We start from the raw sequence: 57,192 nt of genomic DNA, 5'->3' as shown, positions 1-57,192 counted from the left end.
CCGCCCAGTAGGAGAGCGGCGCGCCGGCGATGATGATCGAGCCGAAGAGCTCGGGCCGCATCGCGGCCAGCATCATGACGGCCCAGCCGGCCTGGCAGTTGCCGATGACGCACGGCTTGGCGTCTGCCTGCGGATGCAGCGCGATGACTTTCTCCAGGAAGATCGCTTCGGCCAGTGCGATATGCTCGATCGTCTGGCCCGCGACAGGCTCCGGAAGGAAGCCGATGAAATAGCAGGGGTGGCCGGCCTTCAAGGCAACGCCGATCTCGCTATCCGCCTTGAACCCTCCGATCCCCGGCCCATGCCCGGCGCGCGGGTCGACCACGACGAAGGGTCGCCGCGCGTCATCGACCGTCATGCCCTCCGGCGGAACGATGCGGACCAGCGCGTAGTTGACGGGCTTCTCCAGCCCACGTCCATCCAGGACGACCTCGGGCGTGAAATTGAGCACATGCGGCGCGGCGGCCTGGGCGTGCGCGCGATATTGGTTGCCACGCTTTCGCATCACGTCCCAAAACAGAATGCCGCGCTGCGCGGCATCCAAGCCGTAGTCGAGTGCAACGGCTGCCGGACCGATTTGCGTGACGAAATCCGCTGTGGGGAGATAAGAAGAATACCGCATGCCAAATCTCCTGGTTCATCGCTTTTGGCGATCATTCAAAGACCTATGCAGGTAAGAGATTATTGCCGTTCTGCGTCCGCTCTATGAACGCGCCCTGATCTTGCGGGGCACTCAGCTATCTCGCAGATGCAGCATAGGCAGGCCGGGCCGTTCAACCAACGTATCTTACGGTAGCATACGTGCGTTTTTGGAAGATGCGGCGGCTTTGACCACGTGTCTCGCCTCCGATCATGTCTGCGCGAAGCAATGATCGCCCGCTCCCGCCCGACAGAAGCCGCTGCAAGGCGTCCGGCCGCGTCAATTACACGCCAGACAATCAAACGCATTCTAACATCTCAAGCGATGTCGGAAGAGTTTTACACCAACACCGGTGCGTACAAAATATCATCCCTACAAAGTCGATAGTCTTACTATACATTCGACGCGCTGAGGTTATCGTGAACGCAGACATGGAGCGCAAGATATGAAACGTAGGACACTTTTCCGGGCTGCACTTGTGGGAGCGGTCTCGGCCTTCTGGTCTTTTCCTTCATTCGCTGCCGACACGGTTTCCAAGCTCGTGGTCGCCGACCAGAGCGAATTTGTGCGCAATCTCCTCGAATCAAGCGGCCAGAAACAGAGCCTCGACTTCAACATCGACTTTCCGAACTTCGCCGGAGGACCTGCAATCCTCGAAGCGATCCGCGCCGGCGCGCTCGACATCGCCTACGTCGGCGACACTCCCCCTATCCAGGCACGCGCGTCTGGAACCTTGCTTCCAATCATCGCAACCTTCACTCGAGAAGCCGCGCAATATCGCCTGACCAGCCGGCCTGGGCTCGTGATCAGAAATCTGTCTGAACTCAAGGGCAAAAAGGTCAGCTATGTCGAGGGCTCCGGGCGTCAGGTGTTCCTGATCGAAGCACTGAACCGCGCGGGCCTGAAGCTCACGGACGTCGAACTCGTCAACCTTCGCGTCGCCGACCTCCCCGACGCCATCCGGTCTGGGACGGTCGATGTGGCCGTTCTCCAGGAGCCGCACGTTACACGGCTGGTCAACCAAGTCGGCGCATCGCCTGTGCTGGACCCTGAAGAACGCAAGCTGCTGCCAAGTACATCATATTTCTATGCCCGTCCTGACGCTCTGGCCGACCCGGTCAAGGTTGAGCAGATCAAAAAATTCCTCAATGCGTTTGTCCGTGCTGGAAAATGGAGCAATGAGAACGAGAAGGCATGGGCGAAGTCTTATTTCACCGATTTCCAGCGTGTCTCCACCGAAGATACAGACGCGATCTTGAAGGGCCAGTCGCCACTTATCTTCCAGACGTCGGCTGAAGCAATCCCGCATCATCAAAAGCTGATCGACATTCTCTATCAAGCAGGCTCCATCAAGGAACGGTTCGATGCGAAGGGCTCATTTGTCGAGACCTTTGACGCGACCATTGAACAGGCGCGTGAAGGTGGAAGCTGATGGCGAACGCCGTTGATAGACGATATGTGGCCTCGGGCGTGGATCCGCGGGCTAACGGCGAGGCGCCTGCGGCAGTTGCCCGCAAGTCCGCTCGTCTGGTCCCGGAAAAGCTGCCGCGAGGCGGGCGTCTGATTGGACCATTGCTTGTTCTGCTTGGCTGGGAGCTGGCGTCTCGCCTGGGTTACCTGTCGCCCTATACGCTTGCGGCCCCCTCGACAGCGCTCAAGACGGGCTATGAAATGGTCATTGACGGCACGCTGCTGCCGCACCTTATGGCGTCGGCCGCACGTGCCTATTCGGGGCTGTTCCTCGGCGTACTGGTGGGCGTCGTCCTTGCCCTGCTTTCCGGTCTGACCAGGGCGGGCGAAGCCTTGATCGATGGCATCGTCCAGATCAAGAGAGCGGTTCCAACCTTGGCACTCATTCCATTGGTCATCATCTGGCTGGGGATCGGCGAGGCAATGAAGGTGTTCTTGATCTTCACCGCGGTCCTCGTGCCTGTCTACATCAACACCCACGCGGCCCTGCGCAGCATTGACATCGGGCACGTCGAACTTGCGCGCACCCTTGGCCTTTCTCGACTTGAGTTTGTCCGTCATGTGGCACTGCCAGGGGCGTTGCCAGGGTTCTTCGTATCGCTGCGGCTGGCGGTTGCACTCTGTTGGACGGCCTTGGTCGTTCTGGAACTCGTCAACACGCAGACGGGTATCGGCTACCTGATGAACCGGGCGCGCGACTGGGGGCAGACGGAGATCATCGTGGTCGGCATCATCATCTACGCAGTGCTTGGCCTTTTGTCGGATGCTGTCGTGCGTTTCGTCGAAAGACGCGCCTTGTCGTACAGGAGAGCGCTTGGATCATGAATGCTCATATCCCTGTTCCCACTGCTGTAACGCTGCGCAACCTCACGCGGAGCTTCAAAGGCAAGACAATTCTAGACCGGGTATCGCTCGATATTCCACACGGACAGTTCGTCTCACTGTTGGGTGAATCCGGTTCGGGGAAGACAACGTTGCTGCGGGCGCTGGCGGGTCTGGACGATGACGCGGAGAGCCAAGGGCATTTCCAGGTGCCTGCCAGTACCTCGGTTCTGTTTCAGGATTCGAGACTGCTGCCATGGAAAACGGTCATCGACAATGTGACCCTCGGACTTCGGCGAACCGATGCAAAATCGGCCGCGCTCGAGATGCTCGAAGCAGTGGGGCTGGGTGACAAGGCCGACGCGTGGCCTTCAACCCTGTCTGGTGGCCAGAAGCAGCGCGCATCGCTTGCGCGCTCGCTGATCCGGTCCCCTTCCCTGTTGCTTGCCGATGAGCCGTTTGGCGCGCTTGACGCCTTGACGCGTATCCGCATGCAGGAACTGCTGATGCGTCTGGTCGATCGTGAGAGACCGACGATCGTTCTTGTCACCCACGACGTCGACGAAGCCCTGCTTCTCTCCGACCGCATTCTTGTTCTGCGAGATGGTCGCATCGCGGAAGACCACGCAATTTCGCTGTCGCATCCGCGGCGATCAAACCAATCCGAACTTCTCGATCTCCGCGCCAGGTTGCTCGCCAGCTTTGGCGTCAGCGCAGACAGGGCCTGAAAGGTTATATCCATGCCACGTCAACTCCACCTGAACCTCTTTCTTATGTCTCGTGGCCACCACGAGGGCGCATGGCGGCATCCGGGGTCGAACCACAAGGCGCTCACCGATCTGGAACTCTACGTCGAGGCTGCCCACATTGCCGAGGAGGCCAAGTTCGATGCCGTATTTCTGGCCGATACGCTTGCGGCCGGCAACAGCAGCGGCCTGGCATCGTCGGGATCGCTGGAACCGATTGTCCTGTTGTCCCTGCTGGCCGCGCATACAACAAAGATTGGGCTGATCGGCACCGCCTCCACTACCTATAGCCTTCCCTATACGTTGGCTCGTCAATTCGCGACGCTTGATCACCTCTCCAAGGGGCGTGCGGGCTGGAACATCGTCACGTCTTGGGCTCCCGAAGCAGGTGCCAATTATGGCCTTGCGCAAAACGTCGACCACGGCGATCGCTACAAGCTCGCAGCGGAATTCGTCGAGGCCGTCGACGCGCTCTGGAAAAGCTTTCCGGCGGATGCCATCGTGGACGACCGGGAAACCGGCCGTTATCTCGACGCGAACCGGATGCGGCCCGCGAACTACGAGGGTAGCCACTACCGAACGAAGGGTCCACTCAATGTCCCCGGCAGCCCGCAAGGACGGCCCGTGTATATCCAGGCAGGTCAGTCCGACACCGGCCGTGCATTCGCCGCGCGCTGGGCCGAGGCAATTTTCACCGCGCATATGACGATCGATAGCGCGAAGTCGTTCTATGCCGATGTCAAGAACAGGGCCGTTGCCTACGGCCGGAGACCGGAAGACATCGTGGTCTTGCCTGGCATCAGCGCGGCGATCGGTTCGAGCGAGCTGGAAGCCAAACAGGTTTGGGAAGAGCTCGACGCCCTGACGAGCACGGAAGTTGGCTTGACGAGACTGTCGGCTCGCTTCGGCGGACATGACTTCAGCAACATTGCGCTTGATCGTCCGCTCACCAAGGATGATTTTCCTGATCCCAATGAGGTCGAGGCATCGAGAAGCCGGGTGGTGGGCTACGTAGAGATGACGCTCCGCGAAAAACTCACGCTTCGGCAGTTGCTTCGCAGGCTGGCGGGCGCTCGCGGCCATCTGGCGGTTGCCGGTACCCCAGAGCAAATCGCGGACCTGATCCAGGAATGGTTTCAGTCGGGCGGGGCAGATGGGTTCAATGTGATGCCGCCAATTATCAACAGTCAGCTGAAGCTGTTCGCCGACGAGGTTGTACCAATTCTGCAAAAACGCGGTCTCTTCAGATCGGCCTATGGAGGCGATACCCTGAGATCCCATTTTGGATTGGCCGAGGTCGGTGCGGACGCGTCGTTTGCGCGGTCTGCCTGAGCTCGCAAGGCCCCTCTCCCGTGCCAACTGGCCGACAAATCTCGTTTTTTAGCGCATCGGCGTGATCTACGACGGTGCCAACGTCAGCCTGACGAGGAATATATGTCGGTGAAATTGGCTCGCAGCCGCCCAAGCGACGGGCCGTGAGATTATCGGCCCTGTCATCCTCCTGAAACATGCTTTCGCTACGCCGCCCCATCCTCCTCAGTCCGCCGAGGGCTGACCATTGCAAAGGGGCATCGGATGCAGTTTCAGCTCGATCGCGATGGCGCCCAGTCTCTTGCCGAACAGATTTGCAAGTCCATCGAGGCGCGCATCCTGGCCGGCACCTACGGACCGGGGGAACGCTTGCCCTCGACGCGCCAGCTGGCCCACGAAATCGGGGTTTCACGCAGCACGGTTTCGGAGGCATTCGACATGCTGATGGCCGAGGGCCTCATCCTCGGCGTTACCGGGTCCGGCACATTCGTCAATTCCGTGCGCTATCTCGAACAACGGCGAAACCTGCCGAAAAACGCCACGCCGATCGCGGAGCTGCCCGCCGCGCCGCGCTCCGTCGTCAATGCGCTGTCCTGGGGGCCGACGCTCGACTATTTCCCTTTCGCCGTCTGGCAGCGGATCGGGACGGAGCAGGCGGCCCGTGTTCGCGAGCTGATGAACGAAGGCGATCCGGCCGGGTTCGCACCTTTGAGGATGCAGATCGCCGGCTATCTGAAACGTCGCCGCGGGATCGTCTGCCACCCCGACCAGATCATCGTTACCTCCGGCATGACCCAAGGTCTCGATCTCGTCGCCCGCACGCTTCTGCGCAGCGGCGATATCGCGCTGATGGAGGACCCGGCGGAGCTGCGCGTGCGCACCACGCTGACGCTCGCCGGCGCCAGGGTGCAGGCGCTTCCGGTCGATGACGAAGGGCTCCGGATCGAGCTGGCTTCGCCGCAGTTCCGGCTGGTTCATCTGTCGCCTGTCCGGCAGTTTCCGTCCGGCGCGATCCTGAGCGATGCCCGCGAGCAGGCGATCCGCCGCCATGTCGAGACAAACGGCGCTCATATCGTGGAGATGGACAATACGGCGCTCTTGACGGAACCCCGGGCGCCGATCTTCGCCGACCAGTCGAGCCGCGACCGGACGATCTATCTGTCGACCTTGAGCTGGACGATGTTCCGGTCTCTGCGTATCGGCTACATCGTTGCCGAGCCGGCTATGATCGACCGGCTGATCGCCACCCGCGCAGCCATGGATTTTCGGCCGCCGCTGATCGAGCAATACATGCTGGAACAGTTCATGCGCGAGGGGCATCTGGAACACTATATCGACCGGATGCGTGCGGTGCTCTCGGTGCGCCGGCAATCGCTTGTCGGCTCGTGGCCGGCCGGACTGCCGGCCGGGGTGTCGCTTTCGCCCGAGCCGGGCGGGCTCGGCCACATGCTGACCCTCCCCGACGGAACCGACGTCGAAAGGCTGCTGCGCCAGGCGGCGGCGCGCGGGCTGGAACCGCGCGACATCTCCTCCTGGTTCGCCGATCCGGCACGCCGCGCCCTGCTGCTCGGCTTTGCTTATGCCGGCGAGTTCACCACCATCAGGGGCATGCGCGATCTCGCCGACATTCTCGGTTCATGACCCCACGGCAGCCGCCGTCGCCTCTCTGCGCATTTCGTGAAAATTGCCGTGCGGTTGAGGCCGGCGCCGCGCCGCCTGTGCGGCCTCGATCTCAAAAGCGAAGCGCTGCCGCCCGACCGAGCGCGGCAGCCAAGCCAATTGTCGCATAAGGCGGCCTCTGCCTGGGTTTGTGACAAGTGGCCCGGTGATCCCAGCAAAGTGGCCCTGTTTCACAACCCTTGCCCGATCCTAGAACGGGCAGGACGGAGAAACCTTCTCCCGAAGCGACAGGAAATTCCCATGCCCCCACTCCGTACCCAGATCGTCGGAAGTTACGTCAAGCCCGCATGGCTGGTGCGTCACGGCCATGAGCACCACCACAACGGCAGCTGGTGGCGCCCAGAAGCCGATGTGCTGCAACAGGCGCAGGACGACGTGGTTCTGCTGGCGATCCACGAGCAGGAGCGCGCCGGGCTCGACGTCGTCACGGATGGCGAGATCCGCCGCCAGCATTACGACCGGCATTTTGTCTCCGGCATCGGCGGCATCAGTCTCGAGAAGGTGCAGGACAAGGAATTCCAAAGCGAACTCAAGAGCAAGACCGCCCGCACCGATCTCGGCGACCTCTGGCAGAATTTTCGGATGTCGCCGACGATCACCGGTCCGCTGGAATGGGTTTCCTCGCCTGCGATCGATGAACTGCGGTTTGTGAAGAAGCACGCAAGGCGCCCGGTCAAGGCACCGATCGTTGGCCCGATGACGCTCTACGATCGGCTGGCGGACGACTATTACCAGCGCCCCGAAGACGCCATCATGGCGCTGGCAGGCGTACTGAACCGCGAGTTGAAGGAACTGCAAGCGGAAGGGACCGACCTCCTGATGGTCGCCGACCCCGCGCTGCATTTCAAGCTCAGCCGTTCGCGCGAGATCGGCAAGCCCGTCATCGAACGGCTGCTCGAAGGCATAACCACGCCCGTCGTCCTGCATGTCTGTTACGGATATGCGAAATATTCGTCCTCGAAGACGATCAACCCTTCCTATCCCGAGGTCTTGCGGCTTCTCTCGGAAACGTCGGTCCAGGCGATGAGCATCGAATACGAGCAGCCCGGACATACGCCCGATCTCTTGAAGCAAGCCGGCGACAAACATGTCCATCTCGGCCTGATCGGCATGGGATCGCATGAAATCGAGACGCCGGAACATATTGCCGGACGCTTGCGCGAAGCGCTGAAAATCGTACCGCCGGAGCGGCTTCACCCCTCGACCGATTGCGGTATGTGGTTCCTGCCGCGCGATGTCGCCCGCGCAAAGATTGAGGCGCTGGTCAAGGGCACCAATATCGTGCGCCGCGAACTCGGGCTCGACATTCCCGACCACGCCATCCGCTGACCTCTGCTTTACCGATCTCCCGCGCAAAGGACGAGACCCATGATCCGAGCCCCATTCTCCTTCGAACCGACCCGCCGCGACCTCCTGAAAGGCATCGGCGCGAGTGCCGCCGCCGCCGTGATCGGTGGTGCCGCGCCGGCCGCCGCGCAGACCAATCCCTATGACGGGCTCAAGGGGGAGGAACTGGAACTCCTCATCTGGGATGGGGGCGCCTTCGTCGACAACATGATGGCAAGCGTGCAGCAGAAATGGACATCCGTCGGTGGCGGAACGCTGAAGTTCCGCAAGGTTCCGTTTGGCGATCTCGATCGCGCGGTGCGCTCCGCCAACCAGGGCGGCCCCGGCCCGGATGTTTTTCTGGCCAATGCGCCGAACGTCATAACCTACAAGAAACTCGGCCTCATCGAACCGGTCACCGACATGTTCAGCAAGGACGATCTGGAGGACTTCTTCCCGACGGTCAGGCTCGGCAGCGAGATCGACGGCGAATTCTACGGCCCCTCCACCAACGAGAACGGCCAGGCTCTGTACTACGACCGCAAGCTCACCGACCGCTATGGCCTGAAACTGCCGGAAACCTTGGCCGACGCGTGGAAATGGGACGAATGGCTTCGCGTCTTCACCGAGATCCAGGCCGCCGAGCGCAAAAGACGTGGCAACGACCAGTTTTTCGCGCTTTACCCCAACATGGGTAATACCGGCCTGTTTTTCTCGGGCATCTATCCGCGCGGCGCCGGCGAAAAAGGCTCCAACGCCTGGAAAATGGTGAGTGACGACGGGTTGAAGAGCACCGGTTACCTGAATTCGACGGAGGCGCTGCAAGGCCTGCAGCTGATCCAGGACATTCACCACAAACACGGCATCGCGCCCGTATCCACGCAGAAGGACATGTTCTACAACGATCAGGTCGCGTTCTTCTGCGGCGTGCCGCTTTACCTCGCACCGATCAAAAAGGCGCGGCCGGATATCGATCTGGCCACCGCGCCGGTGCCTTATCTCAAGACACCGATCATCCACACCGGCTCGTTTGCCTGGCTGGTCAACCGCCAGACCGCGAGGATGGGTGATGCAAAGCTTTTCGTGAAATTCATGGGCTCGCCCGAGGGCAATGACATCGTCGCGCGTGGCTGGACCTCACCGCCGATCCGTAAGTCGATGGTCGCCGCCCGGCCGGAATTCCAGACGAAGCCGATGTCGCTGTTTATCGACAGCATCACCGAATGGTCCGTGCCGCGTCCCAAGGTTCCCGGCTTTTCCGAGCTCGACACGATGTGGATACGGCTGGAAGCCGATATTGTCAGCGGCGGCAATGTGAAGGCGCTTGCCGACGATGCCGCGCGGCGCATCGATGCCCAGCTTCGGCGCTATGCCTGACGGACCTCGCGGACCACATGCCGAATTCCCTCGCCGCTTCCAGGCCACGCTTCTCCAGGCATCGCAGGCTCCCTGCCCTCCTCGAAGGATGGGGGCCGGCGCTTGTCTTTCTGGCCCCTGCCCTTGTCATGCTGTGCCTTTTCAAGGTCTGGCCGATCGCCGAGGCGATCTATACGAGCACCGGCACGTTCGATCCCGGCGGCCAGCACATCGGCACCGCGGGCTTCGACAATTTCAGCCTTGCGCTTTCCGACAGTCGCTACCGGTGGGGGCTGTGGCTCAGCCTGTTCGCGGCGATCGCCAAGGTTCCGGTTCAGCTCGTGCTCGGGCTTGGCGCGGCACTGATGCTGCGCGCCAATACCGGCGGGAATGCCTTCGTGCGCGCGATGATAATCTCACCGATGTTCTTCGGCCTGCCGGTGACCACCTTCATCTTCGCCTATATGTTCGACGCCAATGTCGGGGTGGTGAACGCCATCCTCTCGGGAATGGGCGTAGCGCGCGTCTCCTGGCTCTCCAGCGAGATGCCGGCGCAGTTCCTCGTGCTCGGACTTTCTGTCTGGCGCGACGTCGGCGTGACCATGCTGGTCTTTCTCGCCGGGCTTTCCGCCATTCCGCCGCAGATCGCCGCCGCCGCGAAACTCGACGGCGCGGGGCCGGTGGCGCTGTTGTTGACCATCACGCTGCCGCTATTGGCCAGAAGCTTCCAATTCGCCGTCGTTCTGGCGACCCTCGCCTCGTTCCAGATCCTGGTTCCGGTCCTGATGCTGACCAAGGGCGGCCCGACCGGCGCCACCGATCTCGCCAGTTTCCAGATCTACGAGACAGCCTTCAGCTATTTCGATCTCGGGACGGCAAGCGCCATGTCGATCGTCGTTCTCCTCGGGCTCATCGCCATCATCACGCTGGAGCTGCGCTGGCTGGCCGTGAAATGGACTTACGAATGAGCCGTTCGCTTGGAATTGTCCTGCGTGTTCTGCTGGCCGCGGTCTTTGTGCTGCCGATCCTCTTCGCGGTCACCGCCTCGCTTCGGGAAAACAGCGACATGTACCGGTATGCCGGCAGCCTGTCGCTCTGGGCCTTCTTGCCGGCGGAACCAACCTTCGACGCCTATCGCCGCGCGCTCGGCCTTCCCCGCCTGCAGGCCCAGCTCTTCAACACCGTGCTTCTGGGCTTCGTGATGGCGACGGGTACGACAATCTCCAGCCTGCTCGCCGGTTACGCGCTGTCCCGGTTCCGGTTTCGCGGCCGCAGGGCGCTGTTCCTGGTGATGCTGTTCACGTTGTTCATTCCTGTCGATGTCATCCTCCCGCCTCTGTTCTTCGTCGTTCGCGATCTCGGGCTGATCGACAGCTTCTGGGGGCTCGCCCTGCCCTTCATCTTTTCGCCGATAGGCGTTTACCTGATCCGCCAGGCGATCGAGGAAGTCCCGCGCGAACTCGACCATGCCGCCGCCCTCGACGGCGCCGGCCTGTGGGAAGTGCTTCGCACCGCGATCCTGCCGAATATCCGCGGAGCGCTGATCGCCTGCTGGCTGATGCATTTCGTGTTCGTCTGGGAATGGTATCTCTGGCCGCTCATCGCCATGCGCCGCGACGACGGGCAACTCGCCCAGGTGGCGATCTCCGGCCTGATCGATCCCTTGCGCTCGACCGATTACGCACTGGTCTTCGCGGCGGCCATCCTAACCATCGTCCCGGCCTTCGTTATATTCGCCATCCTGCAGCGCTTCCTGACGCCGAGCCAGGCGACATCAGGCGGAAAGTGATCCTCATGCACAAACTCGTCCTCCGGTCCGTCTCCAAGGGTTATGCGAAGGGTACGGCCGTGCTCAAGCCTTTCGATCTCGTCGCCCAGAGCGGCGAGCTGATCGTGCTCGTCGGCCCGTCCGGCTGCGGCAAGTCGACCTTGCTGAAACTGATCGCCGGGCTGGAGAAGGTCGACGGCGGCCAGATCCTGCTCGGCGAGCGCGACATTACCGACGTCGAGCCGCGCCACCGCAGGATCGCCATGGTGTTTCAGAATTACGCGCTCTATCCGCACCTGACCGTGCGCGAAAACCTCGCTTATCCGCTGCGCCGGCAGAAGATGCGAGCCGCCGAAATCGACGACAAGGTTATCGAGGTGGCCAATCAGCTGCGCCTGGAAGAGCTTCTCGATCGGCGCCCCTCGCAGCTCTCCGGCGGCCAGAAGCAGCGCGTCGCCATGGGGCGGGCGATCATCCGCGAGCCGGATCTATCCTGCTCGACGAGCCGCTTTCCAATCTCGATGCGGCGCTCAGAACCCATGTGCGCGGCGAAATCCGCGATCTTCAGCGGCGACTGGGCACGACGATGATCTATGTCACCCACGATCAGGTTGAGGCGCAAACGCTGGCGGACCGCGTGGTCATCCTGCGCGATGGCGAGGTGCAGCAGATCGGCCCGCCGCGCGAAATCTACCTACGTCCGGCCAACATATTCGCAGCCGCCTTTCTCGGCGCCGCCCCGCCGAATTTCCTCACCGGCAGGGTGACCGCGAACCGACTGGAAATGGGCGGCGCCTGCGTGTCGCTGGCCGACCTTCCCGGCGAATGCCGGACCGCGCTTGCGGGCCGCGAGCAGATCTATGCCGGATTGCGGCCGGAAGCGCTCTACCGCGTCACCGACGCAAGGCAGAGCGTTTTCAGACTGACGGGCCATGTCGTCAGGCGCGAGATCATCGGCAACAGTCAGCATGTCTATTTCCGCAGCGAGGCCGACTCGCCCGACATGACGAGAATAGCCGCACTGGCCGGCCGGCATATGACCGACGAATTCGTCTGGACGACCGAAAACCTCGATACGGACGACACGCTCGAACTCGGCATCCGTCTCGACGATATCCTGTTCTTCGATGCCGACGGACATGCCATCGGCACCCATGGCGGCGACAGCCTCTAACCTATTATCGTCACGGCTGCCGGGCGCGCGACCGAATGACGGCGAGCGGCCGTGGGTCTGCGGCAGTGTCAGGAAAGACGGGCCTTCAGGCGCGACGCCTGTGCTTCGTCCACGCCAAGCAGGCGCAGATAATCCGGGACGCTGCCGTAGTGCAGGCGGATGTGGTCGAGCGCCTGTCGCATGCTCCTTGGTTCGGAGGCGAGCACGATATCGATCAGGGTGGAAGACATGCCTCGGTCGAGTGCGCGCTGGCGCAGCCTGGCGATCAGCGGGCCGGAAATCGTTGCGGTCAACGCGTAGTCCTCGATAATCGTCGTCTCGTCGACGCCCGCATTCGCCAGCAGCAGGGCGGCAATGACACCTGTCCGGTCCTTGCCGGCGCTGCAGTGGAAGAGCACGGCGCCTTCCGGCGCTTCGGCGATAATGTTCAGCACTTCGGCGATCGCCGGCCGGCATTTGTCGATCGCCTGGCAATAGCGGTCGCCCATGTCGAAGCTGAGGCTTGCTTCGGCCATCATCTCGACCGGGGCGAGCGCCGAAAATACCGGCGTGTTGTGATAACGCACACGGTCATGACCGACGAAGGGGTTGGCCTGCGCGGCGATCTCATGCGCATTGCGCAGGTCGATGACCGTTGCAAGGCCATGGCCGAGCAACGCTTCGATGTCGGCCGCGCTCAGATCATGCAGGGCGTCGCCGCGCAATATGGAGCGCCAGCGGGTCGAGTTGCCGCCGGCGGTCCGGTAGCCGCCGAGATCACGGACATTGTGTGCGCCTTCGAGAGCGATCAGTCGGTTATAGATGAACATTTTCAGCGGATTCCGGATTTCATGAAGGATTCGATGACGTGGCGCTGCAAGACGAGGTAGATGATCAGGATCGGCAGGCTGGCGAGCGCCGCGGCCGCCATCAGCGGCCCCCAGAGATTGCCCTCCTGGGTCATGAACATCTGCAGGCCGATCTGGACGACGGAGTTTTCCGGCTTGCGGGAGAGGAGCAGCGGCCAGAAATATTCGTTCCAGGCGGAGATGAAGGCGATGATCGACAGCGAGGCGATCGGAGCCCCCATGTTCGGCGCGACGATCTGCCAGAGGATCTTCCAGCTCCTCGCCCCGTCTATGCGCGCCGCTTCGACGATCTCGGTCGGAAAGGAGCGCATGGCGTGATAGAGCAAAAGGACCGCGAAAGCGTGGCTGGCATTCGGCAGGATGAGGCCGGTCAGCGTGTCGAGCAGCCCGAGACGTGACGCAAGCACGTAGTTCGGGATCATCGTGACCTGGAAAGGAACGAGCCAGGAGAGCGCGATCAGGCCGTGGATGACGCCGGAAAGCCGCATCCGCCAGCGCACCAGCGCGTAAGCCGCGAACAGGCCGGTCACCACCTGCAGCGCCGCCGTCGCCGCCGCGACGACCGTGGTGTTGAACAGCATCTGCAGCATCGGGATGCGGGTCAGCACGAAAACGTAGTTCTCGAGCGTCGGATTGGCCGGCCATACGGCCGTCGAGAAGATTTCGTTTTCCGGCCTGAGCGACGTGACGATCATCCAGTAGATCGGGAAGATCGACAGGAACGAGAGCAGGATCATCACCGCATGCACGGCGACGCGGCGGACCTTTCCGGTCTTCCCGTTCAGCGAGACGAGCGGCTGATGATCGTGTGAAGCTTCAATTGTCATAGACCGCGAACCTTTTGGTCAGCCACATGCAGCCCGCGGCGAGAATGGCGAAGCCGAGGAAGACGATCATGCCGGCTGCCGAACTCCAGCCGGCGGACATGGTCTCGAAGCCGTATTCCCAGAGCAGGTAGAAGATGTTGGTGGTGGATTTCAGCGGGCCGCCATTGGTCAGCACGTTGATATAGGCAAAACTCCACTGCGCCCCGAACAGGATGGTCATCATCGACAGCAGCAGGATGGTGGGCGAAAGCAACGGCAGGCGGATATCGCGGATGATCCCCCAGCGGCTCGCGCCGTCGATGCGCGCCGCCTCGATGTAGGAAGGGTTGATGCCGGCATTGGCGGCTGAAAAAAGCAGCGTCGAAAAGCCGATCAGCTTCCAGCCGGTGATCCAGGTCAGTGTCGCCAGCGCGTAGTTCGGATCGGTGAGGAAGCCGATGCGGCCAAAGCCCAATTGTTCCAGGCCAAGCATGATCAGACCCTGGTCCTCGTTCAGAAGCCAGCGCCAGAGAATGGCCGCGACGACCGGCGCGACGATCATCGGCACGAAGATCAGGCCGCGATAGATCATCCGGGCGCGGCCGGTGAGGTCCTGCGTCCAGATCGCCACGAAGAGCGGGATGATCACCGACATGGGGAAGAGGCCGAGGATGTAGTAGAGCGTATTCCAGAGCGCGTTGCGCATGTCCGGCAGCGCCATCAGGCGCTCGTAATTCTTCAGTCCCACATAGCGCGGCGTGGCGCTGGGCAGCATGTTCCATTGATAGAAGGACAGCTGGAAGGTCTCGACCAGCGGGATATAGGTCCAGACGAACAGCAGAACGAGCGCCGGGGTGAGATAGAGCCAGGGCGAAATAGTGAAGGGCTCGCGCTGGCGGCGGGCTCTTGCCGGCGCGCGGGCGATCGTCATGGGTCTGGCGAAATCGGCCTGAATATCGGTCATCGGGGTCCATCCGGATGGTCTTCGGATGCCGGGCGAAACACGCGTGCCCGCCCGGCATTCTTTCCTCGTGATGTCAGGCCTGCGGAAAACGCCGCGTCACCGACAGGCCGTCTCTACGGTCAGGGGCTGTCGCCACTCAGGGCATCAGATCCTGAGCCTGTTCCTGCGCTGTCTTGAGCGTGGCGATCGGGTCGCCATTGCCGAAGACGGCTTCACGGACCGAGTCCATCATCATCTTCTCGACCTGACGGTAGTTCGAACCGGGGAAGGCCATGTTGGCGGTGATGCGATCCAGCTGTTCCAGGTTGGAGCGGAACATCGGGTTTTCCTTCAGCCACGGTCCCAGCTGGTTGGGATCGTCGACGATGTCGAGGCGTAGCGGCAGGTAACCGATCTTGCTGGTGATGATCGTATAGGCTTCTCGGCTGGTCAGGTACTTCAGGAGTTCATAAGAAGCGCGCTGCTTGACCGGATCCTTGCTGAAGACGAAAAGCGCGCTGCCGGAATTTGTCGGCGCCGTCGGCTTGTCGCCGAAGGACGGCATGGGTGCGAGCCTCAGGTCAAATTTGCCGGCGGCCGATTTCTTGACGCTGGAGAGAAGCGCACTCGTATAGAGGAACATGCCCATGTTGCCGGCCGCGAACGTATCGGAGGCGCTGGCGGGATCGATCTTGGCATGGGCGCCGCTGGTCACCATGTCGCGCAGGGTCTTGACGGCTTCAGCCGCGTTTTCATCGGCGAAGGTCAGTGTATTGCCGTCGCGCACCTTGCCGCCGTTCGACATGACGATCGCCTGGTAGACGAACGTGCCGTCCGTCGGGCCGTAGGCGCCCGGGAAGAAGCCGTTCTTGCCGGTCTTTTCCTTGATCGCCTTGCCGGCGGCCGCGACGTCGGCCCAGGTCTTCGGCGGAGCGTTCGGATCGAGGCCGGCCTGCTTGAAGAGATCGGCATTGTAGAACATGATCGGCGTCGAGAAGGTATAGGCGAGACCGTAGGTCTTGCCATCGACCTTGCCGAGTTCGAGACCCTTCGGGATCATGCCCGAAAATTGGTCCTTCAGTTCCGCCTCCGGGACCATGTCCTCGAGTGCGTTGCCGCCGAGATCGCTGGCGATAAAAATCAGGTCGCGGAAGACGAGCTGGGCCACATCAGGCTGTTTGCCGGCGACGATATCGGCCTGCACGCGGGTGATGATTTCGTTGGAGGGAACGGCGATCGGCTCGACCTTGACGTTCGGAAACTTCTTCTCGAACCCGGCGATCAGTTCCTTCGTCGCTTCCTGGCCAACGCCGGCGGAGGCGAGGTTGTAATTGTAGAAGGTGATCGTCACCGGCTTGTCGATGGTTGCCGGCATTTCGGCGAAAGCGCCGAAGGGCAGCATCGAGGCGGCGGTCAGCGTCGCCATCAGCTTGAGAGTGGTTCTGCGCAGCATGTTGCGGGTCTCCGGAAGTGAGATTATTCGGCGGCAACGGGCATTGCCCGGGCCATCAGAAGTTCGAGCGGATAGGTATTGAGTTCGGCGCGATCGGACGGCAGCGGCACGAAGGCCATGGTCAGGCCGGACGGACGGATGGTGCCGATGCCGAAGGAGGCGCCGCGCACCATCCGCAGGATGTCGGTGCGCAGGATGTCGGTGGCGGCGTGCTGGCCGGTGCCGACGACGACAGGAATGCCATGCCAGACCGAGACGCGATCATGATGGATATGGCCGCTGAGGATGCCGATGACGTTGCGGCCCTTCAGCAGTTCGCGGAAACGTTCGGACTGCGGGAAGTGGATGGTGCGCCAGTGGGTCGCATCGGCCTCTTCGCCGAGTGCCGGCGGATGGTGGACGACGATCAGCTTCGGCAGCTCCAGATGCTTGTCGAGCGTTGGCGCGAGCCAGTCGAACTGCTCCGGATCGATCGTGCCACCGATGAGGCCGGGCGTCGTGGAATCGATCGTGACGATATGGATGCCGTCGATGATCGTGTCGTGATCGTAAGGCGCATCCGGATCGGCCGATTCGACAGCCATGCCTTCGTAGAAGCCCGGGCGGGTATCGTGGTTGCCGAGCGCATAGACGATCGGCACGTCGATCTTGGCGTCCATGATCTCCTTCAGCCGCCGGAAGCTTTCCGCATCGCCGCGGTTCGTCAGGTCGCCGCTGGCGATGACGAATTGCGGCTTCGGCGTGACGGTTGCGACGAGATCGAGCACCTGATGCAGCGTCTCTGTCGTGTCCGAATGCAGATGGCTGTCATCGGCGGTGCCGATATGCAGGTCGGTAAGATGGATGAAGGTGGTTTCGCGGCGCATCGGATGCCTCCTGAATGGCAGTTTCGTCAGGAGGATCGATAGGAGCGGTTTGTTTCCCGGTCGTGACGGATTTCGAATGCCGTTCGAATTGTGGAAGACAGGTCAGATCGGCTTGCGAAACATCGGCGCGATCACCTCCGTCATCCGGGCTATGACCAGCTCGGGATCGTCGAGATCCATGCTGAAGTTGGTGAGAAGCTCGGTCCTCGACCGCGAACGCGTCACCTGCGAGCGGATGCCGAGCGCGCAATTGAGGCGCCAGCCGATTTCCACGTCGTCGAGCCAGGGCGCGATCCGTTTCAGGTGCGGGATAAAGGCGCGATGGTGCTCGACGTTGCCGGTGATCCGGCGGTGATGCGGCGCTTCCTCGCGGTGCGTTTTCACCATCGAGGTGAAATGTGACAGCACGGCATAGCTCGAACTGGGATCGAGGCTCCAGCGGATGGAAGGACCGACAAGAGCCGCGATGATCTCCGCCAGATCGGCGGGCTCTGGCGCGCGACGATCGACGGCCTTCCGAAGCAGGCTGAGACGTTCGGCGTTCAGCCGGCGATAGACGCGCTCGGCCACAGCGGAAATCAGCGCTTCCTGCGATCCGAAGTGATAGACAATCGCGGATGGCGTCGCATGCGCCTCGATGGCGATGCGCCGCGCCGTCAGATCGTCCACCGTTTCGGATCTGCAGAGCAGATGCTCGCAGGCATCCATCAGCCTTATGGCAGTAAGATTGGCGCGACCGTGCATGCGTCACTCCCCGATTGGCACAATTCTATGCCCGGTTCGTGTACGATGCATGACAACTTGAACGCCGCGCCCTCTCCTTCACAGGCTGTCAACAATCCCGCACTTGCTGGCCCAACCGCTGCAGCAGCTTGAAAGCGTCGTATCTTTTCCGATGAATATCGGCCGTCGAGCCCGCTCCCGGCGTGAACGTTCCGTCGACGATGGTCAGCATGGTCATCGCTTCGCGGACATCGCGGTAACTGCCGCTGGCGACGGCGCCAAGGATCGCCGCGCCCAACAAGACCGGTTCATCAGCCGACGTTGCGACGAGGGGCTTGCCACAGGCGTCCGCCAGGAGCTGACGGACAAAGTCTTGCTGCCCGGCCCCGCCGCTGATGACGACGGTATCGATCTCGACGCCCGCCTCCGCCTGCGCGTCGATGATCTGCCGGAGGCCGTAACCGATGCCATAGAGCCCCGCCACATAGAGCCGGACGAGGCTGTCGCTATCGCGCTCCATGCCGAGGCCTGCGATGAGCGCGCGGGCATGCGGATCGGCAAGAGGCGCACGGTTGCCCAGGAACTCGGGGACGACGTGGAGACCTGTGACGAGCGAGATCGCGTCGGCCCCCGCCGCGTCGGCGGCGAGGTCGGCAAGCATGACGGGAAGCGGTTGGCCCTTGTCTTTTGCGATCCGTGTCGCTTCGGCGGCGGCTGGATGAAATGAGAGAAGCTGTTCGATCGCCGCGCCGGCAGCACTCTGCCCGCCTTCGTTGAGCCAGAGCCCCGGAACCATCGCCGAATAGTAAGGCCCCCAAACGCCCTGCACGAAAGCCGGCTCGACGGTCGATGTCATCGTGCAGGACGAAGTGCCGAAGACGTAGCCGAGATTGGCCGTCGGCCCGCCGCCGAAGCCGACCGTCCCGATCCCGCCGGCATGCGCATCGATCAATCCGGCGGCAACCGCCGTCCCCGGCAACAGCCCGAGTTCTGTCGCTGCAACCGACGTCAGGCCGCCGCCAAGCGCCGAGCCCGGCTCGACGATCGTCTGGCCGATGCGGGCAAACCCTTCTTTCGCCAGTGAGCCGAGGCCGATCTCTTCGAAATATGTCGGGTCCCAGCGCTGCTCATGGGCGAGATAGGTCCATTTACAGGTTACCGTGCAGGTGGATCGCGACAGGTCGCCGGTGGCGCGCCAGGTCAGGAAGTCGGCAAGATCGAAGAACTGCCAGGCGGCGGCGAACACCTCGGGCCGGTTCTCCTTCAGCCATAGCAGCTTGGGCGTCTCCATCTCCGGAGAGATGCGGCCGCCGACATAGCGCAGCACCGCGTGGCCAAGGGCATTGATCCGCTCCGCCTGGGAAACCGCCCTGTGATCCATCCAGACGATGATGTTGCGCTCCGGGTCCTCGGATGGGCCGACGGGCAAGGGCTTGCCCTGATCACCGAGGACGACCAGCGAGCAGGTGGCGTCGAAGCCCAATCCGACGATCGCCTCCGGGGTCACCCCGGCATCGGAAATGGACTGACGCACCGCCTCGCAGACCGCCCGCCAGATTTCGTTGCTCGACTGTTCGACGATCGATCCCGCCTCGCGGTAAAGCGTGATGTCGCGCTTGGCCGAAGCCAGCATCCGTCCGCCGAGATCGAACACCCCCGCGCGAGCGCTTCCGGTGCCGACGTCAACGCCGATCACGTAGCGCGGTGTTTGGACTTCGTCGCTCATGGTCTCTCATCTTTCTGGCATGAATGGCTGATGCCCGCGCATCGCGCGGAGATCACGGTCTCTAGAGGTCGACGCTGTTGGGGAGGATCACGAGGTCACGAATGGTCACGTTGCGCGGCCGCGATAGCATGAAGAGCACGCAGTCGGCGACTTCCCTTGGCTGCATCAGGCTGCCATTGGCAAGCGCTTCCTCCATCTTCGCCTTCGGCCAGTCATCAAGCAGCGCGGTCACGACCGGACCCGGCAGGACAGCGCCGACGCGTACGCCGTGTTGCGCGACCTGGCGGCGTGTCGAATGCACGAATGCCTGCACCGCGAATTTCGAGGCGGTGTAGATCGGTTCCCAGACAACCGGCACGACACCGGCGATCGAGCTGGTGAACAGGATGTCGCCCGACTTCTGGGCGATCATGTGCGGCAACACGGCATGAACGGAGCGGAAGGCTGCGTTGATGTTGAGGTTCAGCATCCTGTCCCAGGCATCGGGATCGCCTTCGGCGACCTGCCCGCCGATATAGGCGCCGGCATTGGCGTGGAAAATGTCGAGCCCACCAGCGATCTCCAAAATCCTGGGAAGGATGCCAGAGAGTTGCTTGCCGTCGAGAAGATCGACGACGAGAGGGAATGCGCGCTCGCCGAACTCCGCGCAGATTTCATCCAGTCTGTCCTTGGCGCGGTCGATGAGAACGACGGTCGCGCCTTCGGCGTGCAATGTGCGGGCGCATTCGAGGCCGATGCCGGAAGCCGAGCCGGTGATGGCGGCGACTTTGCCTTTCATGAGGTCGGTCATGAATTTACTCCTAGAAGTTTGATCAGGCGCGTCCGTGGCTGACGCGGGAACGACGGGCGAGCGAGTCGACGATGACGGCAATGGCGAGAACGCCGCCCGTGATCATGTAGCGCAACGACGAGCTGAGGTTGAGCAGGGTCAGGCCGTTGGAGATCGCCTGGATGACGATGATCCCGAGCAGCGCGGAATAGGCGCTGCCACGGCCGCCGAAGAGGCTCGTCCCACCGATCACGGCGGCGGCGATGGCGTTGAGGTTGACGTCACCAGTGCCGGCCTGCTGGCTCGATGAGGCAAGACGCGAGGCTGACAAAATGCCGCCGATGGTGGCAAGCGTCGAGCAAAGCACGAAGGCGCTCAGATAGATGCGGCGAACATTGATGCCGGCGCGCCGCGCGGCTTCGCGATTGCCGCCGACCGCGAACATCGAGCGTCCCCATTGGGTACGCGTCAGGCCGTAGTTCAAGACCACCGCGATGGCGACGAACAGGCCGAACATCCACGGAATGCCGCGACCGAGGTTGAGATAGTAGACCGCGAATTCGAGTGCCGCGGTCAGCACGACGGCCTTGATGGCTGTCGCCGCGAAGGGCTGCGACGATAGGTTGACGGCAGCGCGTTGCTGGCGTGTCCGCAGGCCCTTGGCGATGATCACGGCGCCTGGAATGAGAGCGAGCAGATAAGACAGCCAATCGGGCATCACCAGGATCTGGCCGAAGCGGACGAGCGGGGAAGCATAGGGAAGGTTGATGCTGCCACTCGGGCCTAGGATGTAAAGCTGCATGCCGAGCAGCGCCAGCAGGCCGGCAAGCGTCGCCACGAAGCTTGGCATTCCCAGCCGATTGTAAAGCAAGGCGTAGACGGTCCCGATGACCGCGCCGGCCGCGATGGCCGCGATGATCGCGACGACAAACGGGAGGCCGTTGTTCACCCAGAGAACCCCGAGAATGGCGGATGACAGGCCGCTCATCGAGCCAACGGAGAGATCGATCTCGCCGAGCATCAGCACGCAGACGATGCCGAGTGAAATGATGCCGACGGTCGCGCAGTCGAAGAGCAGGTTGACGAGGTTGTTGGGCGCGAGGAACACCGGATTGAGAAGCGAGAAGACCGTCGAGATGACGATCAACCCGACCGCGACGGGAAGCATGCCCAAATCGCCGGATTTGACGCGATCGATAAAAGCGCCGACCATCGCCATCATGCTGTCGTCATGGCGGACGCGTTCGTCGCTGCGATCGAGCGTCGTGGCGGGTGCGAGTGTTGTATCGGATGGTTTCTGGCTCATGCCGGTCTCCCGCTGTTTTCCTGCGCCGTGCCTGTCTTGCGCTCGATGCGGCGCGAGACGGAATTTTCCGTGGCACCCGTGATCGAGGCCACGAGTTCCTGGTTGGAGGCATCTGGCGTGAAGACGCCGTTGTTTCGGCCCAACCGCAACACGACGATGCGATCGGCGACGGCGCGGACGTCTTCCATGTTGTGGCTGATGATGATGACGCCCAGGCCCCGGTCGCGGACGCGCTCGATGAGATTGAGCACCTCGGCCGTCTGCGCGACGCCGAGGGCCGCCGTCGGCTCGTCGAGCATGATGATCTTCGGATTGAGGAGCAGCGATCTGGCGATCGCCACCGTCTGGCGCTGGCCACCCGACAGCGAGGCGATCGGCTCCCTGACAGAGGGGATGCGCGCGGCCAGTTCCCTTAGCAAGGTCCAGGCGCGAACCTCCATCGCGACCTCGTCGAGCGCCCAGGGCGAGAGCTCATGCCCGAGAAACAGGTTGGCGACGACGTCGAGGTTTTCGCAGAGCGCCAGGTCCTGGAAGACGGTGGCGATGCCGAGTTCCAGCGCTTTGCCCGGGCTGTCGAGCGAAACGCTCTGGCCGCAGAATTCGATCGAGCCGGAAGAAGGTTGATGAACCCCCGCCAGCACCTTGACTAGCGTCGACTTGCCGGCGCCGTTGTCTCCCACCAGGGCGACGACCTCGCCCGCCTTGACGTCCAGTTCGATGTCGGTCAGCGCCGAGACGGCGCCGAAATTCTTCGACACGTTTCGCAGTCGCAGGATGGGCTGCCCGCGCTCCGGTACATTGCTTGCTGTGGTGCTCATGGCTTAAGGCCTTTGTACGTCCTTGAGAAACCGGCCGCACGCGGTGCGGCCGGAATGGCGGATCGGCTTTTAGTTGCCGATGCCGAGCTTCTTGCAGCCCTCGGCATATTCGCCGGTGCAGATCTGCTCAGCCGTCTGGATCTTCTTGTCGAAGATTTCCGCCTTGATGTTTTCGGCGGTGACGACGGCCGGGATGAAGAGCTGCGACGGCGTGTTGTAAAGCGTCGTCTTGGCTTCCGGCTTCTCGCCCTTGATGAGCTGGACAGCGACCTGCGCGGCCGCCGCCGCTACGATCTCGGAAGGCTTGGAGATCGTGTTGTACTGGTCGCCCGAGATGATGAGCTGCAGTGCCGCGATCGTCGCGTCGTTGCCGGTGACCGGTGGGACGGGGTTGACACCCGCCGCCTTGAACGCGGCGATCGCGCCGCCGCCGGTGCCGTCATTGGCGGCGACCACGCCCTTGATATCGGCGCCGAAGCGCGTGATCTGGCCGGCGGCCCATTCCTGCGCCTTCGGCGGCGCCCATTCCGGCGTGTCGAATTCGGCAAGCGTCTTGTACTTGGATTCCTTCAGTCCGCGATGGATGCCGTCGCGAATAAGGCCGGCGGCCGCATCGGTCGGCGAGCCGTTGATCTCAAGCACGCCGGCTCCGTCAGGCACACCGGCCTTCTTCAGATGCTCGACAAGCGACTTGGCAATCGCGTAGCCGATACCTTCATTGTCGAAGGAAACGTAGAAATCGGCAGGTTTGTCCGGGATCGGGCGGTCATAGGCGATAACCTTGACGTCCTGGGACTGCGCGAGTTCCACGAGGCCGCGGCGGCGGCCGAGTCGACCGGATCGAGGACCACGACCTTGGCTCCCTGCGCAATCACCGAGTTGAACTGTTGCTGCTGCAGCGACGCGTCGCCATTGGCGTTCTGGTAGACGACAGTGCACTTGGCGCACAGTTTTTCCATTTCCGCCTTGAAGCCCGGAAAATCGTGCTGCTCGTAGCGGGTTGATGCCTGATCGGGCATCAGGAACGCCACCGTGGACGCTTCCTGGGCGAACGCTGCTCCGCCGAGCGCCATCAGCATGGTCGCCGACATCAGGGAAAGTTTGCGATAGGTCATGTTCTCCTCCTTAATTGACCAACGGCAAGGTTCGGCCATTGCCGCAACATCGGCCTGACGCGTGATGCGTCATCGCCTCAAGCCGCGGCTCGACGAGAGCCGCACGGCAAGAGGACCACCAATAGCTGCGAAATCACCTCCCGGTGCCAGCCTCCTAGCTGACACGTATCATCGATTGAGCGCACTTGCTCAATCGATGAAGCAAGATTTGCCACTTCTTTGGTTTGATGTCAAGTTAGCGCCCGATACAGGAGATGAGAATTTTGAGTCTGGACAGGCAGCAGAAGCGAACAACGATCTACGACCTTGCGGAACTCGCGGGCACATCCGCGAGCGCGGTCAGCGCTGTCTTGAACGGAAACTGGAAGAAGCGGCGCATCAGCAAGCAGCTTGCGGAGAAGATAACGCGCATAGCCGAAGAGCAGGGTTACGCGCTCAACATGCAGGCAAGTCTCCTGCGTCGCGAGAAGTCGCACATCATTGGGATGATCGTTCCCAAGTACGACAACCGGTATTTCGGCTCGATCGTCGAGCTGTTCGAGACCATGGCGCGCGACAAGGGCCTCTTCCCACTCATCACCTGCACGCGGCGCGACCCGGCACTCGAAATCGAGGCCGCTCGAACGATGCTGTCGTATCAGGTGGACTGCGTGATCGCGACAGGTGCTACGGACCCCGACAGGATCACCGAGCTTTGCGCCGCTGCAGGCGTGCGCACGATCAACCTCGATCTGCCCGGCAAGCTCGCGCCTTCCGTCATTTCCGACAATTTCGCGGGCGCCCGCGAGCTGACGCGGAGAATTCTCGCCAGTTGCCATCAGCGGTTTGGCTCGATGGAACCGCTGATGTTCATCGGCGGTCGCGGCGGCGATCACAACACGATGGAACGCCTGAGGGGCTTTCGCCAGGCGCATGCGGACCACGGCATAGATATCGGTGACGACAGGGTCATCGCCTGCGGCTACGCCCCCGAAAAGGCGCAGAACGCGCTTCAGGAGCGCGCCGCCAGTGGCCTGCCCGTTTCGAGAGGCATGTTCGTCAATTCGACGATCACCCTTGAAGGTGTCCTGCGCTGGGTGCGGCTTGCCGGACCTGTCGGCGAACAGGACGTCGCCCTCGGCTGCTTCGACTACGATCCGCTCGTGGCCCTCCTCGGCGACAACATCGAGATGGTGCGCCAGGACGTACCGGCCATGCTGGCCAGGATGTTCGAGCTGATCGAACGCGGAAGCTTCGAGCCTAGCGTATCCGAAATCCCGCCGGTTCTAAGGTAAGCGCATCGCCGCCACGCGCTTACCGGCCTCTCACCCATCCGAGATGGCTGCCACGCCGCTTACCTTGCGGCCCAGAGGGCGCCGCGCCTGAATATCTCATACATCTGCGGCACATCGAACTCCTTGGCGGCATGGCCGAGCGACGAGTAAAAGACGCGGCCTTTGCCATACATGCGCTTCCAGACGACGGGCATGGTGACACCATCGATCCAGTAGGCATGTTCGCCAGTGAAAGTCGTCGTCGCCAGCACCTCGTTCGACGGGTCGACATGCATGTAATATTGCTCGGATCTGTAGGGAAAATCAGTTATATCCGCCATAAGGGGATCGTCCGGGCGCGTGACGTTGACGGTGTAGTCGATGATGTTGCCGGGATGGGCAACCCACTGACCGCCGACGATAAACTGATACTCAACGCATTCGCGGAAGCTGTCGCCAGCGCCTCCATGATAGCCGGCAAAGCCAACACCACTTTCGATCGCCTGCGCGAGACCCTTTACCTCGTCTTTCTCGATCTTCGACATGGTCACGATCGGCACGATGAGACTGAAGTCCCGCAGATCTTGGCTGGCGAATATGCTTGTCGTCGGCTCGACCATGACGTCGAAGCCCTCCTTCACAAGGAGATCCCTGACGATAGCCGAGCATTGCTGGGGCTCGTGGCCTTCCCAGCCGCCCCAGACGATCAGCGCGTTACGCATCGTTTTTTCCTCCTGAGTGTTACTTGCCGAGCAGACCGTCGACGAGAGATTGAGAAAGCGGAGCAGGCCGCTCCGTTGTCGTGGTGAGTGTTATCGTGCGACCGGAGTCGGACGCCTTCTGGAAGGCCTCCATGACTTCGAGCACATGCAGCGCCAGATCGCCGTTCGCGCGATGCGGCCGGTTGGACCGGATGGCATGGGCAAGATCGGCGACGCCGAGCGAGCGATAATTGCCGTCCGAATAGGGCTGCCTCACCGGCTGATCGAGGAAGTGGCCGCCTGTCTTCTGAAATTCGACCGTGCCGCCGAAATAGTTCGGATCCGGCACGATCAGCGTGCCCTCGGTGCCATAGACTTCGAGCGGCACGTGCTTGTGGCCGGCGACATCGAAGCTCATGCCGATCTGCACGACAGCGCCGTTGGCAAAAGCCATGATACCGGCGACATGCGTGGGGACGTGGACCGGTATCCGCTCGCCGTTGCGCGGCTCGCTGGTGACGACGCGTTCTTTGCGGGGCTTAGTCGCGAGACCGGCGACCTTGGCGACCGGCCCGAGCAGGTTGACGAGATCGGTGATGTAATACGGCCCCATGTCCAGCATCGGACCGCCGCCGACTTCATAATAGAACGCAGGATTTGGATGCCAGCGCTCATGGCCCGGGCACATGAACGTTGCGGTGCCGCCGACCGGAATCCCGATAACACCCTCATCGATCAGGGCACGGGCAGCCTGATGGGCGCCGCCAAGGAAGGTGTCGGGCGCGGCACCGATGCGCAGGCCCCTGGCCCTGGCGGCTTCGGCCAGCTGCTTGCCTTCGGCGAAGTTGATACCGAGCGGTTTTTCCGAATAGGTATGCTTGCCGGCCTCCAGCGCCCGCAGCCCGACGGCGACATGCGCCTTGGGAATGGTCAGGTTGACGATGATCTCGACCTTGGGATCATCGAGAAGCTCGCCGACCGTGCGGGCATCAAGATTGAACTCCGCGGCCCTCGTTTGCGCGAGTTCGTGATTGAGGTCGGCAAGCCCGCGGATGTCGAGGATCGGGAATGCCGAGGTCATCGCCTTCAGGTAAGCCGAGGAAATATTGCCGCAGCCGACAATGCCGACACCAACCTTGTCCATCACATGCTCCATCAAATCGTCGTTTGAAGCCGGCGCCTGCCCGGCTCCGGGTCAACCGCGTTCAAGCCACTGAACCTCCGCCGGCGTCAGGCTTATCGACGCCGCGTTGAGGCTATGGCGCAACTCCGCGAGCGTGGCGGGACCGATCAACGGGACCACCGGCCACGGCTGGTTGAGCACATAGGCAAGCGCGATCTGGATCGGGTCCTTACCCAGGCGCTGCCCGAGCTCCTCCGCCCGCGCCTTGCGCTGGAAATTGAGGTCCGAGTACCAGGCGCGGGCCAATTCCGGGTCAGACATGTTTCCTGGTGCGGATCGATCGGTAAAGAAGCCCCGGGCCTGACTGGACCAAGCGAAGTTGACGACCTTCTTCTCCCTCAACCAGCTTTTCCAATCGGCGTCGGACGAAGCAATGCATCCGGGCCACACCGGATCGACCATCTCGGCGAGCGAGAAGTTGTTGGAGAGCACGCTGGGCCTCGTTTTCCCCGTGCGCTCCGCGTATTCGATCGCCTGGTCCATGCGCTCGCGCGTCCAGTTCGACCCGCCGATCGGACCGCGGATGCGCCCTGACCGCACCTCTTCATCCATGGCATCGACGAACTCGCCGACCGGAATGTCGGGATTGTCGCGGTGCATGAAGTAGACGTCGACATAATCGGTCTGCATGCGTTCGAGGCTGGTGGTCAGCTGCTTGGCGATCACGTCGGGATAGCAGAGCGGCGAATGGGCGCCTTTTTCAATGATCACCACATCGTCGCGCACGCCCCGACTGCGGACCCATTCGCCGATCAGTCTGTCCTGCGTCCCTCCGCCATACTGGAATGCGGAATCGATGAGGTTGCCGCCCGCCTCGTAGAATTCGTCGAGCGCGATGGATGCGGCCGGAAAGGTCGAAAACAGCATCATGCCGAGCGCCAGCATGGATGTATCCTTTTCGACACCCGGAATATGCCCCCTTGGCACCATCTGCTGCTTGCGGGCGAGCGCCTCACCCGTCAACGTCCGGGTGCGGACCGCCGGCGTTTCCAGCTTGTACTCCAGGCCGATCGCCGCGCGCCACTTGTCCATGACCTTGAGGTTGCCGAGCGTGTCGGCGGATGTCATGCCGGGATAGGCAAACTCGCGTCTTTCTTCGCGGATCGCGGCAGCGGCCGCATCCACCTCGAAGCTGTAGACATGGCGTGGTTCGTCGACGGCGATGTCCTGCCGTTTGCCGGTGGCATCGAACAGCCGGATAATCGCGGTCCCACCCTGCTTGCCGGCGGCAAACCAGAACTGATCGATCTCGATCGAACCCTCCGTGCCGAAGATGCGCAGCACATTGTCCTGCGCCAGCGATACCGAGCAGGACACTTCGGCGATGATGTCGTTCGGGAAGCGCAGGACGGCCGCACTCCATTCGTCGACGCCGGTCGAGCCGAGATGGCCGACCGCGAAAACCTGATCCGGCTCGATGATGCCATGCGGTTCAGCAATGCCGGCGATGAGCCGCGCCATCGAGACAGGATAGCCGCCGACATCGAGAATGCCGCCGCCGGCAAGATCATTGGCAAACAGCCGATGATCCCTCTCGAACGGCTTTGCGAAACCGAAGCTGGACTTGATTAGGCGGACGTCGCCGATCGCCTTGTCCTTCAGGAGCTCGATCAGCTTCAGCGTCAGCGGATGAAGCCTGTACATGTAGGCTTCGCCAAGGAAGGTGCCGGCTTCCCGGGCGGCGGTCTGCATGGCCTCCGCCTCCGCTGCGGAAAGACCGAGCGGCTTTTCGCACAGCACATGCTTGCCTGCCCTTGCGGCCTTGATCGCCCATTCGGCATGGGTCGGATGCGGCGTTGCGATGTAGATCGCGTCCACATCGGGATCGGCAAGCAGCGCATCGTAGCCCTTGAGGATGCGCGCGCCGGGGAAGCGCTCCGCAAGGCCCGGCCTCGACGGGTCCCGCGTCGCGATCGCCTCGACGCGACCGGTTTTCGATTGGGCGACGCCGGCGGAGAAGTCAGCCGCGATCCGGCCGGGGCCAAGGATGCCCCAGCGAAGTCTATCCGTATCGGTCATGTCCTGTTCCTAATCTGTCGGGCCGCCGGCCTTCCCGGCGTCCGGTCGTTTCAACAAAATTGAATGGCGGCGCAGTCGTAGCCGTCGAGCGTAAGTGTGCCGTCCGATGAGGAGCAGGCGGCGATCGTCGTTCATGCGCATCGTCGATCCCAGTCTCAACCGTCGAGGATCGTCTTGCGGGCGCTGATCGTTCGTCCGCCGTCGGATGCGAAGAGGTACAGTTCGGAAGGGTCGAGCTTCAGTGTCACCGGCTGCTCCGCCTTGAAAGGCGCGACATAGCTGAGCTGCACGGTGATATTGCCCGTGCCGCTTTCCGACGCGACCGTGCGAAGGTTGCCGGCGTCGACATAGAGGATCGTCTCCCGACCAAGATGCTCGACGAGGCGGATGGTGCCGCTGACGACGCCGGTTGACGATCCGTCCTGGACCACCGAGATGTTTTCGGGACGAACGCCAAGCGTCAGGCCGGCACCCTTCCGCAACGCCGCCGGATTGGCGAGCGCAACCGTCACGGGCGCAAGGCCCGGAGCTGAAACACGAACCTCGTGACCCGAGACGTCATCGATGGTGACCGACAGAAAGTTCATGCGCGGCGCTCCGAGGAAGCCGGCCACGAAGAGATTGTCGGGATTGCGATAGAGCTCGAGCGGCGAGCCGACCTGTTCGATATTGCCCTGGTTGAGGACGACGATGCGGCTGGCCATGGTCATGGCTTCAACCTGGTCATGCGTCACATAGACCATGGTCGCGCCGAGTTCGGCGTGCAGGCTGGAGAGCTCGACGCGCATTTGCGTGCGCAGCGCCGCGTCGAGGTTAGACAACGGCTCGTCGAACAGGAAGACATCGGGCGAGCGGGTAATGGCGCGCCCGATCGCCACGCGTTGGCGCTGGCCGCCGGACAGTTGTTTCGGGCGCTTTTCCAGCTGGTCTTCAATGCGCAGGATTTTGGCGGCGCGCGAAACGGCCGCATCTATTTCGGCCTTGGGCCGCTTGGCCATGCGCAGGCCGAAACCCATGTTTTCGGCCACCGTCATGTGCGGGTAGAGCGCGTAGGACTGGAAGACCATGGCAATGCCGCGATCGCCCGGCTCCTCGCGACTGACATCGCGCCCGTTGATGAGGATCTGCCCGGAGGTAATTCCCTCAAGGCCGGCAATGGTTTTCAGGAGCGTGGACTTGCCGCAGCCGGACGGACCGACCATGACGATGAACTCCCCTTCGGCCACCGAGAGATCGATGCCTTTCAGCGCGTGATAGGCACCGTAGCTCTTGTTTATCTGTCGCAGTTCGAGGCTGGTCATGCTTCCTGGCTCTCTGCTTTTGAAGATCGGATATTCGGGTGGTTGCGCGTGTTCATCCCTTCACCGCCCCCATCGTCAGGCCGGCGATGAAGTGGCGTTGCATCAGGAAGAACATCACGACAGGCGGGATGGCGACGACGATCGTGCCGGCCGAAATCAGGTTCCACGCCGACACCCATTCGCCGCGCAGGTTGGCAAGGCCGGCCGTGACCGGCTTGACGGAATCGCTGACCGTCAGCACCACCGCCCAGAAATAGTCGTTCCAGATAAAGGTGAAGAGAAGGATGGCGAGTGCGGCAAGCGCCGGACGCACAAGCGGAACGGCAACATGGATCAGCGTCTGGAACGGTGTCGCCCCCTCGGCCCGCGCTGCCTGGAACAGCTCATCCGGCAGGGCCGCGATGAAGTTGCGCATGAAGAGCGTGGCGAAGCCGGTCTGGAAGGCGATATGGAAGATGATCAGCGCCGCCGTCGTGTCGATGAGGTCGAGGCGGACCATGAGGTCGCGCACCGGAATCATCATGATCTGGTGCGGCAGGAAATTGCCGCCGACGAAAAGCGCGAAGATCAGCATGTTGCCGGGAAAGCGGTATCGCGAAAGGACATAGCCGGACAAGGTGCTCAGCACGAGCACACCGATGACCGAGGGAATGGTGATCGTCAGGCTGTTGATGAAGTACCGGATCATCGGCGTCTGCGTGAAGACCGCCTTGTAATTGTCGATCAGGCCAAACTGGGTTGGCCAGCCCCAGAAGGTTGCCGCCCATGACGTCAGCCGTCGAGCGGAAGGACGTCAATATGATCGCGAAGAGTGGGCAGAGCCAGAGAAGCAGAACTACCAGCACCGCGATAAAATAGAACCGTCGATGCCAGATGGCTGTTTCGGGAATTGGACGAGGATACATCAGCCACCTCTCTCTTCCGTGCGGATGATCCGCGACAGGTACCAGACGATGAACGCCGCCATGATCACGAACAGGATCGAGGCGATCGCCGCGCCATATCCGAAGCGGTAGGAAAAGATCGACTGTTCGTACATCTGGTATGCCAGGACCGACGAGGACCCGAACGGGCCGCCGCGTGTCATGACAGACACCATGTCGAAGGAACGAAGCGCACCGACGACCGTCACCGCGATGGCGATGAAGGAGACCTGTGTGAGCTGCGGAAGGACGATGTGCCAGAGCATGTTCCATCCCCGCGCGCCATCGACACGTCCCGCCCCGATAAGTTCCTCGCTGAGATTGTTGAGACCAGCGAGATAGAGGACCATGCAGAAGGTGATCTGAGGCCATAGTGCCGCGATCACGATCGCGAATGTCACGAATTGCTCATCGGAAAGCACCGCGGGCGCAACGGCTCCGAATGCCCTGAAGATCAGCGCGAGAAGTCCGAACTCGGGTGTGTAGACCCAGGTGAAGACCACGCCGACGGTGACGGAAGCAAGCACGAGCGGGATGAAGAACAGCGACTTCATGAAGCGCATGCCGCGGATCTTCTGGTTGACGAGCAGCGCGATGGCGAGCCCGAGCGGCGGTGCCGCCATGAACATGACAAGCCAGATCAGGTTGTTCTTCAGCGACGTATAGAACTGCGGATCGTTGTAGAGCTCCAGGTAATTGCCGAAGCCGATCCACGTCATCGGCCCCATTCCGTCCCAATCGTGCAGGCTGATCCACAGGCTGCGGACGGCAGACAGAAGAATGACGGTGAAAAACAGGATGATCGCTGGCGCGATCAGCAAAGTCGGGGTGAGCCACCATCGCTGGCGGCGCCATAACATCAACATTGTCCAGAACCTCAAGAGGAAGTGAGGGAGCGGAACCGCAACTCCGCCCCCTGGTCGTCGGGAGGAGAACTAGATCTTGTAAATACGCTTGCGGGTGCCCTCGAGGCGCTGCAGGATCGCCTGTCGGCGGTCGGGCTTGGCCATGAATTCCTGGAAGCCGACGAGACCAGCCTGAGCCATATCGGGATCGCTGTCGCGGTCGTAATATTGCGACGTTCCCTTGACCTGCTTCAAGGATTCCACCGCCGCATTGACCAGCGGATCCTTGCTTGGCGGCAAATCGCTGCGCGGCGGCACGTTGCCGCCGGGCTCAAGATAGGTGGCGAGGTTTTCCGGCTTGTAGAAATAGGCCAGGAATTCGCGCGCTCCCTGCTTGTTCTTGCCATTGGCCGGTATGTGGACCGAATTGAGCGAAAACTCCTCGAAGCGCGGAACGCTGGCATCCAGCGTCGGGAATGGCGCGAAGGTGAGCTGAGGCAGATCGGCCTCGGTGAAAGCCGCCCGCAGGAAAGCGCCGAGATTCATCATCCCGGCCTTCTTCTGGGCAAGCAGGGCCGCGGCCTCCTGCCAGCCGAACGACGTGTGGTTCTGTGTGAACACCTCGTTCTTGATCATGGCTTCCCATTGATCGAAGACCGGCGTCAGCGCCGGATCGAGATAGCTCATCTGGCCGTCCATCAGCGCCATGTGCTTGTCGAGGCCGTTGATCCGAAGGTTCATCTGATCGAACCAGCCCGCGGCGGGCCAAAGCTCCTTCGTCCCCATTGCCACGGGTGTCAGCCCGGCTGCTTTGGCCTTGTCGCAGTAGGCCGCGAATTCCTCGGCCGACGTCGGCATTGTCAGCCCATTCTGTTCGAACACGTCCTTGCGATAGAACATGCCCCAGAGCGTACCCCCGGTCGGCAAGCCGTATTGCTTGTTGTCGACGGTCACCGCGCCGGTGCTCGCGCCGAGCACATCCTTGTACTTTTCCTTCTCGAACAGGTCCGAAATGTCGTCGAAAAGACCGCGCTTGACGAAGGCCCGCATGCGGTTGCCGGAAAACCAGAAGCAGACATCGGGCGCGCCGGCCGTCAGGTAGTTGCGAGATCGCGGTCTTGTGGGCCTCGTGGTCCATATTGTTGACCACCACCTTGGTGCCGGCCTGCTTGCCGAAGTCCTCGGCGATCTTCTTCAGCGCTTCGAGCGCCTTGCCGTTGCTTTCAGCGGAAATCACGTTGACTTCCTGAGCCTGCGCGATGGCGGGGATCGGGAAGCTGCCTGCCATCGCCGCCACGGAAGCCAGTCCTGTTCCCTTCAGGAAGGTTCGGCGCGTGGTCGATGAAAAGTGCTTGGAAAATGACATTGAATTCCTCCCAGTTGAGCTGATCAACACGTCCCAGCGGCCGTCCTCCACAACGAGACGCCGGGTATTCAACGTGCCGACCGCGTCATTCCGAGTTGATCGACGAGGCAAATTTATGCATAGATCATCCAACGTCGCAATAGTTAATTTACAAAATTAAGGAACTCGCACCGTGAAGCTCAAGGGCGACCCGACAACGACCAGAGCCCTCAACCGCCGTCTCATCCTCAATCTGCTGCGGCAGGAAGGTCCGAGAAGCCGCGCCGAATTGGCGACACTGTCGGGCCTCAGCCCCGCCGCCGTGACATTCGTCGTCGCCGACCTTGTGGAGGAAGGCATCGTCAAGGAGGGCGAGGCGATTTCGGGCATGACGGGGCGCCGGCCAATCCCGGTCCAGATCGACTATGATCATGGCATCGCGATCGGGTTCAAGCTGATGCTCGGGGCCGTGGAGTGCGTGGCAACCGATCTCGCGACCAACCCGATCGCGGCCATGCGGCTCGGGCTCGAGGATCACACACCCGACGCCATCGCCGATGTCCTGGCCAAGGCGGTACCCAGGCTGGTCGCGCTTGCGCAGCGCCCTCAGGCGAAACTTGCCGGCATCGGCATCTCGATGCCCGGTGTCATCAGCAATGATCAGACCTCCTGCGTCAGAAGCAATCGCTTCGACTGGAACGACGTGCCGCTCGCTCGCATGCTTGCGGCACGCGTCAGCGCACCCGTCTGGCTTGAGGACGACACCAACGCCTACGCCATCGCCCAGCAACTGTTCGGCCTGGGTCGCCAGCACAGGAACATGGCGGTGCTGGCCGTAGGCGTAGGCATCGCCTGCGCCCAGATCATCGAGGGCAAACTGTATCGCGGGGCCAATGGCGCGGCCGGCAAGATGGGCCACACGCTTTTCGAGCCGAACGGGAGACCGTGCGAATGCGGCAAGCGCGGCTGCCTCATGGCTTACCACTCCGAGGCGGCGGTCGTGCAGCGCTGGCGCGAGGCGACGGGGGGCGCGACAAGGGGCCAACGGAGTTGCGCAGCGCGCTTGCAGCGGCAGATCCCGTCGTCGTCGGCCTCGTCGAGGAGGCAGGCCGCTCGATCGGAACGGCACTCGCCAATATCACCAACATCACCGATCCGGAGGTCATCGTTGCCGGCGGAGAGGCTGTCTCCCTGGGCGATCACTTCCTGCGCCCGCTTCGGCATGCACTCGCCGAGGGGGCTTTCCGATCACCGCCTCCCCTGCTGCTGGACTGGAAGGACAACTCCTGGGCGCGCGGCGCCGCGGCTCTCGTAACGCAACGCATGTTCGACTTTGAACTATCGGGAGGGGTAACCAGCAGGAATTGAGCCCACCTGGCGCCGGCCGGCAGGACGGAGCAGCCCTTGGCCTGCTTTCCCGTTCCGCCGGCAGCCCCGGCCCGCGCGAGCCGATCCAGACCCCTATCACCCCTCATTCCGCTCGACGTGACATCGGGCTCGGCCGGGATGGCACAGTCGATCTCAGCCTCCGAGCACGAAGCGCGAGAACGCGAGAGAATTGCGCGCATCCTCGTCCATCTTGGCCTCGTCCGCGCCATCCGTGAGATCGCGCCACACGCGAATATCGGACCCGATCGTGCCACCGGTCTTGACGAACGGCTCCATCACGACGGCACCTGTGTAGTTTATCTCACGCAGCGCGAGGCCGATTTCGTGCCACGGAATCCTGCCCTTTCCGGGTACGCGGCGGTTGCTTTCACCGGTGTGGAAATGCCCGAGCAGCGGTCCGGCTGTACGGATGGCATCGCCGAAGCTGTCTTCTTCGATGTTCATATGGAAGGTGTCGAGCATCACCTTGACGTTCGGCTTGCCGACGTCCTTCACGAAGGCAACGCCTTCAGCGGCGGTGTTCAGCACATGGTTTTCAAACCGATTCAGCACCTCGATGCAAAGGTTGATACCAAGGTTGTTCGCGAAATCCGCGATCCCGTGAATGCCTTCGACACCGCGCGCACGGTCGCCGACCTTGTCGACCGGCTGCGAATAGTCGACCGGCCAGTAGGAGTGCAGCGCGCCGCCGATCGACTTGATGTCAAGCTTGGCGACGTTCGCAAGCGTCTGCTCGAAGAAGGCCTTGCCGGCCTTGCGCACGTCGGCATCGGGCGATGACAGGTTCTTCGTCTTGGAAGGACCGATACCGGCCGTCAGGATGATGCCGTTGTCCTTGGCGCTTTGCTTGATCGCTGCGAGATCGGCATCGCTATATTCGTTGATGTGATGCGCGGCGACTTCGATCACGTCGAACCCGAGCTTCGCCACCTTCTCGACGTAAGGGCCGAACTTCGCGCTCCATTCGTGTTCCCAGTAGGAGTAGTAGATACCGTGTTTCATAAGAGCCTCCTTGAGGTTTCAGCTATCTTTGGTTGGTGGCGGGCAGGCGGAGGGCACCGACGAAGACGGTGACAGCCGCAATGCATCCGGTCCGACGTCGCGAATTAGTTGTTGTCGATGCGTCGGTCGGGCTCGGCGCTGCCCGATATGATGGCAAGGCCATTCGGCAGATCGTTCTCTTCGACCTTGCGATTGATTTCCTTTGGATCGAGACCATAGGACCGCCAACGATCCTGGAGCCGTTTGCGCAGATTGTCCTCGCTGACATCAACGAAGACCGTGAAGTCGAAAATCGGCTTGAGCCTGTCCCATGGCGCCTGGCGGGAAAGCAGGTAATTCCCCTCGCAGACGATAATCTCGGTCGCCTGGGGGATCAGACTTCCACCGGCTCGGGCGATCTCGATCGATCGATCGAAGACGGGAACGGCAACGACGTCGTCCTCGTTGGCCTTGAGCCGCTCCAGCATTCGACGAAACCCGTGCGCGTCGAACGTATCGATGGCCCCCTTGAACGGCCGCCGGCCCATCTTCTCCAGGACGATGTCATCGTAGTGATAGCCATCCATGGGGAACAGGGCCGCGTTGATCCGATCATTGTTGAGGCCCTGCACGACCTTTTCGGCAAGCGTCGACTTTCCCGATCCGGGAGCGCCGGCGATGGCGACAAGAACCCGCCTGCCGCCATTTCGCGACAGACGCTCAGCGGCGACCGCGGCGATCTCACTCGCGTTTTCATCGATTTTGCTCAAGGAATTCCTCCCTTCCATCGGCCTCATGCCTACGCGCCGAAGTCCTTCATTCCATATTGCGCCGCCTTGCCGCGCAGGAACGAGAGACCGTCTCCCATGACTTCCTCTTCGTCGCGGGCCACAGGACGCCACGTCGAGATATCGCCGGCCATCTCTTTCGGCATGCCGACGAAGCTCTCGAGAACCAGAGCGCCTTTGAAGCCGATTGCCGAAAGCGCGACGAAGATCGAATCCCATGGCACGTTGCCGGCACCGGGGGCACCGCGATCGCTCTCCGACATGTGCATGTATTTCAGGTGATCACGTGCCGCGAGAATGCCGTTGGCGGCGCCCTTTTCCTCCATATTCATGTGGAACGTGTCGAGATGCACGAAGACGTTGTCCATTCCGATCCGCTCGACCAGCGCCACGGCCTGCGCGGCGGTATTGATCAGATGGTTTTCGTATCGGTTCACGGCTTCGATGCCGAGTTGAATGCCCCTGGACTTCGCCCGCCTCGCCGCCGCTTCCAGCGCACGCGCCAGATTGTCGTACTCCGCCTGAGTTGGCAGTGATCCGGTTCGCTCATTGGTGCCGCCGAAGGTCACGCCGGTGAGAGCCTCGGCGCCCATCTCGGCCGCCTTGTCGATTGCCGTCTCCAGGTGGAGGATCGCCGCGTCGGGTCGCCGCGACGCCCATGCCGGCTCGGGCAGAACAAGCGAGCAGGCTGCCCTGATATTATTCTTCTCGAGAAGAGCGCGCGTGTACCCGGCGTCAACCGACGGCGCATCGAGCAACGGGATTTCAATGAAACCCAGCTGGTACTTCCTTGCGCCGGCAATGGCCCGCTCTGCGCCCGCGTGGTCCCACGTCATGGTCCACATGCTTGCGTGAATTCCAAAACCCTGCACGGTTCATCCCTTCTTTTTATGTGAGGCCATGTAGGCCGAAACGATGGTTCGCGCGGCCATGACGACGATCATCAGAACGCCCCATAGCGCGGTCGCGAGATGTTGATTGGCGCCCATCAGGTTGAGACCGGACGACAGGAGCTGGAGCACGATCAGCGCAACGAAGACCGGCAGCACGCGTCCGAAGCCACCGAAAGGATTGATCCCGCCCAGGAACGCGGCCAGCACCGTGATCAGCAGGTAGGACTCGCCGTGTCCGACACGGACGGAGTTGAAGCGAGCGAGCATGATCACGCCAGCGACCGCGCACATCATGCCGGACAGCGTATAGACGAGGACCAGGATGCGGCGCGTGTTCAGACCGGAATACTGGGCCGCCTCGATGTTCGAGCCGATCATCAGCAGCCCGAAGCCCAGCTTGAAGCGTATCAGCAGCAGCTGCCACAGGCCGACGCAAACGATGAAGATCAACAGCGGGATCGGCAGGCCGAATATCTGCCCGTGCCCGATCGGAGCGATGAAGTTCGGGAAGCCGGAGACGTCACCGCCACGCGTGAGGAACTCGCCGAGGCCACGCAGGAAGATCATCATGGACAGCGTCACGAGGATCGGATGGGCGCGCGTATAGGCGATCGCCGCTCCGGTCATCAGACCCGCCGCGCCGCCGGTGGCCAGCGCTGCCAGAACACCGAGCAGGAAGGCGGACGGAGGAGCATCGACCCCGCCGTAGGACTGCATCACCCAGGCCGCCGCAAGCCCCGACAGATTCGCGGTGAATGTGACCGACAGGTTGATGCCGCCGGTCAGAAGCGGAAGCAGCATCGCAAGCGTGAGCAGGCCGAGTTCGGGCAGCTGGAAGGCGACGGAGCCGAATGTCGCGGCGGAGATGAAGTTGTTGGCTGCAAGACCGAAGATGATCATCACGGCCAGGAAGGCGATGGCCGGCCCTGCCATGTCCGCGCCGAAGGTGGCATTGAACCGTTGAGCGATGGCTTTCATCAGTGTGTGCTCCCCCTTCTGGCGCCGCCCTTGGCAAGGAACGGCAGAAGCTTGTCGATACGTGCGGATGAGAGCGTGATGGCGACGAGAATGATAGCACCGACGATCATCTTGAACGCGAATGGCGAGACGCCCATCAGGTTCAGGCCGTTCTGGGTGATGGAGACCATCAACACTCCCAGCACGCAGCCGATGACCGAGCCCTTTCCACCCCCGAGCCGGGCCCCGCCGAGAACCGTCGCTGCGAGAACGTCGAGTTCACGGCCGTAGAGAGCATTCGGAACGACCTCCTCGGCGTAGTGGGCCTGCATCAGTCCGGCGATACCGGCCATCAGCCCGAGCCAGCCGAACGAAATGTAGTGCATGGCCCCGATATTGATGCCGAAGCGGCGCGCGCCCTCGGGATTGTCGCCAAATGCGTAAAGCTGGCGGCCAATGGTCGTGCGGGAGATCATGAACCAGGTCGCGACGCAGCAGACGATCATCACGACGACCGGCAGGGTGAGCTCCACCCATGAGCCGTCCGCCATCTCGTGCTCATAGAAGACAACCCGCGTCGTCAGCCATTCCGGCAGGTCGTAGATCGACACGCCCTTGGTGAAGAACATCAGAAGCCCGAAGAAGATGTTGAAGGTCGAGATCGTCGCGACGATCGAGATGATGTGCAGTCGGTAGACCAGCGCCGCGTTGATCAAGCCGAGCCCGATGCCGATCGCGCCGGCGATGATGAAACCCTCGGCCCAGTTCCCACCCCCCAATGCGCCGAGCGCAAGGGCGGTCACGTACTGGACGACCGACGCGGCAACGGCGAAGGAAATGTCGATCCCGCCCGAAATCAGGACCACGAGCAGCCCGACGGCAAAGATGATGTTGACGGCCGAGACGTTCAGCACGTCAAACGCGTTCGAGACGGTAAAAAACCGATCCGTCTGAAAAGACAGAACGATGCAAAGAACGACCATGACCGCCAGAAGCGTGAATTCCGTCGTGTGTCCCAGGATCAATCTACGCATAGACGGCGGCCTCCAGTTCGGCGAGCGACACGTTTCTAGGGTCATAGGTCGCGTGGATCTTGCCTTCCACCATGTGGATGATGCGGTCGGCGTTGAAGAAGACCTCGGGTGGTTCGTCCGAGATCAGAATGATCGCCAGTCCCTGCGCCGCCAATTTGCGCACGATCTCGAAGATCCCGGCGCGGGCGCCGACATCGACGCCGACGGTCGGAGCATCGAGGATCAGAATCTTGGGGCCGATGGCCAGCCACTTCGCGATCGCGACGCGCTGCTGGTTGCCGCCGGAGAGCGTTCGAATGGGGTCATCCGGCGTGCCGATCTTGACACCGAGCGCCTTGATCCAATGATCGACGACGCTTGCCTTCCTGGCGGGAGAGATCATTCCGCCCGACATGAGTTTGTCGAGCGATGCCATCACCAGGTTGTCGGCAATTGATTGCGGCTGGTTCAGGCCAAGCGACAAGCGGTCTTCCGAGAGGTAGGCGACGCCCGCGCGAATGGCATCCCGGTTGGAGCCGAAGCTCACGCGCTTGCCCTCGATCGAAATTTCACCGGCCTGCGGGCGATGCATTCCAAAAATCGTCAGCGCAAGCTCGGTGCGGCCGGCACCAAGCAGGCCGGTAATTCCAAGCGTCTCGCCGCGCCTGAGGTCGAACGTGACGTTCTCGAACTCGCCGGCGCGCGTGAGCCCGCGCACGGACAGCACCACGCTTGCGTCGTCATGGTCGGCAGCGATCACCGAGCTGTCGAAATTCCGTCCCGTCATCAGTTCCGTCACGCGGGATTGGGTCATCCCTTCGACAGGGAACACGCCAACGAGCGCACCATCGCGAAGGACTGTCATACGGTCGGAAATCTCGAGGACTTCCGCGAGGCGGTGGGAAACGAAGACGACGGCGACACCGGATGCCGACAGATGCCGGACGATGTCGATCAGGTAGTCCGTCTCGGACTGTGTCAGCGATGCCGTCGGCTCATCCATGAAGACCAGCCGAGCCTCGCCGACCAGTGCGCGCGCGATGGCGACGATCTGACGTTGCGCGATCGGCAGTTCCTTGAGCGGCTTATGGAGGTCCAGGCTGACCCCGAGACGCGCAAGCGCCTTCTCGGCCGCGTCTTCGATCTTGCGCTTGTCAACGAGGCCGTACTTGCCGTTGACCGCGTATTGAAAACCGATGTTTTCGGCGACGGACATCTCCGGGAAAAGCGCGAGGTCCTGCCAGATGACTTGAATTCCCAGCGACTGTGCGAGCGTCGGCGTCATCGCACCGATCGGCTGGCCGTCGAAGAAGAACTCGGCACCGTCCTGTGGTTTGTAGACGCCGGTGATGACCTTGATCAGAGTGCTCTTGCCGCAGCCATTTTCGCCTGCCAGGCAATGGACCTCGCCGGGATTGACCTCGAACGAAACACCTTTCAGGGCGCGGACGCCGCCGAAGGTGACCTTGATGTTTTTCAGTGAAAGGAGCGGTTGAGCGCTCATAGCATATCTCCCTGATCAGCCGCCGGTGGCGGGGTGCGCAGGTGCCGGTAGATTTTAGTTGGAGGTCGCGAGGAGCATGCTCCCCGCGACCCAGGCCTGGGCTTGGGGAGGATCAGAGGCCCATGGCAACCAGCTTGTCGATGCTATCCTTGTTGATGGCCAAGAGCTGGTCGACGATGATCGTGTTGCCCTCGGGATTGATTTTCCCGAGACCTTCGATGTCATCGCCCGCCTTGGGAACTTCACCCTTGGAAATACGATCCGCGAGCGTCACGAAGACCTCGCCGGCCTGCTTGGGATTCCACATGAAGCCGCCTGTGAGCGCGCCCGATTTGATGAGCTTCGCGCCTTGGCCCGGCGAGAACGGACCGATGACGAACACCTTCCCGTCCTTGCGGCGCTCTTCGACCGCGCGGCCAGCGCCGATCGGACCCTGCGACCCGAAGGCGAGGAAGCCCTTGAGGTCAGCATTCGCAGCCATGAGGTCGAGGGCGGTGGAACGGCTCTTGTCGACATCTTCGGCCACGCCGTAGCGGTCGCCAACCAGTTTCATGTCGGGGTAGTTGGCCTTGATGTAGGCGATCGCCGCATCAGCCCAGGCGTTGTGCAGCGGAACGGTCAACGAGCCGACGAATACCGCGTAGGAGCCCTTGCCGCCCATCTTTTCCGCGAGAAGCTTGCCGTGCGCTTCGCCGAAGCCCTTGGCGGAAGCCAGTTCGAAATCCCAGTCCGCGCCGACCTGCTTGGGCGATTCATGAGTAATGACCTTGATGCCGGCTTCCTGGGCCTTCTTGAGAACCGGCTCCAGCACCTTGGCGTCGTTCGGTACGACGCCGATATAGTCAACTTTCTGGGCGATCAGGTCTTCGATCGCGCGAACCTGAAGAGCCGGATCGGCGCTGGTCGGACCGACCATGAAGCCTTCGACACCGAGCTTGCTGCTCTGCTCCTTGATCCCCGCCTCCATGGCATTGAACCACGGGATACCGCCGATCTTCACGACAACACCGATCTTCGGCCCAGCGAAGGCGGTGGATGCAAGAAGCGTCAGCGAGAGGCCGAGCGTGACTGCGAGCATTCTCTTCATGGATTTCTCTCCTCCGATACTGACAAAGGAGATGCACCACACGAGCACCATGCCTGTGTGCTAAGCGCTTTCGGCTCCATGACAGAACCTCCTCCCTTGCCGCTTTCCTCAAAGCTACCATTTTGTGCACAATCGTTATTGCTTTCTTGCACAATCGATGGTGCAATGAACATATCATTAAAAAGCCTTTCGTCAAGAGGCTCGATTGTTCTAAATAGCGAAGACCAGCGAGGAGATTCGTGGATGTCGGAAAAAGAACAAAAGAAAGCAACGATTTACGATTTGTCGCAGGTATCCGGCGCGTCCCCGTCGACTGTCAGCGCGGTCCTCAACGGCACCTGGCGAAAGCGCCGCATCTCCGAGGAAACGGCTGAAAAAATCATGTCGCTGGCCAAAGCGCACCGCTATACGGCCAATCTTCAGGCCCGGGCATTGCGAAGCTCACGATCTGGTCTGACGGGCCTGCTTATACCCGTTTACGACACCCGGTTTTTTTCTTCGATGGCCCAGACATTCGAGGCAAAGGCGCGACAGCGAGGACTGGTGCCGATGGTGGTTTCCGGCCGGCGCGACCCGGAAGAGGAACGGCGTACCGTCGAATCGTTGATCGCATACTCCATCGATTCGCTCTTCGTCGCTGGCGCGACGGACCCAGACGGCGTTCATCAAGCCTGCCTCAGAGCAGGAATTCCTCACGTAAACATCGACTTGCCCGGCAAGTACGCTCCATCGATCATCTCCGCCAACCGCCATGGCGCGGAGCTACTGACGACCGCGATCATTCGACACGCCGAGCGAGTGGGGCCGCTGACCGCCGACGAGGTGTTCTTTTTCGGCGGGCGTGACGACCATGCGAGCCGCGACCGCGTGATCGGCTTTCACGCGGTGAAGCAATCGATCTTCGGCAGCGACATCGCGAAAGACGATATCGAGACCACCGGCTACTCTCCCGGCATGACCGCGCTGGCCTTCGAGCGCTTCTATGAAAAGCATGGCCGGCTGCCCCGCTGCTTCTTCGTCAACTCGTCGATCAATTTCGAAGGGCTCCTGCGCTTCATGGGACGCCACGATGGCGAGGCCTTCGGGGATATCGTGGTGGGGTGTTTCGACTACGATCCCTTCGGATCGTTCCTTCCCTTCCCGGTCTACATGATCAAGCCGGATGTTTCGGAGATGCTCGACCGAGGCTTCGATCTGCTGGAAGAAGAAAATGCGCAGCCGCAGATCATCATGATCGAACCGCAACTCGTTCCTCCGCGAACAGCCTTGGAAGGGCCTCTCGACGCGATAAAGGACCCCTCGCCGACGACAGAACGTCCGGCCGTTCCATCGAAGATATGAATTGCGGCGGCTTCGGTCCCCGCGTGGCCGGCCAACGGTCGTGATCGGTCGGACAGACGATGAATCTCGCGGCCGCCTGGCCGTTTCCCGCGGCCGAGTTGATTTTGTTTCGATGTCGCGATAGCCGGTAGATCAAAGCAAAACGCACGGGACCATCATGTCAAAGGTTGACCTTCGCAAGTCGGTTGTGGAACGCGTGCAGGCGGTGGCCGGCAGCCTGACCTCGACGGAACAACGGCTGATCTCGGAATTGTTGAAGGCGCCGCGCGACGTGGCGATCGGCACCTCGAGCGAATTCGCCAACAGGTTGGGCGTGCATGAGGCGACGACGTCCCGCCTTGCCCGCAAGCTCGGTTTCTCCTCCTATGCCGAGTTCCGTGACCAACTGCGCCGTGAATTTCTGAAGGTTTCCGATCCGGCCGAGCGCATTTCCGCGACGCTCAGCGACGCCCGCGCCCGAGGCTTTCTGCCGCTCCTGGTGGCGAGCGAACTGTCGGCGCTGACGGCCATGACCGACCACATCAGCGACACCCGCATTCTGGAGGCGGCCGAGAAGCTCGACCGGCGGCGGGTATTCATCTACGGGCACGGCAACGCCGAGGTTCTGTCCGTGCTGATGGAACGGCGGCTGCGGCGGCTGGGCATAGACAGCCACCCGCTTTCGGGCAGCCCGCGTGATCTCGCCGAGCAGATGCTGACCCTCTCGGAAAGCGATGCCCTCCTCCTCTTTGCCTTCCGCCGGCAGCCACCGGACTATGAGCGGCTGATGCAGGTGGCGGCCGAGACCAAGGCGAAGACCGTGGTGATTTCCGGCACGATCGGCCCATCGCTCACGCCGAGCCCGGATGTGCTGCTTTCCGCCCCTCGCGCGGGCATGCCCGACAGCTTTCAGACGCTGACGGTGCCGATGGCGATCTGCAATGCCATCATCCTCGCCTTGGCGGCGCGGCGCGGTCCCGAAGCACTCGCCACCCTGGACCGTCTGGGTGAGCTGATCGCAAGATTCGAAAGTTGATTTGCAAGAAAACTTGCACGTCATAAAACCGTCGCAAGAAAACACTACACGTGGCCAGACCCAACAACGGAGCCACGTCCATGCGCCGCGTCCTGATTGCAACCGCAGCCTTTCTGATGACCACCGCCGCCTTCGCGCAAGAACTCGACACCAAGTCCGCCGCTGACCTGTTGCCGCAGGCCAAACAGGAAGGCAAGGTGACGGTCTACGCTTTCACCAGCCGTATCGGCCGAGTCGAGAAGGCGTTTGAAGCCGCTTATCCCGGCATCGACATGGTCACTTTCGACATGTCCTCCACCGAGCAGATCGCCCGCATCAAGAGCGAGGCGCAGGCCGGCCTGCCAGGCGCCGACGTGATCTACATTTCCGACGCCCCGATCGTGCTGACCGAGCTTCTGGCCAACAAGCTGGTTGCGCCTTACGTGCCGCCGCGTGTTGCAGGTGATCTTGCGGATGCCTTCAAGACGCCGCTTCTGGCCCAGCGCCTGTCCACCAAGGTTCTGATGTATAACGAGGAGGCCTATCCCGAGGGTTCGCCGGTCAAGAACCTCTGGGACCTGACCAAGCCGGAATGGAAGGGCCGCGTGATCATGGTCGATCCGCTGCAGCGCGGCGACTATCTCGACCTGATGACCGAGATCGTGTTGAAATCCGACGAGATGGCCACGGCCTATGAAGCCGCGTTCGGCAAGAAGATCGCACTGACGGACGGCAACGAGAACGCCGGCCAGCAGTTCATCACCGATCTTTTCGCCAATGACCTCGTCCTGGTCGGTTCCACCGACGACGTGAACAAGGCGATCGGCGCAAAGGGCCAGACGAAGCCGCCGATCGGCTTCACCAGCTATTCCGACCGCCGCGACAACGAGGATGAAGGCTGGGCTCTGCAGGTGGCAAACGACGTTGCCCCGTCCAACGGTATCGTTTTCCCGGCACTGCTGGCGCTCAATCCAAAGCCGGCGAACCCCGCTGCGGCGCGCCTCGCGGTCGATTTCATGATGGGCGATGAAAGCGAAAACGGCGGCGAAGGCTTCAAGCCCTTCTACGTGGCCGGCGACTGGGCGACCCGCTCCGATATCAAGCCGCACAAGGACGCGATTCCGCTTGCCGACTTCAAGGGCTGGCAGATGGCGCCGGCAGAAACCGCGAAAATCCGTGCACAGGTGGCGGACTTCATTCTTGCGCTGCAGTGACGTTTTCGACCGGAGATGGGCGGTTGGGCCGCCTGTCTCCTCTGTTTCTGAACGCGGTTCTGATCGCTACCGGCGGTGAGCACGCCTGTCTTTGGTCTCCGGTTCGAGCCGGACATTAGAATACAGACAACACAACAGCGCGGGCGGCACAGCCCTGCCCTCGTTATCCGGAGCAACACATGAAATCCCCGCTCGGACCGATCGGTTCAGCATTCGGCAAGCGCGGCCTGACACTGATCATGGCGCTGGTGCTTGTCGTGCTGGTGGCGGCGCCGCTTGCCACCATTCTCGTGCAGACGCTTTATCCGTCATCCGCCGCCTGGGGCGATGTTCTGGCAAGCCGTCTGTCGCAAAACCTGTTCTGGCGGCCGACTGTCAACACCATGATCATCGGCCTCGCCGTGGCTGCCGGTTGCGTGTTGCTCGGCGGCTTTCTCGCCTGGCTGGTGGTGATGACCGACATGCCCGGCCGGCCGGCCATCGCCTTCATGGCGACGCTGCCTTTCATGATTCCGAGTTTTGCCACCGCGCTTGCCTGGGGCACACTCTTCCGCAACGGCCGCGTCGGCGGCGCCGGCGGCCTTCTGGAAGGCCTTGGCTTTGCCGTGCCTGACTGGCTGTCCTGGGGCATGACGCCGACCATCGCCGTGCTGATCGCCCAATATTATGCGCTGGCTTTCACCGTGATCGCGGCGGCGCTCGCCACCGTGAACGGCGATCTCGTCGAAGCCGCACAGATGACCGGAGCCTCGCGCAAGCGCATATTGTTCGGCATCGTCCTTCCGGTCGTCACTCCCGCCGTCATCGCCGCCGGTTCGCTGGCATTCGCCGCCGCGGTTTCCAATTTCGCCGCTCCCGCCCTGCTTGGCCTGCCGGTGCGCATGCAGACGCTCTCGACCCGCCTGTTCGGCATGATCGAGATCGGCCAGACGGAGCGCGGATACGTTCTCGCCATCCTCTTGATCGGCATATCCGCCATCTTTCTCGGCCTCGGCAATCGTGTGCTTGCCGGCCGCCGCAGCTTTGCGACGATCGGCGGGAAAGGTGCGCGTCCGCGCCGTTTCGCCCTCGGCGGCGCGCGTCTGCCGCTGACGGTCATCGCCTGGATCGTGTGCATTCTCACGACGATCCTGCCGATCCTTCTGCTGGTGGCGGCCAGCCTTGCGCCTTCGTCGCTTGCGCTTTTCTCCGACTGGACTCTGCATTACTGGATCGGACGCCCCGATCCGGCCTTCGCCCGCGGCCAACCGGGCATCTTTTACAATCCGCAGCTTCTCTCGGCACTCACCACCACGCTGGGGCTCGGCATGGCGGTGGCACTCGCCTCCAACGTGATCGGCATCCTGATCGCGGTCGCGCTTACACGGCAGAAGGTTCCGGTACTGAGCAGCCTAGTATCGCAACTGAGTTTTCTGCCGATGCTGCTGCCCGGCATCGCCTTCGCGGCCGCCTATATCGCGCTTTACGGCGCACCGATCGGCCCGCTGCCGGCGCTTTACGGCACCAAGCTTCTGCTTGGCCTGGCCCTGACGGCGGCCACGCTGCCCTTCGCCGTGCAGACCGGACGGGCGACGATCTCGCAGATATCGGGCGATATCGACGAGGCGGCGCGCATGACCGGCGCCGGCTTCCTGCGCAGGCTCGGCGCCATCACGCTTCCGCTGGCCGCGCGTGGTCTCACCGCCGGGCTGCTGATTGCCTTCGTCAATGTCATCGGCGACCTGACGATCACCATCCTTCTCTACACGCCGACGTCGCCGCTTCTGGCAATCCTGTCCTATTCCTATGCATCCGACGGGTTCTACCAGTTCGCCAATGCGGTCACGCTCGTCATCCTGATCATTTCCATGCTGGCTACCGGCGCCGCCACGCTTCTGCGCGGTCCCCGCCGCCAGTCCTTTACGTGAGGTCGCGCCGTGATTTCCCTCGACCGGATCACAAAATCCTTCGGCAATTCCAATGCCGTTTCCAATGTCAGTTTCTCCGTGCCGGAAGGTTCGTTTCTGGTTCTGCTCGGCCCTTCCGGCTGCGGCAAAAGCACGATGCTGCGCATGCTGGCCGGTCTCGACCAGCCGACATCCGGAAAAATGCGGTTTGGCGACACGCTGGTGGCCGATGGTGAGGCGGGCTTTTCGCTGCCGCCGGCGGACCGCAATGCCGGCCTGGTGTTCCAGTCCTATGCGCTGTGGCCGCATATGACGGTGGCCGGCAATATCGAATGGCCGCTGAAGGTGGCGAAACTGCCGACAGAGGAACGCGGCGCGCGCGTGGCTGACGCCATGGGCATGCTCGGTATAGAAAAACTCGCCAACCGTTATCCCGGCGAGATTTCCGGCGGACAGCAGCAGCGCGTGGCGCTGGCGCGCATGATCGCGCCGCGGCCGAAAGTGATGCTGTTCGACGAACCGCTTTCCAACCTCGATGCCACCTTGCGCGTGGAAATGCGCTTCGAGCTTCTGAAGGTCCACGCCGCCACGGGCGCAACCGCCGTCTACGTGACCCATGATCAGGTCGAGGCCATGACGATGGCGACGCATGTGGCGGTTATGAACAATGGCCGTATCGAGCAGTTCGACGCGCCGGACAGGTTGCTGGCCGAGCCGGCTTCGGCCTTCGTCGCCGGTTTCGTCGGCACCCCGGCCGCCAACCTGATCCCGATCGAGAACGGCAACTGGTTCGGCACCATGCCCGATCCGCTGCTGCGTGATCATTCCGGCCACGCGATGGTACGGGCCGAACAGATCACGCTGGCCGACGAGGTAGGTCCGCGCACATTCGATGCCGTTCTGGCCGAAGTGGTGCCGATGGCCGGCCGGTTTCTCGTGACCGGCATCGTCAACGGCATCCGCATCACCGCCGTCTCCGACCAGGTCGCTCGCCCCTCGGGCAGGCTGCGCTTTCGCCTTCCGACGGCGCCGGCGGCAATTTTCGACAAACAGGGAACACGCATTTCATGAAACGCATCCTTCTGGTTCGCCACGGCGAAAGCGAATGGAACGCCATCCGCCGCCTGCAGGGACAGGCCGATATCGACCTTTCGCAACGCGGCAGGGAGCAGGCGCGGGCGCTGGCGCCAATAGTTGCGAGCTTCAGGCCCGGACTGGTGATGACCTCGGATCTGAAACGTGCCGTGCAGACCGCCGCTTTGCTTGGCTACCCGGAGGCGGGCCATGAGCCGATGTTGCGTGAGCAGGATGTCGGCACCTGGACTGGCGCCGAGATTGCCCATCTGATGGCCGATGCGCCGGCCGCCTATGCCGGTTGGCGAGCTGGAACTTTCGCGCCGGAGAACGGCGAGATCTGGGCCGATTTTCGTGCCCGTGTTGCGCGCGCAATCGAAATGGCGCTCGCGGCGGAGGCCGATACCATTCTGATGGTTTGCCACGGCGGCGTCATTCGCGCGGCCCTTGACGGCACACTTGGATTGGCGCCTGCCCGCATCATTCCCGTTGGTCCGGCAAGCCTGACCATCCTTGCATTTCCAAAGGGCGAAGCGCGGCTTGAGGTGTTCAACACAACGGCCTTCGCACCGGTCATAGATGCACCGGACTGACGATCCGAAGCTTCAGTGGCAGGTCGGTCACCGCGAAGGTGTGCGAGAACAAAGTCGCGTGATCCGGACTGACGCGCGAGCTATGCTCGTCGATTGGCGACGGCAAGCTTAACGTCATCAACCTGCGCGGTCTCGCCGGCCTTCCTGCGCCGTCGCGCTCAGGGCTTGCACTCCCATCGCAAGGCGCAGAAACGACCGATCCGCCAGCTTAGCTCGTCACGACTTGGTACCCTGCCTCAGCGAAAGCCTTATCAACCCATTTTCGGTCATTCGGTCCGTAGGCACCCGAGAGAATAGCGTCCAGCTGCCTTGCTTCCGTCGCGGCCTTTTTCGAAGCGTCCGCGTAAACCGTCTCCAACATGGCGAACGGTACGCTGACCAGGCCGTCCTCATCGCCGATCACCAGATCGCCGGGCTCGATGATCATGCCGTCGATTGCAATCGGCACGTTGAGGGAGCCGGGGCCGTTCTTGTAGGGACCGCGGTGGGTGATGCCCGCCGCATAGACCGGAAAGGCATGCGCTTTGACATAGGCGCTGTCGCGGATCGCACCATTGGCGACGACGCCGGCAAAACCACGCTTTTCGCAATAGGCCAGCATCATTTCGCCCATCAGTGCGTTGGTCAGTTCGCCACCGGCGTCGATCACGATGACATCGCCCGGCTGGGCCAGGTCGATCGCCTTGTGGATCAGCAGGTTGTCACCGGGACGGGTCTTGACCGTGAATGCCGGGCCGCAAAGCACGCCACCGGCATGCATCGGGCGAAGCCGCGGGCCGGCCGCTTCGGTGCGAAGCATGACGTCGCTGACGCAAGCGACGGGCACCTGCGCGAATTTCGCGACGTAATCAGCGGATGCCCGGCGCGATGGTTCAAGAAGTCGAATGGCGTTCATAAGCATGTCTCCTCTACTGCTTGTTTTGTTTTTCGCCGCCGGGATCGGTGTGATGTATCTGATCCGTGCACGGCGAGTTCTCGTTCCTGCCTCTGTGCCGTCGCCAAATCGAAAGCTCGGCGCAGACAGTGGTATCGTTCAGCCCGTCAGGCCGCCGTGTTCAGGTCCCGGTTGGCGAGGGCCTGCCTGTCGTAGTCCCTTCCTTCAAGCACGCCGACAATGTGCTGTGCCGCATAGACTGCCATGTTGCGCAGTGCGGAGCGGGCGGCAGCGCCCACATGTGGCGTGGCAATCAGATTGGGAAGCGACCACAAGGGATTGTCCGCCAGTGGCGGCTCGATCTCGAAACTGTCGAGCGCGGCACCGGCAATGCGCTGCGATTTCAAGGCCTCGATCAGGGCGCTTTCCTCGATGACAGCACCCCGCGCGGTGTTCACCAGAAACGCTGTCGGCTTCATCAAAGCCAGCCTTTCGGCATTGATCAGATGATGGGTTTGCGGCGTCAGCGGGCAATGCAGGCTGACGACATCGGCCATTCCGAGAACAGCTTCCAGGTCACGGCTCACCTTGGTATCGCCCGTATCGGCGGCAAACGGATCGTATGCGACCACCTGCATGCCGAGCGCGCGCGCGAGGGCCGCGGCCCTTTGGCCGATTTCCCCAAAGCCAACCACACCGAATACGGAACCGGCAAGGTCACGACCGACATACTTGGTTTTCGGCCAGCTTCCACCCTTCACCGCGTGGTCAAGCGGAATGACATCCTTCATCAGCGTGACGGTCAGGCTGATCGCAAGCTCCGCCACCGATTGGGAATTGGCGGCAAGCGCACGCAGCACCGGGATCTTGCGATCGGTGGCGGCGGCAAGGTCGATGTTGTCGACGCCGCTGCCATGCTTGGCGATCACTTTCAGCCTCGGCGAGGCGTCGATCACCGACCGATTGATCTGGCCCTGCCGCACGAGAATCGCATCGACCTCATGCTCGCGCGCCATTCCCGCCAGCTGTTCCGGCGAGGAATATGCCGGCGCGTATATCGCGTCCACATGGTGCGATATCAAAAAATCTCTCGCTTCTTCAACGAGTTCCGCCCCGGTGACCATCACCCGGGCCTGCCGCTTCGCCGGCGATCGGCTTGCTGCGCCCATATGCTCCTCCTGCATTCAGATCAGCGTTTACTGACGAACGGGCGTCACCCGTTGACGAATGCCATTTATCGCGTATTGTACTAATTGAAAAGATGTTGTACTCAGTACAACGAACAACATCTTTTTTGGGAGGAGCCCATGCCTGGAAATTCAAACGGCGTCGCCGCTGTCGAGCGCGCCGCGTCTTTGCTGGAAGCATTCACCGAGCGTGATTTCACGTTGTCGCTCGGCGAGCTCGCGCGCCGCGTCGAGCTCGACAAATCGACGGTACTGCGCATTGCCCGCTCCCTCGCCAAACACCAGCTTCTCGTACGCAACGAGGACGCCAGCTGGCGTCTTGGCCCGAAGCTCATGAAGCTTGGCAATATCTATCAGTCGACCTTCCGCGCCTCTGACATCATCGAACCGCTGCTTGCCGATCTGGTCACCCGGACCGGCGAAAGCGCGGCCGTTTACGTGCGCGAGGGGGATGAACGCGTTTGCCTGTTCAGACATGATTCCCATCAGTCGATCCGCCATTCGGCGCGTGTCGGCAGCACCTACCCGCTGGATCGTGGTGCGCCGGGAAGGGTCATCCTGGCATTCAACGGCCGCTCGGGCAGCATATACGACGAGATCCGCAAGGCCGGATTTCATACCACGTCCGGCGAACGCGATCCGCAGGTTGCAAGCCTTGCCGTACCGATCTTCCGTGATGGCCAGAACCTGTTCGGTTCGCTGGCGCTGACCGGCCCGCCGGATCGCTTTTCGGACGACGCAATCAGGAAAAATCTTGAGATTCTCCAGGTGGCCGCACGGAAGCTGTCCGTGGCCATGGGAGGAGACCCCGGACCATAAGGCGGGAACCGGGCCCGCCATCTCCAACGGAGGATTGGATATGGAGTACCGCAGTATAAAGCTTTCTCTCGCAGCCGCGGCCTTGGTCGCGTCCGCGTCCTACGCCCATGCCGAGTGGCCGAACGATCGCCCGATTCAAATGATCGTGGCATTCGCGCCGGGCGGCAGCACCGATGTCATGGCGCGCGCCATCGAGCCGTTCCTGGAAAAGGAACTCGGCGCCGATATCGTGATCGAAAACCGTCCGGGTGCTTCCGGTGAGATCGCCTATACGGCGCTCGCCAAGGCCAAGCCGGACGGCTACACATTCTCCTACATCAACACGCCCGGCTATCTGTCGATGCAGGTGCAGCGCAAGCTGGGTTATGATCCGAAGTCGATCAAGCCGATCGTGCGCATCGTCGACGACCCGACAGCCATCGTCGTTCCGGCCGCCTCCGAGATCAAGACGCTCAAGGATTTCGTCGAGGCTTCGAAAGCCAAGCCCGGTTCGGTTTCCTACGGCTCCTCCGGCATTGGTACCGACGACCATCTCGCCATCATCCTGCTTGGCTCGGCCACGGGCACGAGCTTTACCCACATTCCATTCAGCGGTGCCGGCGAAACCCGCACGGCGATCCTCGGCTCGCAGGTCTCCGGCGGCGGCCTGAACATCAGCGAATTCGCAGGCAACGATACGTCGGGCCTGCGGATGATCGCGCATTTCGGTACCGAGCGCTCGCCGCAGTTGCCCGACGTCCCGACGGCCAAGGAACAGGGCTTCGATGTCCAGATGACATCCGAGCGCGGCATCGCCGCACCACGCGACTTGCCTGATGACATTACCCAGAAATTCTCGGATGCCATGAAGAAGGTTCTCGACAATCCGGACTTCCAGAAGCAGGCAAAGCAGCTTGCCCTGCCGCTCGCCTATCTGTCCGGCCCGGATTGGGAAAAAGAGATGCCTGACCGCCTGGCCCGGTTCCAGAAAATCTGGAACGAAACACCCTGGGTGCAATGATGACCGGCGCCTCCATCACGAAACGGGATCTTCCCGATATTCTGGCAGGGGCATTGATGATCGGACTGGGAGCGCTGGGCCTTTGGGCCGGGCGCGACCTACGCTTCGGCTCGGCGGCGATGATGGGACCGGGATTCCTGCCCGACGTCATCTGCGGCATGCTCATCGCCATCGGCGCATATGTTCTCATCAAGGCCTTTTCCAAGGCCTATGAGCCCATCGGCGAATCAAACATCAAGCCGCTGATCATTCTCTTCATCGCTATCGCCGGCTTCGCATTCATGGCGGAGACGCTCGGCTTTGTCGTTTCGACGATCTGGCTTCTCGTGATCGGCAGCCTGGCGGATCAGGAATCACGCTGGCGTGAGATCGCGATTTCCACGCTGCTACTGACAGTCTTTGGTGCGCTCGTCTTCATCTACGGCCTCGGCGTTCAGATGCCGATCCTGCCGTTCTGATCGAGACCGGAAGGAACTCCCATGGCATTTATCGATGTCCTCATGCTGGGCTTTGCCGAAGCATTCACACCGACCAACCTGCTGTTCTGCTTCATCGGGGCGCTGCTTGGAACGCTGATCGGCGTACTCCCCGGCATTGGCCCTACGGCGACGGTGGCGATCCTGCTGCCCGTTACCTTTTTCCTGCCGCCGCTCGGCGCCTTGATCATGCTCGCGGGCATCTTCTACGGCGCCCAGTATGGCGGATCGACGACGGCGATCCTGGTCAACCTGCCCGGCGAAGCCTCGGCCGTGGTCACCGCGATTGACGGTTATCAGATGGCGCGAAAGGGCCGCGCGGGCGCGGCACTTGCGATCGCCGCACTTGGCTCCTTCTTTGCAGGCACGGTCGCGACGATCGGCCTGGCCGTCGCAGGTCCGACTTTGTCGTCATTCGCGCTCTCCTTCGGGCCTGCGGAATATGTGGCGCTCTGTATCTTCGGCCTTCTCGCCGCGACGATTCTTGCCCACGGCTCCGTCGTCAAGGCTATCGGCATGGTCTGCCTCGGCCTCGTTCTCGGCATGGTGGGTATCGACGTCAACAGCGGCTCGACGCGACTGACATTCGGCTCGACCGAACTTTACGATGGCATCGACTTCGTGGTCATCGCCGTTGGTCTGTTCGGTGTCGCCGAAATCGCCAGCAACCTCGAGTTCAAGGAAGCCCGCGGCATTCTGCAGAGCACCATCGGCCGTCTCTGGCCGACCAAGCAGGAATTCAAGGAAAGCTGGCCCGCCGTGCTTCGCGGCACCGCGGTCGGCACGATCCTCGGCGTGCTGCCGGGTGGCGGCGCCACACTCAGCGCCTTCAGCGCCTATTCCGTCGAGAAGAAGATCTCGAAGACACCGGAAAAATTCGGCCATGGCGCAATCGCAGGCGTCGCGGGGCCGGAATCGGCGAACAATGCCGGCGCGCAGTCGTCCTTCATTCCGCTCCTGACGCTCGGCATCCCCTCGAACTCCATCATGGCGATGATGCTCGGCGCCATGACGATCCACGGCATCACCCCCGGTCCTTCGGTCATCCAGAATCAGCCCGAACTGTTCTGGGGGCTGGTGGCCTCGATGTGGATCGGCAACGCCATGCTGCTGATCATCAACCTGCCGCTGATCGGCATCTGGGTTCGCTTGTTGAAGGTACCCTACCGCCTGCTCTATCCCGCCATCCTGCTGTTCTGCTGCATTGGTGTCTACAGCATCAACAACCGCGGTTTCGACGTGGCGCTCGTCATCCTATTCGGCGTGCTGGGCTATGTGTTGCGCAAGGCGAAATGCGAGGCGGGACCACTTCTGCTCGGCTTCGTGCTGGGCCCGCTGCTGGAAACCAATCTCCGGCGTGCACTCCTGCTTTCACAGGGCGATCCGATGGTCTTCGTGCAGCGCCCGATCAGTGCGGCCCTGTTGCTGATCACGGCCGGCATGCTCCTGACGCTGATCCTCCCGGCGATCCGCAGGGGACGCAAGGAGGCATTCGAGGCAAGCGAGGACTGACGCCACCTTTTGGTGAACATGTCGATGCGGGCCGGACGAGCTCCGGCCCGCATCGACGGCTACCGACCTTCCAATGACCCGCCGAGAGCCGCACCATGACGGACAAGCTCACCACGCGACGCCCGCGGCGTCGTCTTTCCAGTATCCTCTGTCTCGATGATTTCGAGATCGCAGCGCGCCGCCACCTGCCAAAGCCGCTATTCGGTTACATCGCCGGCGCCAGCGAGACCAACGCCTCACTAGACAACAACCGCAAGTCTTTCGGCGCATATGCATTCCAGCCGCGGGTATTGCGGGATGTTTCCGGCCGCAGTACCGAGACCACGCTTCTGAACGAGCGCTTCGCCGCCCCTTTTGGAATAGCGCCCATGGGCATCAGCGCGGTGATGGCCTACCGTGGCGACATCATGCTGGCACGGGCTGCCGCTGAGAGCCGCATTCCGATGATCATGAGCGGCTCCTCGCTGATCCGTATGGAGGACGTGGCCAATGCCGCTCCCGGCGCGTGGTTTCAGGCCTATCTGCCAGGTGAGCCGGAACGGATTGACGCACTCGTGGACCGCGTCGCGGCTGCCGGGTTCAAAACGCTGGTACTGACCGTCGATACCGCCGCACTCGCCAACAGGGAAAACAATATCCGGGCCGGGTTTTCGACACCGCTGCGGCCGAGCCTGCGTCTCGCCTGGCAAGGCGTTTCGCATCCACGCTGGACGGCCGGCACGTTCCTGCGCACGATCGTCAATCACGGCATCCCCCATTTCGAAAACTCTTTCGCCACCCGTGGAGCGCCGATCATCTCGTCGAACGTGATGCGTGATTTCGGCCGAAAGGATCATCTCAATTGGTCGCATCTCGAACAGATTCGCAAACGTTGGGGCGGCAACCTCGTGGTGAAAGGTATCATGCATCCGGATGACGCCGTTCAAGCCGTCCAGATCGGCGCGAACGGCATCATCGTGTCCAATCACGGCGGTCGTCAGCTAGATGGAACGGCTGCCCCATTGCAGGTTCTGCCAGCAATCGTAGACCGCCTGAACGGCGCCGCGCCCGTCATGATCGATGGTGGATTTCGGCGCGGCACGGATATCATGAAGGCGCTCGCGCTGGGTGCGAAATTCGCTTTCATCGGCAGACCTTTCCTCTATGCCGCCGCGGTCGCCGGCATCCCCGGAATCAACCGCGCCATCGACATCATCCAATCGGAACTGCACCGCAACATGGCCTTGCTGGGTGTCACCAGCGTGGACGCGATCTCGGGCGATCATCTGCGCACATCGAACTGATAGGCAGGCGGCAGGCGGCCAAAACGCAAGCGGGCCGCCCATCGGGCGACCCGCGACGCGGTGACAACGTCCTGTTCGCCTCACGACCGCAACATGCTCCCCGGCTCGACCTATCAGCCGTCAGCCTGGTCCGTCGGGATCCCTTCGGGACGCGAAAGTCGTCTCTGCGCCGCAATTCGGAATGGAGCGTTCATTGCCCCATAGCCGGCGTAAGCACCTCGCCGTTCGATGATTTCGAAGAAGAAGCCTTCGCCGAATGTCCGGCTGTAGATCTGGAAGTATTCGCCGTTGTCGTCTCGGTCGTAGAGTATTCCGGAGGCTCGAAGTGCATCTGAAAATTCGGGAGTGATACCAAGCCGCGCTTCCAGGTCGTCGTAGTAGTTGCGCGAGATGGGAAGCGGCTGAAATCCGCGATCGGCGAGCATGCGGGCCGTCGCGAAGATATCGTCCGTCGCGAAGGCGATGTGCTGGATGCTTGTTCCAAATCCCTCGGCAAGGAATTTGCCGGCAAAGGTCTTTCGATTGTCCGCGCCGTTCATCGTCAGCCTGAAGCCCGGTTGCGTCAGCGCTTCGATGGCCTGGCTCCGGATGAGCCCACCGGGATCGACGACATCGACCATGGGCGAGCGCCTGGTCTCGAAGATCGACGTGTAAAACAGCAGCCAGGTGAGCATTTCATCGTACCGCGTGGTCTGCGCGAGATGATCGACCCGCTTGAGACCGGCATCGATGCCGATGTCATCGCACGTCAACGGGATGAACTCATTCTTCCAGATCGATCTCAGATCCTCGGAATCATCGAGGAAGTAGATAACGCTGTTTCCGACCCCCTGGATGGCCGGGACCGAGACTTCGCCATCAAGACGTGGTTCGGAAAATGTCGAGGCGCCGAGAAGTCGGGCACGCTCGACGGCTGCCTTTGCATCGTCGACCTTCATTCCATACGCATAGGCGTTTGTGCCGTGTACGGTGTACGAAGCGCTGGCGAAGGTTTCTCCTCTGACGTCGGTATTCACGACGATTCGGATTCCGGCCTGCGTGAACAGGTCCACGGACCGGTTGCGATGTCTGGCGGCTTTCTTGAAGCCCAG

At 62.0% G+C, this 57,192-nt stretch carries 49 protein-coding genes and 4 pseudogenes (2 of these 53 running past the window's edge); 24 read left to right on the top strand and 29 right to left on the bottom strand.

What is annotated here, in order from left to right; genetic code table 11:
• Positions 1–622, bottom strand: the 5' end (the start) of a protein-coding gene (locus P3R82_RS05810; protein WP_283193375.1) for a DUF3141 domain-containing protein. The gene continues 1,619 nt to the left of window position 1, outside the view; only the first 622 of its 2,241 coding nucleotides appear in the window; the start codon lies at positions 620–622; the stop codon falls past the left edge of the window.
• 463 nt (positions 623–1,085) lie between these two features.
• On the opposite strand from P3R82_RS05810, the gene P3R82_RS05805 reads away from it, so the two are divergent.
• From P3R82_RS05805 to P3R82_RS05755, 11 genes are all read left to right on the top strand, one after another.
• On the top strand, positions 1,086–2,072 hold the full coding sequence (locus P3R82_RS05805; RefSeq protein ID WP_283193374.1) for an ABC transporter substrate-binding protein: 987 nt from the start codon (positions 1,086–1,088) through the stop codon (positions 2,070–2,072).
• The gene (locus P3R82_RS05800) at positions 2,072–2,935 is read left to right on the top strand and encodes an ABC transporter permease (protein ID WP_283193373.1); all 864 of its coding nucleotides are present in this window, start codon (positions 2,072–2,074) and stop codon (positions 2,933–2,935) included. The genes P3R82_RS05805 and P3R82_RS05800 overlap by 1 nt, the downstream gene beginning before the upstream one ends.
• The gene (locus P3R82_RS05795; protein WP_283193372.1) at positions 2,932–3,660 is read left to right on the top strand and encodes an ABC transporter ATP-binding protein; all 729 of its coding nucleotides are present in this window, start codon (positions 2,932–2,934) and stop codon (positions 3,658–3,660) included. The genes P3R82_RS05800 and P3R82_RS05795 overlap by 4 nt, the downstream gene beginning before the upstream one ends.
• 12 nt (positions 3,661–3,672) lie before the next feature.
• Positions 3,673–5,010, top strand: a complete 1,338-nt coding sequence (locus P3R82_RS05790; protein ID WP_283193371.1) for an LLM class flavin-dependent oxidoreductase — start codon at positions 3,673–3,675, stop codon at positions 5,008–5,010.
• 243 nt (positions 5,011–5,253) lie between these two features.
• On the top strand, positions 5,254–6,630 hold the full coding sequence (locus tag P3R82_RS05785; protein ID WP_283193370.1) for a PLP-dependent aminotransferase family protein: 1,377 nt from the start codon (positions 5,254–5,256) through the stop codon (positions 6,628–6,630).
• Positions 6,631–6,909: 279 nt separating this feature from the next.
• A complete protein-coding gene (locus P3R82_RS05780; protein ID WP_283193369.1) occupies positions 6,910–7,998 on the top strand; it encodes a hypothetical protein in 1,089 nt (362 codons plus the stop codon).
• Between the two features lie 39 nt (positions 7,999–8,037).
• Positions 8,038–9,372 carry an extracellular solute-binding protein gene (locus P3R82_RS05775; protein WP_283193368.1) on the top strand — a complete coding sequence of 445 codons (1,335 nt, stop codon included), beginning with the start codon at positions 8,038–8,040 and terminating at the stop codon, positions 9,370–9,372.
• A gap of 17 nt (positions 9,373–9,389) precedes the next feature.
• Complete coding sequence (locus tag P3R82_RS05770; RefSeq protein WP_283193367.1) at positions 9,390–10,319, top strand: sugar ABC transporter permease; 930 nt, start codon at positions 9,390–9,392, stop codon at positions 10,317–10,319.
• Positions 10,316–11,140 (top strand): carbohydrate ABC transporter permease, encoded by an 825-nt coding sequence (locus P3R82_RS05765; protein ID WP_283193366.1) that lies wholly within the window; start codon positions 10,316–10,318, stop codon positions 11,138–11,140. The genes P3R82_RS05770 and P3R82_RS05765 overlap by 4 nt, the downstream gene beginning before the upstream one ends.
• A 5-nt stretch (positions 11,141–11,145) precedes the next feature.
• On the top strand, positions 11,146–11,709 hold the full coding sequence (locus P3R82_RS05760) for an ABC transporter ATP-binding protein (protein WP_283193365.1): 564 nt from the start codon (positions 11,146–11,148) through the stop codon (positions 11,707–11,709).
• Entirely contained in the window at positions 11,706–12,293 is a 588-nt protein-coding gene (locus P3R82_RS05755; protein WP_283193364.1) for a hypothetical protein, read from the top strand. Before P3R82_RS05760 ends, P3R82_RS05755 begins: the two co-directional genes overlap by 4 nt.
• Positions 12,294–12,361: 68 nt before the next feature.
• On the opposite strand, the gene P3R82_RS05750 is transcribed toward P3R82_RS05755, so the two are convergent.
• The 11 genes and pseudogenes from P3R82_RS05750 to P3R82_RS05700 form a co-directional block, all read right to left on the bottom strand.
• Positions 12,362–13,102, bottom strand: a complete 741-nt coding sequence (locus P3R82_RS05750) for a tyrosine-protein phosphatase (protein ID WP_283193363.1) — start codon at positions 13,100–13,102, stop codon at positions 12,362–12,364.
• Between the two features lie 2 nt (positions 13,103–13,104).
• Positions 13,105–13,968, bottom strand: a complete 864-nt coding sequence (locus P3R82_RS05745; protein ID WP_283193362.1) for a carbohydrate ABC transporter permease — start codon at positions 13,966–13,968, stop codon at positions 13,105–13,107.
• Positions 13,958–14,911, bottom strand: coding sequence for a sugar ABC transporter permease (locus P3R82_RS05740; protein WP_283193361.1), 954 nt, complete (start codon positions 14,909–14,911; stop codon positions 13,958–13,960). Before P3R82_RS05740 ends, P3R82_RS05745 begins: the two co-directional genes overlap by 11 nt.
• Before the next feature lie 136 nt (positions 14,912–15,047).
• Positions 15,048–16,343 (bottom strand): ABC transporter substrate-binding protein, encoded by a 1,296-nt coding sequence (locus P3R82_RS05735; protein WP_283193360.1) that lies wholly within the window; start codon positions 16,341–16,343, stop codon positions 15,048–15,050.
• Positions 16,344–16,366: 23 nt separating this feature from the next.
• On the bottom strand, positions 16,367–17,209 hold the full coding sequence (locus P3R82_RS05730; protein WP_283193359.1) for a metallophosphoesterase: 843 nt from the start codon (positions 17,207–17,209) through the stop codon (positions 16,367–16,369).
• Positions 17,210–17,311: 102 nt separating this feature from the next.
• Positions 17,312–17,953 (bottom strand): TetR family transcriptional regulator, encoded by a 642-nt coding sequence (locus P3R82_RS05725; RefSeq protein WP_283193358.1) that lies wholly within the window; start codon positions 17,951–17,953, stop codon positions 17,312–17,314.
• A gap of 88 nt (positions 17,954–18,041) precedes the next feature.
• Complete coding sequence (locus tag P3R82_RS05720) at positions 18,042–19,658, bottom strand: FGGY-family carbohydrate kinase (protein ID WP_283193357.1); 1,617 nt, start codon at positions 19,656–19,658, stop codon at positions 18,042–18,044.
• A gap of 61 nt (positions 19,659–19,719) precedes the next feature.
• Positions 19,720–20,448, bottom strand: coding sequence for an SDR family oxidoreductase (locus P3R82_RS05715; protein ID WP_112949522.1), 729 nt, complete (start codon positions 20,446–20,448; stop codon positions 19,720–19,722).
• A gap of 22 nt (positions 20,449–20,470) precedes the next feature.
• Positions 20,471–21,733 (bottom strand): sugar ABC transporter permease, encoded by a 1,263-nt coding sequence (locus P3R82_RS05710; RefSeq protein WP_283193356.1) that lies wholly within the window; start codon positions 21,731–21,733, stop codon positions 20,471–20,473.
• On the bottom strand, positions 21,730–22,551 hold the full coding sequence (locus P3R82_RS05705; protein WP_037179379.1) for an ATP-binding cassette domain-containing protein: 822 nt from the start codon (positions 22,549–22,551) through the stop codon (positions 21,730–21,732). Before P3R82_RS05705 ends, P3R82_RS05710 begins: the two co-directional genes overlap by 4 nt.
• Before the next feature lie 69 nt (positions 22,552–22,620).
• Positions 22,621–23,666, bottom strand: a pseudogene (locus tag P3R82_RS05700) (sugar ABC transporter substrate-binding protein).
• A gap of 263 nt (positions 23,667–23,929) precedes the next feature.
• On the opposite strand from P3R82_RS05700, the gene P3R82_RS05695 reads away from it, so the two are divergent.
• Positions 23,930–24,940 (top strand): LacI family DNA-binding transcriptional regulator, encoded by a 1,011-nt coding sequence (locus tag P3R82_RS05695; protein WP_283193521.1) that lies wholly within the window; start codon positions 23,930–23,932, stop codon positions 24,938–24,940.
• Positions 24,941–24,999: 59 nt separating this feature from the next.
• Here the strand turns inward: P3R82_RS05695 and P3R82_RS05690 are convergent, their stop codons facing one another.
• The 7 genes and pseudogenes from P3R82_RS05690 to P3R82_RS05660 form a co-directional block, all read right to left on the bottom strand.
• On the bottom strand, positions 25,000–25,641 hold the full coding sequence (locus tag P3R82_RS05690) for a ThuA domain-containing protein (protein WP_283193355.1): 642 nt from the start codon (positions 25,639–25,641) through the stop codon (positions 25,000–25,002).
• 19 nt (positions 25,642–25,660) lie between these two features.
• Positions 25,661–26,764 carry a Gfo/Idh/MocA family oxidoreductase gene (locus P3R82_RS05685; protein WP_283193354.1) on the bottom strand — a complete coding sequence of 368 codons (1,104 nt, stop codon included), beginning with the start codon at positions 26,762–26,764 and terminating at the stop codon, positions 25,661–25,663.
• A 51-nt stretch (positions 26,765–26,815) separates the two neighbouring features.
• Positions 26,816–28,822 (bottom strand): aldo/keto reductase, encoded by a 2,007-nt coding sequence (locus tag P3R82_RS05680; protein WP_283193353.1) that lies wholly within the window; start codon positions 28,820–28,822, stop codon positions 26,816–26,818.
• A 155-nt stretch (positions 28,823–28,977) separates the two neighbouring features.
• Entirely contained in the window at positions 28,978–30,123 is a 1,146-nt protein-coding gene (gene ugpC / locus P3R82_RS05675) for a sn-glycerol-3-phosphate ABC transporter ATP-binding protein UgpC (RefSeq protein WP_283193352.1), read from the bottom strand.
• A 52-nt stretch (positions 30,124–30,175) separates the two neighbouring features.
• Positions 30,176–31,028 (bottom strand): annotated as a pseudogene (locus P3R82_RS05670) (carbohydrate ABC transporter permease).
• Entirely contained in the window at positions 31,028–31,912 is an 885-nt protein-coding gene (locus tag P3R82_RS05665) for a sugar ABC transporter permease (protein WP_283193351.1), read from the bottom strand. Before P3R82_RS05665 ends, P3R82_RS05670 begins: the two are co-directional and overlap by 1 nt.
• A gap of 69 nt (positions 31,913–31,981) precedes the next feature.
• A pseudogene (locus P3R82_RS05660) lies at positions 31,982–33,257 on the bottom strand (ABC transporter substrate-binding protein).
• 172 nt (positions 33,258–33,429) lie between these two features.
• On the opposite strand from P3R82_RS05660, the pseudogene P3R82_RS05655 reads away from it, so the two are divergent.
• Positions 33,430–34,604 (top strand): annotated as a pseudogene (locus P3R82_RS05655) (ROK family transcriptional regulator).
• A gap of 153 nt (positions 34,605–34,757) precedes the next feature.
• On the opposite strand, the gene P3R82_RS05650 reads toward P3R82_RS05655, so the two are convergent.
• From P3R82_RS05650 to P3R82_RS05620, 7 genes are all read right to left on the bottom strand, one after another.
• Positions 34,758–35,627 (bottom strand): sugar phosphate isomerase/epimerase family protein, encoded by an 870-nt coding sequence (locus P3R82_RS05650; RefSeq protein WP_183898635.1) that lies wholly within the window; start codon positions 35,625–35,627, stop codon positions 34,758–34,760.
• 104 nt (positions 35,628–35,731) lie between these two features.
• Positions 35,732–36,376: a nucleoside triphosphate hydrolase gene (locus P3R82_RS05645; RefSeq protein ID WP_283193350.1), complete on the bottom strand. Its 645-nt coding sequence runs from the start codon at positions 36,374–36,376 to the stop codon at positions 35,732–35,734.
• Positions 36,377–36,405: 29 nt separating this feature from the next.
• Positions 36,406–37,266: a sugar phosphate isomerase/epimerase gene (locus P3R82_RS05640; protein WP_283193349.1), complete on the bottom strand. Its 861-nt coding sequence runs from the start codon at positions 37,264–37,266 to the stop codon at positions 36,406–36,408.
• A gap of 3 nt (positions 37,267–37,269) precedes the next feature.
• On the bottom strand, positions 37,270–38,265 hold the full coding sequence (locus P3R82_RS05635; protein ID WP_283193348.1) for an ABC transporter permease: 996 nt from the start codon (positions 38,263–38,265) through the stop codon (positions 37,270–37,272).
• Entirely contained in the window at positions 38,265–39,278 is a 1,014-nt protein-coding gene (locus P3R82_RS05630; protein ID WP_283193347.1) for an ABC transporter permease, read from the bottom strand. Before P3R82_RS05630 ends, P3R82_RS05635 begins: the two co-directional genes overlap by 1 nt.
• Positions 39,271–40,761: a sugar ABC transporter ATP-binding protein gene (locus P3R82_RS05625; protein ID WP_283193346.1), complete on the bottom strand. Its 1,491-nt coding sequence runs from the start codon at positions 40,759–40,761 to the stop codon at positions 39,271–39,273. The genes P3R82_RS05630 and P3R82_RS05625 overlap by 8 nt, the downstream gene beginning before the upstream one ends.
• A 112-nt stretch (positions 40,762–40,873) precedes the next feature.
• The gene (locus P3R82_RS05620) at positions 40,874–41,848 is read right to left on the bottom strand and encodes an autoinducer 2 ABC transporter substrate-binding protein (protein ID WP_183898629.1); all 975 of its coding nucleotides are present in this window, start codon (positions 41,846–41,848) and stop codon (positions 40,874–40,876) included.
• 243 nt (positions 41,849–42,091) lie between these two features.
• Between P3R82_RS05620 and P3R82_RS05615 the strand changes: the two genes are divergently transcribed.
• From P3R82_RS05615 to P3R82_RS05590, 6 genes are all read left to right on the top strand, one after another.
• On the top strand, positions 42,092–43,189 hold the full coding sequence (locus tag P3R82_RS05615; protein ID WP_183898628.1) for a LacI family DNA-binding transcriptional regulator: 1,098 nt from the start codon (positions 42,092–42,094) through the stop codon (positions 43,187–43,189).
• A gap of 157 nt (positions 43,190–43,346) precedes the next feature.
• On the top strand, positions 43,347–44,204 hold the full coding sequence (locus P3R82_RS05610; protein ID WP_283193345.1) for a MurR/RpiR family transcriptional regulator: 858 nt from the start codon (positions 43,347–43,349) through the stop codon (positions 44,202–44,204).
• Between the two features lie 80 nt (positions 44,205–44,284).
• Complete coding sequence (locus P3R82_RS05605) at positions 44,285–45,397, top strand: ABC transporter substrate-binding protein (protein WP_283193344.1); 1,113 nt, start codon at positions 44,285–44,287, stop codon at positions 45,395–45,397.
• 239 nt (positions 45,398–45,636) lie between these two features.
• On the top strand, positions 45,637–47,304 hold the full coding sequence (locus P3R82_RS05600) for an iron ABC transporter permease (protein ID WP_283193520.1): 1,668 nt from the start codon (positions 45,637–45,639) through the stop codon (positions 47,302–47,304).
• A 9-nt stretch (positions 47,305–47,313) separates the two neighbouring features.
• Entirely contained in the window at positions 47,314–48,354 is a 1,041-nt protein-coding gene (locus P3R82_RS05595) for an ABC transporter ATP-binding protein (RefSeq protein WP_283193343.1), read from the top strand.
• Positions 48,351–48,950, top strand: a complete 600-nt coding sequence (locus P3R82_RS05590; protein WP_283193342.1) for a histidine phosphatase family protein — start codon at positions 48,351–48,353, stop codon at positions 48,948–48,950. The genes P3R82_RS05595 and P3R82_RS05590 overlap by 4 nt, the downstream gene beginning before the upstream one ends.
• 208 nt (positions 48,951–49,158) lie before the next feature.
• Here P3R82_RS05590 and P3R82_RS05585 read toward each other — a convergent pair whose 3' ends face one another.
• Entirely contained in the window at positions 49,159–49,845 is a 687-nt protein-coding gene (locus P3R82_RS05585; RefSeq protein ID WP_283193341.1) for an RraA family protein, read from the bottom strand.
• A 146-nt stretch (positions 49,846–49,991) separates the two neighbouring features.
• Positions 49,992–50,993, bottom strand: a complete 1,002-nt coding sequence (locus P3R82_RS05580; protein WP_283193340.1) for a hydroxyacid dehydrogenase — start codon at positions 50,991–50,993, stop codon at positions 49,992–49,994.
• A gap of 138 nt (positions 50,994–51,131) precedes the next feature.
• Between P3R82_RS05580 and P3R82_RS05575 the strand changes: the two genes are divergently transcribed.
• From P3R82_RS05575 to P3R82_RS05555, 5 genes are all read left to right on the top strand, one after another.
• A complete protein-coding gene (locus P3R82_RS05575; RefSeq protein WP_283193339.1) occupies positions 51,132–51,830 on the top strand; it encodes an IclR family transcriptional regulator in 699 nt (232 codons plus the stop codon).
• Positions 51,831–51,870: 40 nt separating this feature from the next.
• Positions 51,871–52,830: a tripartite tricarboxylate transporter substrate binding protein gene (locus tag P3R82_RS05570; RefSeq protein ID WP_183898619.1), complete on the top strand. Its 960-nt coding sequence runs from the start codon at positions 51,871–51,873 to the stop codon at positions 52,828–52,830.
• On the top strand, positions 52,830–53,288 hold the full coding sequence (locus tag P3R82_RS05565; RefSeq protein WP_283193338.1) for a tripartite tricarboxylate transporter TctB family protein: 459 nt from the start codon (positions 52,830–52,832) through the stop codon (positions 53,286–53,288). The genes P3R82_RS05570 and P3R82_RS05565 overlap by 1 nt, the downstream gene beginning before the upstream one ends.
• A gap of 21 nt (positions 53,289–53,309) precedes the next feature.
• The gene (locus P3R82_RS05560) at positions 53,310–54,818 is read left to right on the top strand and encodes a tripartite tricarboxylate transporter permease (protein ID WP_183898617.1); all 1,509 of its coding nucleotides are present in this window, start codon (positions 53,310–53,312) and stop codon (positions 54,816–54,818) included.
• A gap of 95 nt (positions 54,819–54,913) precedes the next feature.
• On the top strand, positions 54,914–56,101 hold the full coding sequence (locus P3R82_RS05555; protein ID WP_283193337.1) for an alpha-hydroxy acid oxidase: 1,188 nt from the start codon (positions 54,914–54,916) through the stop codon (positions 56,099–56,101).
• A 113-nt stretch (positions 56,102–56,214) separates the two neighbouring features.
• Here P3R82_RS05555 and P3R82_RS05550 read toward each other — a convergent pair whose 3' ends face one another.
• Positions 56,215–57,192: the 3' portion of a sugar phosphate isomerase/epimerase and 4-hydroxyphenylpyruvate domain-containing protein gene (locus tag P3R82_RS05550; protein ID WP_283193336.1), read on the bottom strand. It continues 936 nt past the right edge of the window; 978 of the gene's 1,914 nt are visible here — the last part of the coding sequence; its start codon lies off the right edge, out of view — the gene reads right to left on this strand; the stop codon is at positions 56,215–56,217.

Source organism: Rhizobium sp. AN80A, assembly GCF_030053015.1.
GTDB lineage: Bacteria > Pseudomonadota > Alphaproteobacteria > Rhizobiales > Rhizobiaceae > Rhizobium > Rhizobium metallidurans.
This window is presented reverse-complemented; position numbering and strand designations above follow the sequence as displayed.

What these genes read in the sequence shown, in the direction of transcription:
- P3R82_RS05715 (WP_112949522.1), bottom strand. Translation starts at nt 20,448, where the DNA reads ATGACCGACCTCATGAAAGGCAAAGTCGCCGCCATCACCGGCTCGGCT.
- P3R82_RS05770 (WP_283193367.1), top strand. Translation starts at nt 9,390, where the DNA reads ATGCCGAATTCCCTCGCCGCTTCCAGGCCACGCTTCTCCAGGCATCGC.
- P3R82_RS05565 (WP_283193338.1), top strand. Translation starts at nt 52,830, where the DNA reads ATGACCGGCGCCTCCATCACGAAACGGGATCTTCCCGATATTCTGGCA.
- P3R82_RS05735 (WP_283193360.1), bottom strand. Translation starts at nt 16,343, where the DNA reads ATGCTGCGCAGAACCACTCTCAAGCTGATGGCGACGCTGACCGCCGCC.
- P3R82_RS05705 (WP_037179379.1), bottom strand. Translation starts at nt 22,551, where the DNA reads ATGAGCACCACAGCAAGCAATGTACCGGAGCGCGGGCAGCCCATCCTG.
- P3R82_RS05555 (WP_283193337.1), top strand. Translation starts at nt 54,914, where the DNA reads ATGACGGACAAGCTCACCACGCGACGCCCGCGGCGTCGTCTTTCCAGT.
- P3R82_RS05755 (WP_283193364.1), top strand. Translation starts at nt 11,706, where the DNA reads ATGATCTATGTCACCCACGATCAGGTTGAGGCGCAAACGCTGGCGGAC.
- P3R82_RS05610 (WP_283193345.1), top strand. Translation starts at nt 43,347, where the DNA reads ATGTCAAAGGTTGACCTTCGCAAGTCGGTTGTGGAACGCGTGCAGGCG.
- P3R82_RS05605 (WP_283193344.1), top strand. Translation starts at nt 44,285, where the DNA reads ATGCGCCGCGTCCTGATTGCAACCGCAGCCTTTCTGATGACCACCGCC.
- P3R82_RS05775 (WP_283193368.1), top strand. Translation starts at nt 8,038, where the DNA reads ATGATCCGAGCCCCATTCTCCTTCGAACCGACCCGCCGCGACCTCCTG.
- P3R82_RS05720 (WP_283193357.1), bottom strand. Translation starts at nt 19,658, where the DNA reads ATGAGCGACGAAGTCCAAACACCGCGCTACGTGATCGGCGTTGACGTC.
- P3R82_RS05710 (WP_283193356.1), bottom strand. Translation starts at nt 21,733, where the DNA reads ATGAGCCAGAAACCATCCGATACAACACTCGCACCCGCCACGACGCTC.
- P3R82_RS05635 (WP_283193348.1), bottom strand. Translation starts at nt 38,265, where the DNA reads ATGAAAGCCATCGCTCAACGGTTCAATGCCACCTTCGGCGCGGACATG.
- P3R82_RS05590 (WP_283193342.1), top strand. Translation starts at nt 48,351, where the DNA reads ATGAAACGCATCCTTCTGGTTCGCCACGGCGAAAGCGAATGGAACGCC.
- ugpC (WP_283193352.1), bottom strand. Translation starts at nt 30,123, where the DNA reads ATGACCAGCCTCGAACTGCGACAGATAAACAAGAGCTACGGTGCCTAT.
- P3R82_RS05585 (WP_283193341.1), bottom strand. Translation starts at nt 49,845, where the DNA reads ATGAACGCCATTCGACTTCTTGAACCATCGCGCCGGGCATCCGCTGAT.
- P3R82_RS05725 (WP_283193358.1), bottom strand. Translation starts at nt 17,953, where the DNA reads ATGCACGGTCGCGCCAATCTTACTGCCATAAGGCTGATGGATGCCTGC.
- P3R82_RS05785 (WP_283193370.1), top strand. Translation starts at nt 5,254, where the DNA reads ATGCAGTTTCAGCTCGATCGCGATGGCGCCCAGTCTCTTGCCGAACAG.
- P3R82_RS05750 (WP_283193363.1), bottom strand. Translation starts at nt 13,102, where the DNA reads ATGTTCATCTATAACCGACTGATCGCTCTCGAAGGCGCACACAATGTC.
- P3R82_RS05615 (WP_183898628.1), top strand. Translation starts at nt 42,092, where the DNA reads ATGTCGGAAAAAGAACAAAAGAAAGCAACGATTTACGATTTGTCGCAG.
- P3R82_RS05680 (WP_283193353.1), bottom strand. Translation starts at nt 28,822, where the DNA reads ATGACCGATACGGATAGACTTCGCTGGGGCATCCTTGGCCCCGGCCGG.
- P3R82_RS05765 (WP_283193366.1), top strand. Translation starts at nt 10,316, where the DNA reads ATGAGCCGTTCGCTTGGAATTGTCCTGCGTGTTCTGCTGGCCGCGGTC.
- P3R82_RS05685 (WP_283193354.1), bottom strand. Translation starts at nt 26,764, where the DNA reads ATGGACAAGGTTGGTGTCGGCATTGTCGGCTGCGGCAATATTTCCTCG.
- P3R82_RS05625 (WP_283193346.1), bottom strand. Translation starts at nt 40,761, where the DNA reads ATGAGCGCTCAACCGCTCCTTTCACTGAAAAACATCAAGGTCACCTTC.
- P3R82_RS05575 (WP_283193339.1), top strand. Translation starts at nt 51,132, where the DNA reads ATGCCTGGAAATTCAAACGGCGTCGCCGCTGTCGAGCGCGCCGCGTCT.
- P3R82_RS05650 (WP_183898635.1), bottom strand. Translation starts at nt 35,627, where the DNA reads ATGAAACACGGTATCTACTACTCCTACTGGGAACACGAATGGAGCGCG.
- P3R82_RS05805 (WP_283193374.1), top strand. Translation starts at nt 1,086, where the DNA reads ATGAAACGTAGGACACTTTTCCGGGCTGCACTTGTGGGAGCGGTCTCG.
- P3R82_RS05580 (WP_283193340.1), bottom strand. Translation starts at nt 50,993, where the DNA reads ATGGGCGCAGCAAGCCGATCGCCGGCGAAGCGGCAGGCCCGGGTGATG.
- P3R82_RS05665 (WP_283193351.1), bottom strand. Translation starts at nt 31,912, where the DNA reads ATGTTGATGTTATGGCGCCGCCAGCGATGGTGGCTCACCCCGACTTTG.
- P3R82_RS05745 (WP_283193362.1), bottom strand. Translation starts at nt 13,968, where the DNA reads ATGACAATTGAAGCTTCACACGATCATCAGCCGCTCGTCTCGCTGAAC.
- P3R82_RS05790 (WP_283193371.1), top strand. Translation starts at nt 3,673, where the DNA reads ATGCCACGTCAACTCCACCTGAACCTCTTTCTTATGTCTCGTGGCCAC.
- P3R82_RS05780 (WP_283193369.1), top strand. Translation starts at nt 6,910, where the DNA reads ATGCCCCCACTCCGTACCCAGATCGTCGGAAGTTACGTCAAGCCCGCA.
- P3R82_RS05740 (WP_283193361.1), bottom strand. Translation starts at nt 14,911, where the DNA reads ATGACCGATATTCAGGCCGATTTCGCCAGACCCATGACGATCGCCCGC.
- P3R82_RS05730 (WP_283193359.1), bottom strand. Translation starts at nt 17,209, where the DNA reads ATGCGCCGCGAAACCACCTTCATCCATCTTACCGACCTGCATATCGGC.
- P3R82_RS05795 (WP_283193372.1), top strand. Translation starts at nt 2,932, where the DNA reads ATGAATGCTCATATCCCTGTTCCCACTGCTGTAACGCTGCGCAACCTC.
- P3R82_RS05600 (WP_283193520.1), top strand. Translation starts at nt 45,637, where the DNA reads ATGGCGCTGGTGCTTGTCGTGCTGGTGGCGGCGCCGCTTGCCACCATT.
- P3R82_RS05570 (WP_183898619.1), top strand. Translation starts at nt 51,871, where the DNA reads ATGGAGTACCGCAGTATAAAGCTTTCTCTCGCAGCCGCGGCCTTGGTC.
- P3R82_RS05800 (WP_283193373.1), top strand. Translation starts at nt 2,072, where the DNA reads ATGGCGAACGCCGTTGATAGACGATATGTGGCCTCGGGCGTGGATCCG.
- P3R82_RS05560 (WP_183898617.1), top strand. Translation starts at nt 53,310, where the DNA reads ATGGCATTTATCGATGTCCTCATGCTGGGCTTTGCCGAAGCATTCACA.
- P3R82_RS05690 (WP_283193355.1), bottom strand. Translation starts at nt 25,641, where the DNA reads ATGCGTAACGCGCTGATCGTCTGGGGCGGCTGGGAAGGCCACGAGCCC.
- P3R82_RS05760 (WP_283193365.1), top strand. Translation starts at nt 11,146, where the DNA reads ATGCACAAACTCGTCCTCCGGTCCGTCTCCAAGGGTTATGCGAAGGGT.
- P3R82_RS05630 (WP_283193347.1), bottom strand. Translation starts at nt 39,278, where the DNA reads ATGCGTAGATTGATCCTGGGACACACGACGGAATTCACGCTTCTGGCG.
- P3R82_RS05620 (WP_183898629.1), bottom strand. Translation starts at nt 41,848, where the DNA reads ATGAAGAGAATGCTCGCAGTCACGCTCGGCCTCTCGCTGACGCTTCTT.